Origin of the sequence: Curvibacter gracilis ATCC BAA-807 (assembly GCF_000518645.1) — a bacterium.
In the GTDB taxonomy this organism is placed as follows: domain Bacteria; phylum Pseudomonadota; class Gammaproteobacteria; order Burkholderiales; family Burkholderiaceae_C; genus Curvibacter; species Curvibacter gracilis.
Map to the genome: position 1 here is coordinate 592,563 of NZ_KI912466.1, position 56,882 is coordinate 649,444.

At 67.3% G+C, this 56,882-nt stretch carries 50 protein-coding genes and 1 riboswitch (2 of these 51 cut by a window edge); of the genes, 24 read left to right on the forward strand and 26 right to left on the reverse strand.

Annotated features, from left to right (window positions below):
- Positions 1-20: the beginning of a type II secretion system protein N gene (locus L880_RS0128330; protein WP_043330843.1), read on the reverse strand. It extends 445 nt beyond the left edge of the window; 20 of the gene's 465 nt are visible here — the first part of the coding sequence; the start codon lies at positions 18-20; its stop codon lies beyond the left edge, outside the window.
- An 81-nt stretch (positions 21-101) separates the two neighbouring features.
- Between L880_RS0128330 and gspG the strand changes: the two genes are divergently transcribed.
- From gspG to L880_RS33845, 16 genes are all read left to right on the forward strand, one after another.
- Complete coding sequence (gene gspG, locus L880_RS0128335) at positions 102-542, forward strand: type II secretion system major pseudopilin GspG (protein ID WP_019576461.1); 441 nt, start codon at positions 102-104, stop codon at positions 540-542.
- A gap of 44 nt (positions 543-586) precedes the next feature.
- On the forward strand, positions 587-1,033 hold the full coding sequence (locus tag L880_RS0128340; RefSeq protein WP_027478464.1) for a prepilin-type N-terminal cleavage/methylation domain-containing protein: 447 nt from the start codon (positions 587-589) through the stop codon (positions 1,031-1,033).
- Positions 1,030-1,407 (forward strand): type II secretion system minor pseudopilin GspI, encoded by a 378-nt coding sequence (gspI, locus tag L880_RS0128345; protein ID WP_027478465.1) that lies wholly within the window; start codon positions 1,030-1,032, stop codon positions 1,405-1,407. Before L880_RS0128340 ends, gspI begins: the two co-directional genes overlap by 4 nt.
- 1 nt (position 1,408) lies before the next feature.
- A complete protein-coding gene (locus L880_RS0128350) occupies positions 1,409-2,152 on the forward strand; it encodes a PulJ/GspJ family protein (RefSeq protein ID WP_027478466.1) in 744 nt (247 codons plus the stop codon).
- Entirely contained in the window at positions 2,149-3,141 is a 993-nt protein-coding gene (gspK, locus tag L880_RS0128355; RefSeq protein ID WP_051443647.1) for a type II secretion system minor pseudopilin GspK, read from the forward strand. The genes L880_RS0128350 and gspK overlap by 4 nt, the downstream gene beginning before the upstream one ends.
- Positions 3,142-3,216: 75 nt before the next feature.
- Positions 3,217-4,464, forward strand: a complete 1,248-nt coding sequence (gspL, locus tag L880_RS0128360) for a type II secretion system protein GspL (RefSeq protein ID WP_027478468.1) — start codon at positions 3,217-3,219, stop codon at positions 4,462-4,464.
- Entirely contained in the window at positions 4,461-5,069 is a 609-nt protein-coding gene (gene gspM / locus L880_RS0128365; RefSeq protein ID WP_027478469.1) for a type II secretion system protein GspM, read from the forward strand. Before gspL ends, gspM begins: the two co-directional genes overlap by 4 nt.
- A gap of 21 nt (positions 5,070-5,090) precedes the next feature.
- Entirely contained in the window at positions 5,091-5,930 is an 840-nt protein-coding gene (gene gspN, locus L880_RS0128370; protein ID WP_027478470.1) for a type II secretion system protein N, read from the forward strand.
- 1 nt (position 5,931) lies between these two features.
- Positions 5,932-8,166 (forward strand): type II secretion system secretin GspD, encoded by a 2,235-nt coding sequence (gene gspD / locus L880_RS33840; RefSeq protein WP_051443648.1) that lies wholly within the window; start codon positions 5,932-5,934, stop codon positions 8,164-8,166.
- A gap of 8 nt (positions 8,167-8,174) precedes the next feature.
- Positions 8,175-9,563, forward strand: coding sequence for a GspE/PulE family protein (locus L880_RS0128380; protein WP_027478471.1), 1,389 nt, complete (start codon positions 8,175-8,177; stop codon positions 9,561-9,563).
- A 55-nt stretch (positions 9,564-9,618) separates the two neighbouring features.
- The gene (locus L880_RS0128385) at positions 9,619-9,843 is read left to right on the forward strand and encodes an AbrB/MazE/SpoVT family DNA-binding domain-containing protein (protein ID WP_027478472.1); all 225 of its coding nucleotides are present in this window, start codon (positions 9,619-9,621) and stop codon (positions 9,841-9,843) included.
- Between the two features lie 9 nt (positions 9,844-9,852).
- On the forward strand, positions 9,853-10,245 hold the full coding sequence (locus tag L880_RS0128390; protein WP_027478473.1) for a type II toxin-antitoxin system death-on-curing family toxin: 393 nt from the start codon (positions 9,853-9,855) through the stop codon (positions 10,243-10,245).
- A gap of 51 nt (positions 10,246-10,296) precedes the next feature.
- Positions 10,297-11,523, forward strand: coding sequence for a type II secretion system inner membrane protein GspF (gspF, locus tag L880_RS0128395; protein ID WP_027478474.1), 1,227 nt, complete (start codon positions 10,297-10,299; stop codon positions 11,521-11,523).
- A 245-nt stretch (positions 11,524-11,768) separates the two neighbouring features.
- Positions 11,769-12,677 (forward strand): 5'-nucleotidase, encoded by a 909-nt coding sequence (locus tag L880_RS0128400; RefSeq protein WP_027478475.1) that lies wholly within the window; start codon positions 11,769-11,771, stop codon positions 12,675-12,677.
- Between the two features lie 132 nt (positions 12,678-12,809).
- Positions 12,810-13,205, forward strand: a complete 396-nt coding sequence (locus L880_RS0128405; protein WP_084461709.1) for an EF-hand domain-containing protein — start codon at positions 12,810-12,812, stop codon at positions 13,203-13,205.
- 48 nt (positions 13,206-13,253) lie between these two features.
- Complete coding sequence (locus L880_RS33845) at positions 13,254-15,038, forward strand: ABC transporter ATP-binding protein/permease (RefSeq protein ID WP_043330845.1); 1,785 nt, start codon at positions 13,254-13,256, stop codon at positions 15,036-15,038.
- A 56-nt stretch (positions 15,039-15,094) separates the two neighbouring features.
- Here L880_RS33845 and L880_RS0128415 read toward each other — a convergent pair whose 3' ends face one another.
- Positions 15,095-16,123 carry a porin gene (locus tag L880_RS0128415; RefSeq protein ID WP_027478477.1) on the reverse strand — a complete coding sequence of 343 codons (1,029 nt, stop codon included), beginning with the start codon at positions 16,121-16,123 and terminating at the stop codon, positions 15,095-15,097.
- A 346-nt stretch (positions 16,124-16,469) separates the two neighbouring features.
- Positions 16,470-18,281 carry a serine/threonine protein kinase gene (locus L880_RS0128425; RefSeq protein WP_027478478.1) on the reverse strand — a complete coding sequence of 604 codons (1,812 nt, stop codon included), beginning with the start codon at positions 18,279-18,281 and terminating at the stop codon, positions 16,470-16,472.
- Positions 18,282-18,522: 241 nt separating this feature from the next.
- On the opposite strand from L880_RS0128425, the gene L880_RS0128430 reads away from it, so the two are divergent.
- Positions 18,523-19,449 carry a 23S rRNA (adenine(2030)-N(6))-methyltransferase RlmJ gene (locus L880_RS0128430; protein WP_027478479.1) on the forward strand — a complete coding sequence of 309 codons (927 nt, stop codon included), beginning with the start codon at positions 18,523-18,525 and terminating at the stop codon, positions 19,447-19,449.
- Between the two features lie 30 nt (positions 19,450-19,479).
- Here the strand turns inward: L880_RS0128430 and L880_RS33850 are convergent, their stop codons facing one another.
- From L880_RS33850 to L880_RS0128475, 9 genes are all read right to left on the reverse strand, one after another.
- Positions 19,480-20,028: a septal ring lytic transglycosylase RlpA family protein gene (locus L880_RS33850; RefSeq protein WP_169737813.1), complete on the reverse strand. Its 549-nt coding sequence runs from the start codon at positions 20,026-20,028 to the stop codon at positions 19,480-19,482.
- Complete coding sequence (metF, locus tag L880_RS0128440) at positions 20,006-20,893, reverse strand: methylenetetrahydrofolate reductase [NAD(P)H] (RefSeq protein WP_027478480.1); 888 nt, start codon at positions 20,891-20,893, stop codon at positions 20,006-20,008. The genes L880_RS33850 and metF overlap by 23 nt, the downstream gene beginning before the upstream one ends.
- Entirely contained in the window at positions 20,890-21,678 is a 789-nt protein-coding gene (locus tag L880_RS0128445; RefSeq protein ID WP_027478481.1) for a TlyA family RNA methyltransferase, read from the reverse strand. The genes metF and L880_RS0128445 overlap by 4 nt, the downstream gene beginning before the upstream one ends.
- A 152-nt stretch (positions 21,679-21,830) precedes the next feature.
- The gene (gene ahcY / locus L880_RS0128450; RefSeq protein WP_027478482.1) at positions 21,831-23,264 is read right to left on the reverse strand and encodes an adenosylhomocysteinase; all 1,434 of its coding nucleotides are present in this window, start codon (positions 23,262-23,264) and stop codon (positions 21,831-21,833) included.
- A 64-nt stretch (positions 23,265-23,328) separates the two neighbouring features.
- Positions 23,329-23,407: riboswitch (S-adenosyl-L-homocysteine riboswitch) on the reverse strand.
- A gap of 88 nt (positions 23,408-23,495) precedes the next feature.
- Entirely contained in the window at positions 23,496-24,452 is a 957-nt protein-coding gene (locus tag L880_RS0128455) for a sugar kinase (RefSeq protein ID WP_043330847.1), read from the reverse strand.
- Positions 24,453-24,468: 16 nt separating this feature from the next.
- On the reverse strand, positions 24,469-24,852 hold the full coding sequence (locus L880_RS0128460) for a RidA family protein (RefSeq protein WP_027478484.1): 384 nt from the start codon (positions 24,850-24,852) through the stop codon (positions 24,469-24,471).
- A gap of 90 nt (positions 24,853-24,942) precedes the next feature.
- The gene (locus L880_RS0128465) at positions 24,943-26,448 is read right to left on the reverse strand and encodes an N-acyl-D-amino-acid deacylase family protein (protein WP_043330937.1); all 1,506 of its coding nucleotides are present in this window, start codon (positions 26,446-26,448) and stop codon (positions 24,943-24,945) included.
- Positions 26,448-27,800, reverse strand: coding sequence for a GntT/GntP/DsdX family permease (locus tag L880_RS0128470; RefSeq protein ID WP_027478486.1), 1,353 nt, complete (start codon positions 27,798-27,800; stop codon positions 26,448-26,450). The genes L880_RS0128465 and L880_RS0128470 overlap by 1 nt, the downstream gene beginning before the upstream one ends.
- A 164-nt stretch (positions 27,801-27,964) precedes the next feature.
- Positions 27,965-29,242 carry an amino acid deaminase gene (locus L880_RS0128475; protein ID WP_027478487.1) on the reverse strand — a complete coding sequence of 426 codons (1,278 nt, stop codon included), beginning with the start codon at positions 29,240-29,242 and terminating at the stop codon, positions 27,965-27,967.
- A gap of 272 nt (positions 29,243-29,514) precedes the next feature.
- Between L880_RS0128475 and L880_RS0128480 the strand changes: the two genes are divergently transcribed.
- The 5 genes from L880_RS0128480 (at position 29,515) to L880_RS0128500 (ending at position 35,456) form a co-directional block, all read left to right on the forward strand.
- On the forward strand, positions 29,515-31,143 hold the full coding sequence (locus tag L880_RS0128480) for a peptide chain release factor 3 (RefSeq protein ID WP_027478488.1): 1,629 nt from the start codon (positions 29,515-29,517) through the stop codon (positions 31,141-31,143).
- 5 nt (positions 31,144-31,148) lie between these two features.
- On the forward strand, positions 31,149-31,598 hold the full coding sequence (locus tag L880_RS0128485; RefSeq protein WP_084461711.1) for a GtrA family protein: 450 nt from the start codon (positions 31,149-31,151) through the stop codon (positions 31,596-31,598).
- 221 nt (positions 31,599-31,819) lie between these two features.
- Positions 31,820-32,761 carry a glycosyltransferase family 2 protein gene (locus tag L880_RS0128490; protein WP_027478490.1) on the forward strand — a complete coding sequence of 314 codons (942 nt, stop codon included), beginning with the start codon at positions 31,820-31,822 and terminating at the stop codon, positions 32,759-32,761.
- Between the two features lie 104 nt (positions 32,762-32,865).
- Entirely contained in the window at positions 32,866-34,635 is a 1,770-nt protein-coding gene (locus L880_RS0128495) for a hypothetical protein (RefSeq protein ID WP_027478491.1), read from the forward strand.
- The gene (locus L880_RS0128500) at positions 34,632-35,456 is read left to right on the forward strand and encodes an HAD-IIB family hydrolase (protein WP_245615404.1); all 825 of its coding nucleotides are present in this window, start codon (positions 34,632-34,634) and stop codon (positions 35,454-35,456) included. Before L880_RS0128495 ends, L880_RS0128500 begins: the two co-directional genes overlap by 4 nt.
- Here the strand turns inward: L880_RS0128500 and L880_RS0128505 are convergent.
- The 4 genes from L880_RS0128505 to L880_RS0128520 all read right to left on the reverse strand — a co-directional run bounded on the left by L880_RS0128505 (position 35,439) and on the right by L880_RS0128520 (position 44,405).
- Positions 35,439-35,774, reverse strand: a complete 336-nt coding sequence (locus tag L880_RS0128505) for a hypothetical protein (RefSeq protein WP_027478493.1) — start codon at positions 35,772-35,774, stop codon at positions 35,439-35,441. The two genes, L880_RS0128500 and L880_RS0128505, sit on opposite strands and share 18 nt — an antisense overlap.
- A gap of 47 nt (positions 35,775-35,821) precedes the next feature.
- The gene (locus L880_RS0128510) at positions 35,822-36,784 is read right to left on the reverse strand and encodes a Bug family tripartite tricarboxylate transporter substrate binding protein (protein WP_027478494.1); all 963 of its coding nucleotides are present in this window, start codon (positions 36,782-36,784) and stop codon (positions 35,822-35,824) included.
- Between the two features lie 83 nt (positions 36,785-36,867).
- The gene (gene uvrA / locus L880_RS0128515; RefSeq protein WP_027478495.1) at positions 36,868-42,624 is read right to left on the reverse strand and encodes an excinuclease ABC subunit UvrA; all 5,757 of its coding nucleotides are present in this window, start codon (positions 42,622-42,624) and stop codon (positions 36,868-36,870) included.
- Positions 42,625-42,740: 116 nt separating this feature from the next.
- A complete protein-coding gene (locus L880_RS0128520; protein ID WP_027478496.1) occupies positions 42,741-44,405 on the reverse strand; it encodes an MFS transporter in 1,665 nt (554 codons plus the stop codon).
- 374 nt (positions 44,406-44,779) lie between these two features.
- Between L880_RS0128520 and L880_RS0128525 the strand changes: the two genes are divergently transcribed.
- Together L880_RS0128525 and L880_RS0128530 are read left to right on the forward strand one after the other, a co-directional pair.
- Positions 44,780-45,088 (forward strand): DUF485 domain-containing protein, encoded by a 309-nt coding sequence (locus L880_RS0128525; RefSeq protein WP_027478497.1) that lies wholly within the window; start codon positions 44,780-44,782, stop codon positions 45,086-45,088.
- Positions 45,085-46,815 (forward strand): cation acetate symporter, encoded by a 1,731-nt coding sequence (locus L880_RS0128530; protein WP_027478498.1) that lies wholly within the window; start codon positions 45,085-45,087, stop codon positions 46,813-46,815. The genes L880_RS0128525 and L880_RS0128530 overlap by 4 nt, the downstream gene beginning before the upstream one ends.
- A gap of 90 nt (positions 46,816-46,905) precedes the next feature.
- Here L880_RS0128530 and L880_RS0128535 read toward each other — a convergent pair whose 3' ends face one another.
- From L880_RS0128535 to L880_RS0128580, 10 genes are all read right to left on the reverse strand, one after another.
- Positions 46,906-47,571 (reverse strand): 3'-5' exonuclease, encoded by a 666-nt coding sequence (locus L880_RS0128535; protein ID WP_027478499.1) that lies wholly within the window; start codon positions 47,569-47,571, stop codon positions 46,906-46,908.
- Positions 47,568-49,397: a DUF294 nucleotidyltransferase-like domain-containing protein gene (locus tag L880_RS0128540; RefSeq protein WP_027478500.1), complete on the reverse strand. Its 1,830-nt coding sequence runs from the start codon at positions 49,395-49,397 to the stop codon at positions 47,568-47,570. The genes L880_RS0128535 and L880_RS0128540 overlap by 4 nt, the downstream gene beginning before the upstream one ends.
- Before the next feature lie 95 nt (positions 49,398-49,492).
- A complete protein-coding gene (locus tag L880_RS0128545) occupies positions 49,493-50,137 on the reverse strand; it encodes a 2-hydroxychromene-2-carboxylate isomerase (protein ID WP_027478501.1) in 645 nt (214 codons plus the stop codon).
- A gap of 27 nt (positions 50,138-50,164) precedes the next feature.
- Entirely contained in the window at positions 50,165-50,404 is a 240-nt protein-coding gene (locus tag L880_RS0128550) for a DUF1289 domain-containing protein (protein ID WP_019576419.1), read from the reverse strand.
- The gene (locus L880_RS0128555) at positions 50,401-50,907 is read right to left on the reverse strand and encodes a YbaK/EbsC family protein (protein ID WP_027478502.1); all 507 of its coding nucleotides are present in this window, start codon (positions 50,905-50,907) and stop codon (positions 50,401-50,403) included. Before L880_RS0128555 ends, L880_RS0128550 begins: the two co-directional genes overlap by 4 nt.
- Before the next feature lie 72 nt (positions 50,908-50,979).
- Complete coding sequence (locus L880_RS0128560) at positions 50,980-51,888, reverse strand: hydroxymethylglutaryl-CoA lyase (RefSeq protein ID WP_019576417.1); 909 nt, start codon at positions 51,886-51,888, stop codon at positions 50,980-50,982.
- A gap of 33 nt (positions 51,889-51,921) precedes the next feature.
- Positions 51,922-52,860, reverse strand: a complete 939-nt coding sequence (locus L880_RS0128565; RefSeq protein WP_027478503.1) for a 2-hydroxyacid dehydrogenase — start codon at positions 52,858-52,860, stop codon at positions 51,922-51,924.
- A 48-nt stretch (positions 52,861-52,908) separates the two neighbouring features.
- On the reverse strand, positions 52,909-54,906 hold the full coding sequence (locus L880_RS0128570; protein ID WP_027478504.1) for an acetyl/propionyl/methylcrotonyl-CoA carboxylase subunit alpha: 1,998 nt from the start codon (positions 54,904-54,906) through the stop codon (positions 52,909-52,911).
- Positions 54,907-55,038: 132 nt separating this feature from the next.
- The gene (locus L880_RS0128575; protein WP_027478505.1) at positions 55,039-56,235 is read right to left on the reverse strand and encodes an alpha/beta hydrolase family protein; all 1,197 of its coding nucleotides are present in this window, start codon (positions 56,233-56,235) and stop codon (positions 55,039-55,041) included.
- 3 nt (positions 56,236-56,238) lie between these two features.
- Positions 56,239-56,882 carry the 3' portion of an enoyl-CoA hydratase/isomerase family protein gene (locus L880_RS0128580; protein WP_027478506.1) on the reverse strand. Its footprint extends 145 nt past the window's final position, so 644 of the gene's 789 nt are visible here — the last part of the coding sequence; its start codon lies off the right edge, out of view; the stop codon is at positions 56,239-56,241.

The window sequence follows — 56,882 nt, forward strand, 5'->3', positions numbered from 1 at the left end:
AAGGTCGAAGATGTCATCATGCGCGGATTATGATTCAAGCGATTCCGAGTTCTTCAAGTTCTGCTCTTCCAGCCCAACCGGTGTTTTTGCCCACTTCGCCCATGAACCGATCCCTCAACCACCTTCGCCGTCGCGTCCAGGCCGGCTTCACCCTCATTGAACTGATGGTGGTGCTGGTCATCATCGGCGTGCTGGCCGCGCTGATCGTGCCCAACGTGCTGGACCGGGCCGACGACGCCCGCGCCACGGCCGCCCGCACCGACGTGAACAACCTGGTCCAGGCCCTCAAGCTGTACCGCCTCGACAACCAGCGCTACCCCACGGCCGAACAAGGCCTGCGTGCCTTGATCGCCCGCCCCACCACGGCCCCGGTGCCGCCCAACTGGAAGCCCTACCTCGAAAAGCTGCCCAACGACCCCTGGGGCCGTCCTTACCAGTACCTGAACCCGGGCATCAAGGGTGAGATCGACGTGATGTCCTTCGGTGCCGACGGCCAATCCGGTGGCGAGGGCAAAGACGCCGACATCGGCAGCTGGCAGTGAACACCGCCGGGGTGCCTGCCGCAGCACCCTTGCCGACCGCCCCCATGAACACCCTGGCGACCGCAGGGCGCCTGCCACGAGGCTTCACGCTGATCGAGTTGCTGATCGTCATCAGCATCATGGCCCTGGCCAGTGCCGGCGTCTCGATGGCCCTGCGCGACAACAGCCAGACCCAGCTCGAGCGTGAGGCCCAGCGCCTGGCCGCCCTGCTGGACACGGCCCGGGCGCGCTCGCGCGCCAGCGGCGTGGCCGTGCAATGGGTGCCCACCCCGCAAGGCTTCACCTTCACCGGCCTGCCCGAGGGCTCGATGCCGCAGCAATGGCTGTCGCCCGGCACCCAGGCACTGCCCACGCAAGGGCGCCTGAACCTGGGCCCCGAACCCGTGATCGGCCCCCAGCAAGTCACCCTGGTCAACAGCGAAGCCCCCGGACGCAGCCTGCGCCTGGCCACCGATGGCCTGCGCCCCTTCACCGTCAGCAGCGAGCCATGACACCCATCCAGCGCCCCGGCCGGACCCAGGGCTTCACCCTGATCGAAGTGATGGTGGCCCTGAGCATCGTGGCCATCGCCCTGCTGGCGGGCGCCCAGGCCAGCTCCGCCCTGACACGCAACGCCAGCCGCCAGGTCGACACCCTGCTGGGCCACCTGTGCGCCGAAAACGAACTGGTGAAGACACGCCTGTCGCGCCAGATGCCCAGCGTGGGCGACAGCGACCTGAGCTGCGAACAGGGCGGCCGTGTCCTGCCGGTGCATGTGACCGTGCGCGCCACCCCCAACCCCAGCTTTCGCCGGGTCGACGTGCAGACCTTCAACGAGGACGGCCAACCCGTGGTCCGGCTCTCCACCGTGGTGGGGCGCTATTGACATGAAAAGCGCACGGCACCGCCTTTCGCCTCCCGGGAGCCGACACCGCCCCCGGGGCTTCACCCTGGTCGAGCTGCTCATCGCCCTGTCGGTGATGGCCATCATGGCCTTGCTGAGCTGGCAGGGCCTGGACGGCATGATGCGCACCCTGCGCCAGACCGACCAGCACAGCGAGCAGACCCTGGCCCTGCAGTCGGGCCTGGGCCAGTGGCAGGCCGACCTGGAATCCCTGGTCGACCTGCCCGACATCACCGCCATCGACTGGGACGGCCGGGTGCTGCGCCTCACCCGCCAGGGCCCGCCCAGCCAGCCCGATGCCACCCTGGTGGTGGGCTGGACCCTGCGCAACCCGGGCGCTGGTGGCCAATGGCTGCGCTGGCAGTCGCCCCCGCTCAGCACCCGGGGCGACTGGCAGAACGCCTGGCAGATGGCCGCCCTGTGGGGGCAGAACCCCGACCAGACCCAACGCCAGCGCGAGGTGCTCATCACCGCTGCCAACGACTGGCAGATCTTCTATTACCGACAGGACGCCTGGACCAACCCCATGTCCAGCGATGCCAGCACCAGCCCAGGCGGCAACACAGGCACCCCACCCACCCCGGATGGCAAGGCAGCGGATGGCCGAGGCGACAGCAAACTGCCCCAGGGCGTGCGCCTGGTCATCACGCTGGCCCCAGGCCAGGCCGTGTCGGGGCGCATCACGCGCGACTGGGTGCGCCCCATCCTGGGCGGAGACAAGTCATGAGCCCGCGCCACCAGCCCCCCGGCCCCCTCCACACCTTGGCGGCACGGCAGCGCGGCGCCGCCCTGCTGGCCGCCATGCTCACCGTCACCCTGGTCGCCACCCTGGCCGCGGGCGCCTTGTGGCAGCAATGGCGCGCCGTCGAGGTGGAAAGTGCCGAGCGCGCCCGCGTGCAATCCAGCTGGATCCTGACCGGGGCGCTCGACTGGTCGCGCCTGATCCTGCGCGAAGATGCCCGCAGCGGCGGCCCCGACACCTTGTCCGAGCCCTGGGCCATTCCGCTGCAGGAAGCGCGGCTGTCCAGCTTCCTGGCCGCCGACCAGAGCAACACAGCCAGCGACGACAAGGACCTCACCGAGGCTTTTCTGTCGGGCGCCATCACCGACCAGCAAGGCCGCCTCAACCTGCAGAACCTGATCAACAACAAGCAGCTCAGCGAATCCGCGCACCGCGCCACCAGCAAGCTGTTTGACCTGCTGGGCCTGCCCGAAGCCCAGCTCACCACCCTGGAGCAGAACCTGCTGCTGGCCCAGAAAGCCCAGGAAACCAGCGCCCCCCTGCCCGCCCAGCGGCTCGACCAGTTGCTCACCTACGGCCTCAGCGCCAGCACCCTGGCCCGCCTGCGCCCCTATGTCACCCTGCTGCCCGAGCGCACCCCGGTCAACCTCAACACCGCGCCCGCCGAGGTGATCTACGCCAGCGTGCGCACCCTGGACATGGCCACCGCGCAGCGCGTGGTCACGCAACGCACCCGCACCCCCTTCAAGGCCATCAGCGATGCCGGCGCCCTGATGGGCGACGCCGCCAGCCAGCTCAGCGAGGCCGAGCACAGCATCAGCAGCCGCTATTTCGAGGTGCTGGGCCGGTTGCGCCTGGGCGACACCCGGGTGCAGGAGCGCTCTCTGGTGCGCCGCACCAACATGGAGGTTCAAACCCTGTGGCGCGAACGCGGTCAATTCGATACCGTGGCGTCCAACCCGACGCCACCCTGAACCCACCCGCACGGCCCGTGCGGCTGCCGCCGAACCTTCACATCTCCTCTCTACAATGGGCCGCCACAATCTCCCATGAGCACCCTGATCGTCTACCTGCCCGATGGCGCCCCTGGCGCCAGCACCGAATGGGCCTACCTCCTCACGCCCGATGGCCGCACCGTGCTGCAGCAGGGCACGGCCACGGCCGCGCTGCTGCCTCAACCCACGCGGCCCGTCGAGGTGGTGGCCGTGGTGCCACTGCATCAGCTCTCGTGGCAGCCCGTCGAGCTGCCGCGCGGCACCGGCCCGGGCAGTGCGCGCCTGCAGGCGGTATTGGAGGGCTTGCTGGAAGAGCGCGTGCTGGACGAGCCCAACCAGTTGCACCTGGCCCTGGGCCCGGCGCCCGAGGCCGGCCGCCCGCAATGGGTGGCCGTGTGCAACCGGGCCTGGCTGGGTGCGGCCCTGCAGGCCCTCGAAGCCGCGGGCCGCAGTGTGACCCGCATCGTCCCCGAACTCTGGCCCGCCCCCCACGCCGAGGCCACCCCGGTGCTGCGCGCCGTGCAGGCGGCCAACCCCGACGAACAAGGCCCGCGCTGGGTGCTGACCGGGCTTGACGCCCACAGCCCCGTCATCAGCTGGCCCCTGAATGGGCTCGTCGACAGCCCGCAGCCCGTCTTGCCCGCCCTGCCCGAAGGCACCCGGCTGTGCGCCGAACCAGCCCTGGCCCAGCAAGCCGAAGCCCTGCTGGGCCAGGCCGTCACCCTCGAGCCCCCGGCCACCCGCTGGCTCGAGGCCGCGGCCGGCCCCTGGGAACTGGCCCAGCAAAGCTTTGCCAGCAGCCAGCGCAACCGCCTCACCCGCCAGGGCGTGCGCGCCCTGCAAGCCGTCTGGCAAGCCCCCGCCTGGCGCCCGCTGCGCTGGGGGGTTGCGGCCCTGCTGCTGGCCCAGTTGGCAGGCCTGAACGCCTGGGCCTGGAAGGAAAGCCAGAACCTGCGCCAGCGCGAAGCCGACATCCGCCAGACCCTGACCCGCACCTTCCCCTCGGTCACCGTGGTGGTCGATGCCCCGGTGCAGATGGCCCGCGAGGTCAGCGCCCTGCGCCAGGCCGCTGGCCAGGCCGCCGGCAACGACTTTGAAACCCTGATCGCCGCCCTGGCCCTGGCCCTGCCCCCCGGGCGCCAGGCCAGCCACATCGACTATGCCAACGGCGAACTGCGCCTGCGCGGCCTCAACCTGAGCGCCGAAGAAACCGAGCAGACCCGCGAACGCCTGCGCCAGCGTGGCTATGCCGGTCAGCCTGAAGGCGAGCAATGGATCGTCCGCCAGGAGGCCCGCCCATGACCCCCCAAGCCCTGAAAAAAGCCCTGCAGCAACGCTGGCAGACCCTGGCCCCGCGCGAACGCCAGGCCCTGATCGCTGCCGCCCTGGTGGTCGCAGCGGCCCTGTTCTGGTGGGTGGGTCTGGCCCCGGCCCTGCGCACCCTGCGCAACACCGAAGCCCGCCAGCAGGGGCTGGACGCCCAATGGCAGCAGATGCAGAGCCTGCAAAGCCAGGCCCGCGAACTGCAGCAACAAACCCGGCTGTCGCGCCAGGAGGCCCTGCAGGCGCTGGAGTCCAGCGTGCGCCAGCGCCTGGGCACGGGCGGCCAGCTCACGGTGCAGGGCGAACGCGCCACCCTGGTGCTCAAGGCTGTGCCCGCCACCGCCTTGGCGCAGTGGTTGAGTCAGGCCCGGGCCAATGCCCGCGTGCTGCCCGCCGAGGTGCGCCTGAGCCGCAGCAACGGGGCGCCCCCCGCCAACGCCAACGCCAACGCCAACGCCAACGCCAACAACAACAACAACAACAACAACAACAACAACAACAGCTTACCCGCCGGCAAACCAGCCCCCACCGTGGCCGAACCCGCCTGGGACGGCAGCCTGGTGCTCGCCCTGCCCCCGGCCTGAGCGCCTGCTGCTTCAGTTCCCATGCGCCTTCGCTCCCCACTGACGCCCACCACTGCCCGCCCCCGCCGGGCCGGGGCCCTGGCGCGCACCCCCTCCCCCGGCCGGCGCTGGGCCTGGGCCGGTGCGCTGTGCGGCGCCCTGCTCAGTGCCGTGCTGGGCGCGCCGGCGCGCTGGCTGGCCGACGCCGTGCAACAGCTCAGCCATGATCAGGTGCAACTGCTGCTGCCCCGTGGCACGGTGTGGAACGGCTCGGCGCAGCTGGTGCTGACCGGCGGCAGCGGCAGCCAGGACCGCAGCACCCTGCCCGGGCGCCTGCAATGGCAGCTTCAGCCCTCGCTGCAGGGGCTGGGCCTGTCGCTCAGCCTGCCCTGCTGCACCGAGCCCACCCTGCAGATCCGGCTCAGCCCGAACTGGGGCGGCGCCACGGTGCAGGTGCAAGATCACCACTCCCACTGGCCGGCCGCATTGCTCAACGGCCTGGGCACGCCCTTCAACACCTTGCAGGTGCAGGGCCGGCTTGAGCTGGCCAGCCAGGGCCTGCAGCTGCAGTGGATCGCAGGCCGCGCCCACCTGGACGGCCAGCTGCAGATCGAGGCCCGCGACGTCTCCTCACGCCTGTCCACCCTCAAGCCGATGGGCAGCTACCACGTCACCCTGCAAGGCGGCGACAGCCCCACCCTGCAGTTGAAAACCGGGGAGGGCAGCCTGCTGCTCGAAGGCCAGGGCCAGTGGGTGGGTTCGCGCCTGCGCTTCGAAGGCGCGGCCCAGGCGGCCCCCGAGCACGAAGCGGCACTGGACAATCTGCTGAACATCATCGGGCGCCGCCGTGGCGCGCGCTCCATCATCACCTTGGGCTCTTGACATGACACACCCGACCCGCACCGTCGTTCGACTGGCCTGCCTCTCGCTGGCCACCAGCATCCTGCTGGGCGCCGTGCCCGCCGTGGCGCAAAACACGGCCTCGCCCAAACCCGGCGAGCCGGTGACCCTGAACTTCACCAACGCCGAGATCGAAGGCGTGGCCCGCACCCTGGGCGTGATCACCGGTCGCAATCTGGTGATCGACCCCCGGGTCAAGGGCACCCTCACCCTGACCAGCGAAAAGCCGGTCTCGCCCGCCGTGGCCTGGGAGCAGTTCCTGGCCACGCTGCGCCTGCAGGGCTTCACCGTGGTCGAGGCCAGCGGCCTGTACAAGGTGGTGCCCGAGGCCGAGGCCAAGCTGCAGGGCGGCCCCGTGACCATCTCCAGCAGCGAGACCGACAAGCGCAGCCCCGCAGGCAGCCAGATCGTGACCCAGATCTTCCGGCTCAACTACGAGACCGCCAACAACCTGGTGCCCGTGCTGCGCCCCCTGATCAGCCCGAACAACACGATCAACGTCAACCCTGGCAACAACTCGATCATCATCACCGACTACGCCGACAACCTGCAGCGCCTGGCCCGCATCATCGCCTCGATGGATGTGCCCAACGCCAGCGATGTCGACGTGATCCCGCTGCGCCATGCGCTGGCCAGCGACCTGGTGGTGCTGGTCAACCGCCTGATCGACCCGGGCAGCGGCGCAGCCGGTGCGGCGGCCCAAGGCCAGGCCGACACCTCGTTCAAGACCACGCTGCTGGCCGAACCGCGCAGCAACAGCCTGATCCTGCGCGCCGCCAACCCGGCCCGGGCCGCGCTGGTGCGCTCGCTGGTGGCCAAGCTGGACCAGCCCAACGCCAGCGGTGGCGCCTCGGGCAACATCCATGTGGTCTACCTGAAGAACGCCGACGCCACCAAGCTGGCCACCACCTTGCGCGCCGCTCTGGTGGCCGCCAGCGGCGGTGCCGGCAGCACCGGCGCGCTGACCGGCAGCACGGGCACCTCCCTGTCCAGCGGCAACCTGGGCACACCGGGCAGCACCACAGGCAGCACGACCACGGGCAGCACCAGCGGCCTGGGCAGCGGTGTTTCCAGCAGCTTCGGCAACAGCGCCCAACCCTCCACCGGCGGTCAGATCCAGGCCGACCCGGCCACCAACTCGCTGATCATCTCGGCCCCCGAGCCGCAGTACCGGCAGCTGCGCGAGGTCATCGACCGGCTCGACGGCCGCCGCGCCCAGGTGCTGGTGGAAAGCCTGATCGTCGAGGTCAACGCCAACAAGGTGGCCCAGTTCGGCGTGCAGTGGCAAGGCCTGCTGGGCAGTGCCGGCGGCACCGTGGGCCTGCTGGGCACCAACTCCGGTGCGGCCGGCGCCAACATCCTGAGCCTCTCCACCCAGGCCCTGGGCTCGGTGCTGCCAGGCAACGGCTTCAACTTCGGCATCGGCAGCAAGATCAACGGGCAGTATGTGCTGGGCTTTCTGGCCCAGTTCCTCGAGAACAACGGCGACGGCAACGTGCTGTCCACCCCCAACCTGCTGACCCTGGACAACGAAGAGGCCAAGATCGTGATCGGCCAGAACGTGCCCTTCGTGACCGGCACCTACACCAGCACCAACAACAGCACCAGCACGGTCAACCCGTTCCAGACCGTGGAGCGCAAGGACGTGGGCCTGACGCTGAGGGTGAAGCCCCAGATCAGCGAAAACGGCACCGTCAAGATGGCCATCTACCAGGAGGTGTCGAGCATCGACGCCTCGACCAAGAAGGACACCAACGGGCCCACCACCAACAAGCGCTCCATCGAGTCGAATGTGCTGGTCGACGACGGCTCCATCGTGGTGCTGGGCGGCCTGATGCAGGACGAATACTCCGGCTCGGCCGACAAGGTGCCCTTGATGGGCGACCTGCCCGTGGTGGGCAACCTGTTCAAGAGCGAGAACCGCACGCGCAAAAAGACCAACCTGATGGTCTTCCTGCGTCCGGTGGTGGTGCGTGACGCGGCCGATGCCGACGCCATCACGGCCGGTCGCTACGACAGCCTGCGCGGCGTGCAGCAGACCGTGCAGCCCACGCCCAACGCCATGCTGCCCAGCGTGACCGGTGCGCCGGTGCTGCCGGCCCTGAACGGCAAGGAAACGGCCAAGGGAACCGCCAGGGACAGCGCCAAAGAGGGCGCCCAGGCCCCGGCCAGCAACCTCAGCACCGACACCCAGCCCGCCACCGACAAGAAGCCCTGACCCCCGCCATGCGCTACCCCTTGCCCTACGCTTTTGCGCGCACCTTCCAGCTGCTGCTGGAGGACGACGGCCAACGCTGCACCCTGGTGCGCGCCGGCAACTCCGACGAGGCGGCCTGCACCGAGGTGATGCGACGCCATGCCGTGCACGCCTTGCAAAGCCTGGAGCCGCAGGCGCTGGCCCAGCGCATCTCGGCGGCCTATGCCCAGGGTGAGTCGAGCGCCGCCAGCGTGGTCAGCGAGGTCGAATCCGACGCCGACCTGTCGCGCATCATGCAAGAGCTGCCCGCGGTGGAAGACCTGCTGGAAACCTCGGACGATGCGCCCATCATCCGCATGCTCAACGCCTTGCTGACCCAGGCCGCGCGCGACGGCGCCAGCGACATCCACATCGAGCCCTACGAACGCCACTCCAGCGTGCGCTTCCGGGTGGACGGCACGCTGCGTGAGGTGGTCACGCCCAACCGGGCGCTGCACGCGGCCCTGATCTCACGCCTGAAGATCATGGCCGACCTCGACATCTCCGAAAAACGCCTGCCGCAAGATGGCCGCATCAGCCTGCGCCTGGGCACCCGCGCCATCGATGTGCGTGTGTCCACCCTGCCCAGCGCGCATGGCGAACGCGCCGTGCTGCGCCTGCTCGACAAGAGCGAAAGCAAGCTCAGCCTCGAATCGGTGGGCATGCAGGGCGAGGTGCTGGCCCGCTTCGAGAAGCTGATCGGCCAGCCGCACGGCATCATCCTGGTCACCGGGCCCACCGGCTCGGGCAAGACCACCACGCTGTACGCGTGCCTGCAAAGGCTGGACGCCACGCAGAGCAACATCATGACGGTGGAAGACCCCATCGAATACGAGCTGGCCGGCGTGGGCCAGACCCAGGTCAACGCCAAGATCGACCTGACCTTTGCCAAGGCCTTGCGCGCCATCCTGCGGCAAGACCCGGACGTGATCATGATCGGCGAAATCCGCGACTTCGAGACCGCCCAGATCGCCATCCAGGCCTCGCTCACCGGCCACCTGGTGCTGGCCACCCTGCACACCAACGATGCCGCCAGCGCCATCACCCGCCTGACCGACATGGGGGTCGAGCCCTTCCTGCTGTCGTCCTCGCTGCTGGGGGTGCTGGCCCAGCGCCTGGTGCGCAAATACTGCAGCCATTGCCACGGCGCCGGTTGCGAACACTGCGGCCACACCGGCTACGCCGGCCGCACCGGTGTGTTCGAACTGCTGGTGACCGACGAAGCCATCCGCGCCCAGATCCACGGCCAGGCCGCCGAAGCCGACATCCGCCACGCCGCCCTGGCCTCGGGCATGACGCTGATGCGTGACGACGGTGAACGCCTGATCGCCGCCGGCATCACCTCGCGTGAAGAGGTGTTGCGGGTGACACGGGATTGAGTTGACAAGCACAGGTCGCCAACTAATATAACCAACGTTATAACAAAGGACTGCCATGCACACGCTCAAACTCACCCAGGTCGGCAACTCAGTCGGCGTCATCCTGCCCAAAGAGATCCTGGCCAAGCTCGACCTGCAAAAAGGCGATGAGATCTACCTGACCGACTCGCCCGACGGCCTGCGCATCACCACACACAACCCCGAGTTCGAGGCTCAGATGAAACTGGCACGCGAAATCATGCGTGACCGCCGCGCCGTGCTTCATGAACTGGCCAAATAAAGGCCGGCCATGAAAAGCCCGATCTGGCTGGATCCAGAAGTCATCGTGGCCATCCACGAAGCGCAACTGAGAGAACATGGGGGCATGGCGGGAACCCGGGATGCTGGCCTGTTGACATCCGCCTTGGCGCGCCCAGCCAACCTGATGGCCTATGGCACGCCCGACGCCTGTGCGCTGGCAGCGGCCTATGGGTACGGCCTTTCGCGCAACCACCCCTTTCTGGACGGCAACAAGCGCACTGGGTTTGTGGCCACCGAACTGTTTCTGCGACTCAACGGATATGACCTGATCGCCACCGACGCCGACTGCGTTCTGACCATGCTGGCCGTGGCGGCAGGCGACATCACCGAAGACGATTTCGCCGCCTGGCTGCGCCAGCACGTGCAACCGTCATCGCGCTGAGACAGCGCCCACAGCCCTTTTTCTCGCTCCAGCCTCGCGCCCTCGCCCCCGATGCCCGCCTACTCCTTCGAAGCCGTCGACCCCCAAGGCCAGCCCCGCAAAGGCGTGATCGAGGCCGACACGGCCCGTGCCGCCCGCAGCCAGCTGCGGGCCCAATCCCTGGTGCCGCTGTCGGTCGAGCCCGTCAAGGGCAGCCAGGCCGATGCCGATGGGGTGCACCGGCGCGGCCTTTTCGGCAAGCGCGTGTTCAGTTCCACCACGCTGGCGATCTGGACGCGCCAGCTGGCCGGACTGGTCAGCTCGGGCCTGCCGCTGGAGCGGGCCCTGACCGCCATGGCCGACGAGGCCGACAGCGAATCGCAACACCACCTGGTGGCCAGCCTGCGTGCCGAGGTCAATGCCGGCGCCTCGTTCGCCCGGGCCCTGGCGCAGCACCCGGGCGAGTTCTCGGACATCTTCACCGCCGTGATCGCCGCCGGCGAGCAAAGCGGCCACCTGGGCATGGTGCTGGAGCGCCTGGCCGATGACCTGGAAGAGCGCCAGGCCCTGCGCAGCAAGCTGATCGGCGCGGCCTTGTACCCGGCCATCGTGACCTGTGTGGCGGTGGTCATCGTGCTGTTTTTGGTGGGCTACGTGGTGCCCCAGGTGGCCAATGTGTTTGCCGGCACCAAGCGCGCCCTGCCCTTGCTGACCCAGATCATGCTGGGCGTGAGCGAGCTGGTGCGCCACTGGGGCTGGCTGATCGGCCTGATGCTGGTGCTGCTGGGCGGGCTGAGCCGCTACCTGCTGACGATCGAGGCCTGGCGCCTGCGCTTTGACGCGGCCTGGCTCACCTTGCCCCTGGTGGGCAAACTCAGCCGCGGCTACAACGCGGCGCGCTTTGCCAGCACCCTGGCCATGTTGGCCGCGGCCGGCGTGCCCATCCTGCGTGCGCTGCAGGCCGCCGCCGAGACCGTGTCCAACCGCGCCATGCGGGCCGATGCCCTGGATGCCCTGGTGCTGGTGCGCGAGGGAGCGCCCCTGGGCTCGGCCCTGGCGCAGAAAAAACGCTTCCCGGGCCTGGTGGCCATGTTTGCCCGTCTGGGCGAGCAGACCGGGCAGTTGCCGGTGATGCTGCAACGCGCCGCGGTGCAGCTCTCCACCGAAGTGCAGCGCCGCGCCATGCAACTGGCCACCATCCTTGAGCCCTTGCTGATCGTGGGCATGGGCCTGATGGTGATGTTGATCGTGCTGGCGGTCTTGATGCCCATCATCCAGCTCAACCAGTTCGTGAAGTAGTTGGCCCCCACGGTCGTGCACTTCGTGTCACTCCCACGTGCGGCCGCGAGACGCGGACGCTCTTCGCCCTGTCCAGCCCTGCGCAGGCAGGCCTGGAGCCGCAGGACTCAGCCCCCCAAGGGGGCCGCAGGCCGCCTTGGGGCGGCCCGGCGCCGGGCTGACCTCTTCGTTGCAGGCCCAAGCTGATCCAGCATCGAGGCAGGTGCTTTGGTTCAGAATGAGTGGGTCAACTTGGGAGGTGGTGCATGCCGGTTTCATTGGAAGGGCAATTGGTGGTGGCGATTTCCTCGCGGGCGCTGTTCGACTTCGAGGAAGAGAACCGGATTTTCGAGCAGGGCGATGACCAGGCCTACATGCGGCTGCAGCTGGAGCGGCTGGAGCAGCCCGCGCGGCCGGGGGTGGCGTTTTCGCTGGTGCAGAAGCTGTTGGCCTTCAACCAGCCGGGGCGCCAGTTGGTCGAGGTGGTGATGCTGTCGCGCAATGACCCAGTCAGCGGGATGCGGATCTTCCGCTCGGCGCAGGCCGGGGGCATTCCGATGCAGCGCGGTGTGTTCACGCAGGGGCGTGATCCGTTCCGCTACCTGCGACCGCTGGGGGCGCACCTGTTCCTGTCGGCCAACGAGAGTGACGTGCGCCAGGCCCTGGCCATGGGGTTTCCGGCGGCCCGGGTGCTGACCGAGTCGGTGCAGGCCAGCAACAGCCACCCGACCGAGGTGCGCATCGCCTTCGACGGGGACGCGGTGCTGTTCTCTGACGAGGCAGAGCGTGTCTTCCAGAGCCACGGCCTGGACGCCTTTCAGCAACACGAACGCAGCAAGGCCAGCCACCCGCTGCCCGACGGCCCGTTCAAACCCCTGCTGGCCGCGCTGCACCACCTGCAGCAAGCGGGCACGGCGCACATGCGCATCCGCACCGCCCTGGTCACGGCCCGCAGCGCCCCGGCGCACGAGCGCGCCATCCGCACGCTGATGGACTGGAACATCGCGGTGGACGAGGCCATGTTTCTCGGCGGGCTCGAAAAAGGCGGCTTTCTGCGTGAGTTCGAGCCCGACTTCTTCTTTGACGACCAGACCGGCCACGTCAATTCGGCGGCGCGCCATGTCCCCGCCGGGCATGTCAACAGCGGTGTGTCCAACCCACCGCCCGCCGCCTGAACGCAGGCGCCCCGCGGGGTGAAGCCTCTGTAAAGGCCGCGTAACACTGCGAAAAACCAGCCGCCATGGTGAGACCTCAGGCGTTGAAGTCTGTGTCCTGTGCCACCATCTGTCCCCGACGAAAGGATCAGCATGAGTTCTACTGACCGTTTGCGCGCTCTGGCCGCAGCTTTGAAATCCCCCTGGGCCCCCGCTTGCCTGGGCTTGTTGTTGTGCCTGGGCCCGCTGGGCGCCAGCGCCGAAACCACGCCAGCCACCACAGCCCAACCCTCGGACGAGCAACCCAGCGAGGGCGAAGCCCTGGCGGCACGCCAGTTCCGCATGCTCGATTTCAATGGCGACGGCTACCTGTCGCGCGGCGAGGTGGCCTTGTTCCCCAAGCTGTCCAAGGCCTTTGACGCCGCCGATGCCAACCACGACGGCAAGGTGAGTTTCGAGGAAATCCGCGCCTACGCGCGTGAAGTGCGTGCCCAGAAAGAGAAGGCCGAAGCCAGCAGCAAGGCCGACACGGGCGCTGCCAAGCCCTGATCCCTGCTCCGCTCAGATCACAGCCCCATCCCGCCAAGCCCTGCGCCCATGCTCCAGCAACTGAAATCCTTCAGCGCCGTCACCGCCCGCGTCTGGGCCCTGTCCCTGCCGTATTTCAAGTCCGAGGAGCGCTGGAAGGCGCGGGGCCTGCTGGCCGCCATCGTGGGCCTGAACCTGGCTGCGGTGTTCATGCTGGTGCAGATCAATGAGTGGAACCGGGTCTTCTACGATGCACTGCAGAACAAGCAGGCCGACGTGTTCTGGCAGCAGTTGGGCCGCTTCGCCGTGCTGGCGGCGGTCTACATCGTGATCGCGGTCTACAAGTTCTACCTCACCCAATGGCTGGAGTTGCAGTGGCGGCGTTGGATGACCCGGCACTACCTGCAGCGCTGGCTGGGCCAGCACCTGTTCTACCGGCTGGAGCTGAGCCGCTTTGCCCGCGCACATGCCCAAGGCGCAACCTCGCCCGACAACCCCGATCAGCGCATCCAGGAAGACGTGAACCTGTTCACCTCGGCCTCGATCTCGCTCAGCATGGGCCTGCTCAATGCCGCGGTCACGCTGGCCAGTTTCGTGGGCATTCTGTGGGGGCTGTCGGGCAGCTTTGGCTTCTCGTGGCAGGGCAGCGACTACAGCATCCCGGGCTTCATGGTCTGGATGGCGGTGCTGTACTGCGTGGCCGGCAGTGTGACCACGCACTACATCGGCCGGCCCCTGATCGCCTTGAACTTCGGGCAGCAGAAGCTGGAGGCCGATTTCCGCAGCCACATGGGACGGGTGCGTGAATACAGCGAATCCATCGCGCTGGACCGCGGCGCTGCGGTGGAGAACCAGCAACTGGACCTGCGTTTCTCACACGTCATGCGCAACACCCTGGACCTGATGCGGGCCCAGAAGCGGCTGATCTGGTTCACCACCTTCTTCGGCCAGGCGGCCGTGGTGTTCCCCTTCATCGTCGCGGCGCCCCGCTTCTTCAGCGGCGCCATCCAGTTGGGTGAGCTGATGCAGATCGCCTCGGCCTTCGACCGGGTGCAGGGCTCGCTGAGCTGGCTGGTGGACAACTACGACTCCCTGGCCGGCTGGCGGGCCACCACCGAGCGGCTGGCCAGCTTTGAAGAAAACCTGAATGCCCAGGAGGCACCAACCCAGGGCCTCACAACGCAGACCGGGGAAGGCCTGCGCGTCGACAGGCTGAGCCTGACACTGCCCGACGGTGCCCCTCTGCTGGCCCCCAGTTCCGCCCAGGTGGCTGCGGGTGCGCAGGTGCTGCTGCAAGGCCCCTCGGGCAGCGGCAAATCGTCGCTGTTCCGTGCGCTGGCGGGCTTGTGGCCCTATGCCCAGGGCTCGATCACCCAGCCGGCCGATGTGATGTTCATCCCCCAGAAACCCTACCTGCCCAACGGCCGCCTGCGCGATGCCCTGGCCTACCCCGAGGTGGCCAGCCGCTATGACGACGCTCAGTTGCGCGAAGCCCTGGCGCAGGCCTTGCTGCCCCACCTGGGCGAGGCGCTGGACCAGGAGGACGCCTGGAGCCAGAAACTCTCGGGCGGCGAGCAGCAAAGACTGGCCCTGGCCCGGGTGTTCCTGAAGCAGCCCGCCTGGGTGATGGCCGACGAGGCCACCAGCGCCCTGGACGAAGCCAGCGAACAACTGATCTACCAGCGCCTGCTGGCACTCACCCAACGACGCGGCGGAGGCCTGGTGTCCATTGCCCACCGGCCGGCGCTGGCCGCCTTCCATGATCACCGCTGGCAACTGGAGTCGCTTCCCGGGCCCGGCCGGGAGTTCCGGCTGGTCAGCGCAGCCGCCGAGGCCACTCAGAGCGCCCCATAAAAAAACGCAGCCCGAAGGCTGCGTTGAAATTGGAAGAAACTCGCTCGCTCAAACCATCAGAAAGAATGGCGGATACCGACGCCGAAGCTGTTGCCAGTCGACTTGGCGGTGATCTTGTCGTTCATGTACACCGCGTAGATGTCGGTGCGCTTGGACAGGAAGTAGTCGTAACCGAAGCTGGCGGTCTTGCGCGAGGCGCCACCGTCGATCTTGGTCTGGGCATAGGCCGCCAGGAACTTGCCGGCCCCCACCGGAGCGGAAGCGCCGATGGAAGTGGTCTTGGCCTTGGGGGTCAGGTCGTTGTTGGCCTGGCCGTAGGTCAGGAAAGCCTTGGCCACCGAGAAGTCATACGAGCCACCCAGCATCCAGTCGGTCTTGGTGTTGAGCGGGCTGAAGGTGGTGACGGTGGGGTTGGTCAGCTGGTCACGTTCGTAGAACGCGGTCAGTGCCAGAGGGCCGTTGAAGTACAGGGCGTTGGCGCCGACGTTCTTCTTGCCCGAGTTGCCACCCGTGTCGGCCAGGTTGCTGAACTGGTAGTGCACATTGCCCGACAGGCCGCCGAACTTGGGCGTGCTGTAGATGATTTCGTTGGACCAGCCGGTGTCCGACGGCGTGGTGGCCGTCCAGCCCGTGCCGTTGAACAGGCCCACGTTGGCGTGCAGCACCAGGGGCGAGAAGGTGAAGGAGTCACCGAAGGGGTTGAAGATGACGGTGGGCAGGAAGTTGGGGGCCAGACCGCGGCCGATGGTGACGGCACCGAAATCGCCCGACAGGCCCAGGTTGGCGTCACGCGAGAAGAAGTTGTCGCCCGTGAAACGGCCCGGGGTGCCCGAGTTGATGCGCATGAACGAGGTCAGCGCAAAGTTGGCCTTGAGGCCGCCGCCCAGATCTTCGGTGCCCTTGAAGCCGACCCACGAGGTGGTCATGCCACCGCTGCCCACTTGCTTGGTGGCGCCAGAGTCACCAGCCATGCGAATGGAACCCGCAAAGCCGTCCATCAGGCCCATGACCTGAACCGAGCTTTGCGCCTGCGCGCCACCGGCCACAGCCGCCAGCGCCAACATCGACAGAAGAGATTTTTTCAAGTTTTTCTCCAGAGGTTTAAAAAACAGCACGCCATGAAAATCAATCAGACCCGGTGACTACCCGGGCATCCCTGTGCCATCGCAGCGGCTCCATGCTCCCCCGCTCGGTGGCCTGCCTGGGCCACCTGACGATCGCAAACTCAGGGACGGGGTCTGTTGACATTCTGTTGTCAGCACACGAATGAAACAGACCGTTTCAATTTAGTGACAAGCAATTGGTGGGCCATCCTGAAGGTCAGATAGTGACCATATGAAAACCGTTACACCCACTTGAACGGCTTTCAGCTAGGAAATGTATCCAAGATCAGGCCGCCGCCCTGCCCCGGGCGACCACCGGCAAGCCGCGTCACAGCGTGTCCGGGCGCCGCGCGCGTTCCTGCATGCCGCGCCGGTAGTCCACGCAGGCCTGGGTATCGGTGTTGTTGGGCTTGGCACATTCGCGGTGCATGCACAGCGTGCGCAGCAGGATGCCAACATCAGCACATAAAAGCGCACCATTTTGGTGATTTCTATCTGCCAAGGGGGCGGCAGAACGGGGGGCAGCCTCTGTCACAGCGCCCGCTTCAGCGGTTTTGGGGCTGGGCTCGTTGCGCTTCAGACGCGCTGTTGCAGAAGGTGTTGGTGCTGCGGCGGCGTTCCCCGGATGGCTGGCCGGAGCATGCGCGGCAGGCGGTGAGGTCGAACTGGCGGAAGTGGCTGCACCGGCTGCACCGGCTGAATGGGCTGAACCGGCCGGGCGCCCCGGAGCAACCGGCACGGCCGGGGCCATGGGGGCCGCTGGCGGCGAGGGCAAGACCTCTTCCAACCCCTGGCCTCGGGTCGTCTCCACCACAGGGGCCACCGGACCCGCCTCATGCGATCGCCAACCCAACCAGCCGACGCTGCCGGTCAACACCAGGGCCAGGGCGGCCCCGCCCCATCCCAGCCGCCGTGACCCGGCCACGGGTCGGCGAACGGGGGCCTGGCGCGCCGGGTCGATCGACAGATCCAGCGTCGGCTCAGGTGCGCCCACATCAGGGGCGGCGGGCACGGAGACGGCCCCATGGGCAGGCACCTCGTTGGCCATGTCCACGGTCACCTCGCCCGGCAGCCCCCGTTCCGGCAAGCGCTGAGTGACGGCCTCGGGCGCGGTCCGCGCCAACACACCGTCGGCACGGGCTGCTGGAAGCCAGAGGTCCCCGAGCTCCTGGCGCCAGTCGAAGCGGCTCAGGTTCTCGTCATCGGGGTTCAGTTGCATGCACGCGGCCAGGGCTCGGGTGCTGGCGGGCCGCATTTCGGGCCGGATCTCCAGCGCCTGACTCAAACCGTCCAGAAAAGGAGCCGAATAGCGCAGGCCGAACTCGGTCGTCAACACGCGAGCCACCTCGTGGAAGGGCTGCATGCGGTCCTTGATGATGCGGAAGGTGGCCGGGGTGGGCGCCTGGCCACACAGGCAGTCGTACACCACGGCGGCCAGCGAGTACAGGTCGGACCAGGGCCCGGGTTGCATGTCTTCGGTGTCGGCATACTGCTCGATCGGCGCGTAATGCACCTTGAGGATGGCCGTGTGCTGATGCCCCTGGCCGGCCAGGGCCCGGCGTGCCGCGCCCAGGTCGAGCAGCACCGGTGGGCCGATGTCCTGCAAGAAGATGTTGTCGGGCGACACATCCCGGTGCAAGGTCTGGTGGTCGTGCAGGCACTGCAAAGCCCCCAGCAGCCCCCCGATCACCTTGCGCAGCCAGGCCTCGGGTGGTGGCCCACGCATCTGGGAACGCGCCTGTTGCAAGGTCATGCCCTGGTAGAGCGGCATCACCATGTAGGCGGTGCCATGGGTCTCCCAGAAACGGAACACCTTGACCAGGGAGGGGTGGTCGAACGAGGCCAGCAGCCGCGCCTCGTTCAAGAAACCCTGCAGCCCGCGCTGGAAAGCCGGCGCCTCGTGGGGCGAGCGCAGCGCCACCGACAGCCCCTGCCCCCGACCGACCAGGGCACCCGGCAGGTACTCCTTGATCGCCACCGAGCGCTGGAGAGAACGATCAAATGCCTTGTAGACCAGCCCGAATCCGCCAACGCCGAGCAGGCCCTCGATGTCGAACTCGGCCAGCCGCGTGCCCGCCGGCAGGGCGTCGGCGTGGCTGGGCCCCTGAGCGGAGCGTTCGGGCGGAACGGGTGAGGACATGGCGGAAATGGGTCTGGGCGGGCGGCACGGCCACGACCATGGGGAAGGCATCCCCTGCGCGGTCTGCGGCAGGCATGGACATGCTCGCACCGCCAATTGTCCTTAATTTGACCGACGAACGGCCAAAACGGGCAAATTTCGCGCCGATCGTCGAAATTTTGGCGCGGGATTTCTTCAGATACCCCGCGCGAGGACACCGTCCAAGCCCCGGTCATGAGCCCGGGCCGTTACCATTGGCGCCATGTTCAGTTACCGTCACGCCTTCCATGCGGGCAACCACGCCGATGTGCTCAAGCACACCGTGCTGGTGTCCGCGCTCCAATACATGACCGAGAAAGACGCGGCCCTGACCGTGATCGACACCCATGGGGGCGCGGGTCTTTACAGACTGGACGGTGATTACGCCAGCACCAGCGGTGAAGCCGACACCGGCATCCGCTGCCTCGTCGACGGCCCCTTCTCGGCCCAGAACACGGCCCTGGCCGTCAAGCAAGCCCCGGCCAAGCCCGCTGCCGATGCCGCCGCCAAGCCCCTCACCCCGGCGCTGCAAAGCTACCTGGACCAGATCCGCTCCTTCAACAGCGGCAACTCGCTCAAGGTGTACCCGGGCTCGCCCTTCATCATCCAGCGCCTGCTGCGCAGCCACGACCGCCTGAAGGTGTTCGAACTGCACCCCACCGATGCCCGTTCGCTGGACGGCAACATCGCCCAGTTGGAAGTCGGCCGCCAGGTGGCGGTGCTGCGTGAAGACGGGTTTGAGGGCGTGAAGAAGTTTCTGCCGCCGCCGGCACGGCGCGCCCTGCTGCTGTGCGACCCCAGCTACGAGATCAAGACCGACTACCTGCGGGTGCAGGACCTGATCGCCGACTGCCTGAAGCGCTTTGCCACCGGCACCTATGCGGTCTGGTACCCGATCATCCCGCGCCCCGAGGCGCACGACCTGCCCAAGCGCCTGAAGACCATGGCCAACAAGGCCGGCAAGGCCTGGCTGCACGCCACGCTGACGGTGAAGTCGGGCAAGGCCGGCAGCGGCTTGCCGGCCAGCGGCATGTTCCTGATCAACCCGCCCTTCACGCTCAAGGCCATTCTCAAGGAAGCCCTGCCTCAGATGGTGGAGCTGATGGGCCAGGACCGGGGCGCGGGCTTCACGCTGGACAGCGGGGGCTGAAGCCCCACATCACACGTGCCCTGAGCGGCCTCAGTTGCCGCAGGGCAGGCCGGTCACCACCGGCAGCGACAGCGCCACCTCCTTGATGCCCACGCCCATCAGATCAAGGGCGATGGCCGCCGCACGGCTCACGTCGATGATGCGCCCCATGGTGTGGGGCCCGCGGTCGTTGATGCGCACCAGCACTTCCTTGCCGTTGTTGAGGTTGCGCACGCAAACCCGGGTGCCGAAGGGCAGGGTGCGGTGCGCGGCGGTCATGGCGTTCATGTTGAAACGCTCACCGCTGGCGGTGCGACGGCGGTGCAACTCGATGCCGTACCACGATGCGCCACCGCGCTCGAAATACACCTCATCGGGTGCCATCAAGGTGCTCAAAGGGTCGCCGGGCGGCTCGTCCGGCTCCTCCTCCGATGGGCTGCCTGCAGCCTCCAGCCGAGTGGCCAGCGGCAGCTCCACCCCGGCAAAACCAGGCTGGGCCGCCCAGGCCGACAACGGGTGAGCGACCAGCACCACCACCAACATCAGCCCGCGCAGCCAGCCCGGCGCCCCCATGGGTTCAGCGCGCTGCAGGCGCCGCATCGGCCACCAGGCCCAACCGATCCAGCAAGGCCAGGGTGCTGACACTCTGGTTCATGGTGTAGAAGTGCAGCGCCGGTGCACCGCCCTGGCGCAGTTGCTCGCACAGCCGGGTCACGACATCCAGGCCAAAAGCCTTGATCGACTCCACATCGTCGCCAAACCCCTGCAGACGCAGGCGGATCCAGCGCGGAATCTCGGCGCCGCAGGCGTCCGAGAAGCGCATCAGCTGGGTTGAACTGGTGATGGGCATGATGCCCGGCACCACCGGCACCTGCAGACCCAGCTTGCGGCTTTCGTCGACAAAGCGGAAGTAGGCATCGGCGTTGTAGAAGTACTGGGTGATGGCCGCATCCGCGCCGGCACGCACCTTGGCCGCATAGGCCTGCAGGTCGGCCTCGGGCGAACGGGCCTGGGGGTGCACCTCCGGGTAGGCCGCCACTTCGATGTGGAAGTCGTGCCCCGTCTCGGCCCGGATGAAGGCCACCAGATCGCTGGCATATTGGAATTCGCCGCCCGCGCCATAGCCGCTGGGCAGGTCACCGCGCAGCGCCACCAGGCGCTTCACGCCCATGGCCTTCAGGGTGGCCAGTTGCTCGCGCACCGAGGCCCGTGTGGCGCCGATGCACGAGAAATGCGAGGCTGCGCTGCAGCCCTCCGACAGAATCTCACGCACGGTGGCAAAAGTGCCCTCTTGCGTGGAACCACCAGCCCCGTAGGTGACCGAGCAGAACTCGGGCCGGCGGCTGTAGAGCGCCTGACGCACGGTGCGCAGCTTGGCCGCCCCCTCGGGCGTCTTGGGGGGGAAGAACTCGAAACTGACCGGCAGCTGGGCCAAGCCTGCTGCACTGGATGTGGACGCGCTCATGCCGCCCTCCTTGAGTGAATGAAGAATTCGCGGTTGCCATCGCCGCCGCTGATCGGGCTGTCCAACCAGGCCAGCACCTGCAGCCCCAGTTCCTGACAAGCATCGCGCAGTCGCTTTTCGACCACGGCGAACAGTTCCGGGTCACGCACGATGCCGCCTTTGCCCACCTGACCGGGTTGCAGTTCAAACTGCGGCTTGACCAGCATGAGCAGTTCGCCGCCCACGCCCAGCATGGGCATCAGCGCCGGCAGCACCAGGGTCAGCGAGATGAAGGACAGGTCGCCCGTGATGAAGTCGAACTGGCCATCAAACGGGCCGCGCGGGCTTTCCAGCCCTTCGCAGTGCTCCATCAGCTCCAGCGTGGTCAGGTGGCGGGCATTGACCTGCTCGATGCAGGTGACGCGCTCATCAAAGCGCAGGCGCTCGTACAACTGCCCCTGCCCCACGTCGACGCCCACCACATGGGCGGCGCCGGCCTGCAGCAGGCAGTCGGTGAAGCCGCCGGTGGATTGGCCCACGTCCAGGCAGAGCTTGCCGGCCACCGACAGGCCGGTGGCTTGCAGGGCGCCTTCCAGCTTGAGACCGCCGCGCGACACATAACGCGCCTCGGCGGTGTCGACCAGCTCGATCAGGGCGCTGTCGGGCAGCTCCTGGCCGTTCTTCAGCACCGCCACCCAGGGCGAGGCCTCGCTGGGGCGCCATTGGACGCCCGCCGCGATGAGGCGCGAGGCCTGCGACCGGGAAACGGCCAGGCCGCGCTCCACCAACAACTGATCAGCTCGCATGAAATCCTTAAAAATGAAACACCGTGGGCCAGGGCGCCCGCCCTGCCCGCCCGAAAAACCGGGCAGGCCCCATCGCAAGAATGCCACGGCCCCGCGCTGGGGCTGGCAGCATCCTCCGATCACAGATCGATCACGGACCGATCAGAGACCGATCAATAGCGGTAGGTATCGGGCTTGTAAGGGCCTTGCTTGGGCACGCCGATGTAGGCGGCCTGCTCGTCGGTCAGCTCGGACAGCATGGCGCCGACCTTCTTCAGGTGCAGGCGGGCCACCTTTTCGTCGAGGTGCTTGGGCAGCACATAGACCTTGCCGCTTTCGTAGAAATCGCTGTGCGTGAACAGTTCGATCTGGGCGATGGTCTGGTTGGCAAAGCTGGAGCTCATCACGAAGCTGGGGTGGCCGGTGGCACAGCCCAGGTTCACCAGACGGCCCTTGGCCAACATGATGATCTTCTTGCCGTCCGGGAAGATGATGTGATCGACCTGGGGCTTGATCTCTTCCCACTCGTACTTCTCGACCGAGGCGATGTCGATCTCGTTGTCGAAGTGGCCGATGTTGCAGACGATGGCCTGGTCCTTCATCTTGGCCATGTGGTCGTGCGTGATGACGTGCTTGTTGCCGGTGCAGGTGACGAAGATGTCGCACTTGTCGGCGGCGTAGTCCATGGTCACGACCTTGTAGCCTTCCATCGCGGCTTGCAGCGCGTTGATGGGGTCGATTTCAGTGACCCACACCTGGGCCGACAGGGCGCGCAGGGCCTGGGCGCTGCCCTTGCCCACATCGCCGTAGCCGGCCACACAGGCCACCTTGCCGGCGATCATCACGTCGGTGGCGCGCTTGATGCCGTCCACCAGCGACTCGCGGCAGCCGTACAGGTTGTCGAACTTGCTCTTGGTCACCGAGTCGTTCACGTTGATGGCGCGGAACATCAGGCTGCCCTTGGCCGACATTTCCTTCAGGCGGTGCACACCGGTGGTGGTTTCTTCGGTCACGCCGATGATGTGGGCGCTCTTGCGGCTGTACCAGGTCGGGTCTTGGGCCAGCTTGGCCTTGATGGCAGCGAACAGGCAGGTTTCTTCTTCGCTGGTCGGGTTGGCCAGCAGGGACGGATCGGTCTCGGCGCGCTTGCCCAGGTGCATCAGCAGCGTGGCGTCACCCCCGTCGTCCAGGATCATGTTGGGGCCTTCGCCTTCGGTGCCGGCAGCGCCGAAATCGAAGATGCGGTGGGTGTAATCCCAGTAGTCGGTCAGGCTTTCACCCTTGATGGCGAACACCGGGGTGCCCGAGGCGGCGATCGCGGCCGCGGCGTGATCCTGGGTCGAGAAGATGTTGCACGACGCCCAGCGCACGGTGGCGCCCAGGGCCTGCAGGGTTTCGATCAGCACCGCGGTCTGGATCGTCATGTGCAGCGAGCCGGTGATGCGGGCGCCCTTGAGCGGCTGCTGGGCCTTGAACTCCTCACGGATGGCCATCAGACCGGGCATTTCGGTCTCGGCGATCTTGATTTCCTTGCGGCCCCAATCGGCCAGGCCGATGTCGGTGATCGCGCAATCGGCGTTGAGTGCGGGGGTGCTGCGTGCGTTCATGGTTTGCTCCAAAACATGTTTGAAAAAACCACTTGCCGGGGCGAAAAAAACTCATCGCACGGGAAGTGGATGAGCGTCGTTGCGTAGATGGTCCGAGCCTCACGCCCCGCTGTGCTGGGGGCGCTGCAACGCTCCTCGGATGGCGGCATTTTAGTTGCAAAACGCCGTTTGTCACCCCAATGTCCCCAGATCGGCCTCAGGCAGAGGCCCATCCGCAGCCCCCACTGCGCCTTAGCCGGGCTGCAAAGCCGGCATGGCCTCCCGCGGGATGATGGCCCCGGGCCAAGCAATCACGGCCCCCGAAACCCGGTGCGCCAGGGCGGCGGCCTCCGGGATCGAGCCCCCCCTCAGGCGACCGGCCAGGTAGCCGGCCGCGAAGGAGTCGCCCGCAGCACTGGTGTCGACCACCCGCGCCACCGGCTGGGTCGGCACATGCCATTGGCCGGCTTCGGTGGCCACCACACAGGGGCGGGCCCCTTGCTTGACCACCACTTCGCGGCATCCCAGGCCCAGACTGCGCTGCACTGCCTGCTGGGCAGGGTGCGGCCCGTACAGCAGGGTTTCATCGTCCAGCGTCAGCAGGGCGACATCGGCCAGGGCCAGCACGCGCTCGTGAGCCTCACGGGCCTGATCCGCACGCCACAGTGCGGGCCTGAAGTTGTTGTCAAACCAGATCAACCCGCCGGCGCGCCGGAAGGCGGCCAGGGCCTCGAACAAGGCCTCGCGCCGCGCTGGTGGAAACAGGGCCAGCGTGATGCCCGACAGGTAGAGCACATCGATCTGGGACGGGTTCAGCAAGGTGGCGAAATCAAGCTCGCCGCCAAAGTAGTGGCGGGCGGCGCTGTCGTTGCGCCAATAGAAGAACCGCCGCTCACCCCGGTCATCGGTCTCGATCAGGTACAGACCGGGCGCACGCCCGGGCAGGCGGGCCACCCGCTCGGTGAACAAGCCCTCGTCCTGCCACTGGCTCAGCAAGCCGTCGCTCAGCGGATCATCGCCCAGCGCGGTGGCGTAGTGCACCTCGGCGGGCCAACCCTGCAACAGCCGCGCCAGGTAGATCGCCGTGTTCAGGGTATCGCCCCCGTAACGGCGCTTCAGGGGCTGCCCGCCGATTTCGATCATGCACTCGCCCAGCGACACGATGTGCACGGGCCCGGCGCTGGCAGCGGCCGGAAAATGGGAACTCATCGCGCCAGACCCCTGCTCAGGCGGCCTCGGGCCGCCGGTAGGCCACGCAATCCACCTCGACGCGGCAGTCGATGACCATGGGGGACACCACACAGGCGCGGGCCGGCGGGTGCTCGCCGAAATAGCTCATGAACACCCGGTTGAACGAAGCGAAGTCACGCGGGTCGTCCAGCCAGACGCCGCAACGCACCACATGCTCGGGGCCATAGCCGGCCTCGGCCAGCACGGCCAGCACGTTGCGGATGGCCTGGTGAGACTGGGCCACGATGCCGCCGTCGATCACCTCGCCATCGCGCATCGGGGTCTGGCCCGACACGAACAACCACCCGTCAGCTTGGGCGGCACGGGCAAACGGCATCTTCTGGCCGCCTGTGCCATCGGCGACGCCATAACGCTGGATATCGGACATGAGAAAACTCCTTCTTTCTTGAAATCAATGACACGCAGTGAAGCGCTGTGAAACCTGGGTGGGCGGGCCCCGGGCGGCTGGTCAGGCCTGGGCCTCAAGCCGCTGCGGGGCCGCAGCAAAGCGGGCGGGCAGATCGGACGAACGAGACAGAAAGCGCCCGGCCCGGGCGCCGGTGGCCTGCCCCTGGCGGTACGACAGCACGCCGTTGACCCACACCGCCTCGATGCCGGTGGCGCGCTGCTGGGGCTTGTCGAAGGTGGCGGTGTCTTGCACCGTGCGGGGGTTGAACAAGACCAGATCCGCCCAGTACCCCTGTGCAATGCGGCCCCGCTGCTCCAAGCCATAGCGGGCTGCCGACAGGCCGGTCATCTTGCGCAGCGCTTCGGGCAAGGCCAACAGGCCCTGCTCGCGGGCGTAATGGCCCAGCACCCGGGGAAAGGCCCCCCACAGCCGCGGATGCGGATGGGGGTCTTCGGGCAGCCCATCCGAGCCCACCATGGACATCGGGTGGGACAGGATGCGACGCACATCGCCCTCGTTCATGCCGTGGTACACCGCGCCCGCAGGCTGCAGCCGGCGCGCCGCCTCCAGCAGGCCGACCTGCCAGGTGCGCGCGATGGCGGCCAGGGTCTGCCCGGCCATGTCGGGGTGGGGTGTGGACCAGGTGATGAAGATGTCGAACTCGTCGGTCACCTGCTTGAGGTCGAGCGTGGACGAACTGGCGGCATAGGGATAGCAGTCGCAACCCACGGGCTGCAGGCGGGCTGCGCCCTCCATGGCCGCCAGCACCTCGGTGCTGCGCCCCCAGTTGCGGGCACCCGCGCACTTGAGGTGCGACACGATCAGGGGGCTGGGCCCGTGGCGGGCCACGTCAAAGGCTTCGGCCAGGGCGTCCAGGATGGGCTCGAACTCGCTGCGCAAATGGGTGGTGTAGAGGGCCCCATGGGCCGCCACCTCGGCCACCAGGCGCTTGAGTTCGTCGGTGCTGGCGGCAAAGGCCGAGGCATAGGCCAGCCCGGTGCTCAAGCCCAGGGCCCCGGCCGCCAGGCTGTCGGCCAGCTCCAGCCGCATGGCCTCGATTTCGGCCGGGTGGGCGGCCCGGTCCAGGTCGTCCAGGTGATTGCTGCGCAAGGCCGTGTGCCCGACCAGAGCGGCCACATTGACCGCCGGCTGCGCCGCCTCGATGGCCTTTCGATAATCGTCGAAGCGCGGGTAACGGAACGCCGAATCCGGCCCCAGCAGGTTCATGGGGTCGGGCGCGCTGCCGCGCAGGCGCACCGGCGACGCGCTGATGCCGCAATTGCCCACCACCACCGTGGTCACGCCCTGGCTGATCTTGGGCAGCATCTCGGGCTGGCGGATCACCACGGTGTCATCGTGGGTGTGCACGTCGATGAAGCCGGGCGCCAGCGCCAGGCCCTGGGCATCGACCTCGACCCGGGCGGCGGGACGGGGCTCGTCACCTCGGAACAGGCACAGCCGGCCGGCGGAGTCCACCCCCACGTCAGCCCACTCGCCTGGGCGGCCCGTGCCGTCGTACACCGTGGCGTGGCGGATCAGTGTGTCGAGCCTGTCGAGGGTACTCATCACAGCACCCCGGCCAGGGCCCACACCAGGCCAAACGCCACCACCGAGATCAAGGTCTCGAGCACCGTCCAGGTCTTCAGGGTCTGCCCGACACTCATGTTGAAGTACTCCTTGATCAGCCAGAAGCCGCCGTCGTTGACGTGCGACAGGATCAGCGAGCCGGCACCGGTGGCCAGCACCAGCAACTCAGGATGGGGGTAGTGCATGGCCAGCGCGATCGGCGCCACGATGCCGGCCGAGGTGGTCATGGCCACGGTGGCCGAACCGGTGGCCACCCGCATCAAGGCGGCCAGCAGCCAGCCCAGCAGCAGGGGCGACAGCTGGAAGGCCGCCGACAGGGCCACGATCTGCGTGGTCACGCCCGAATCCACCAGGATGCGGTTGAGGCCCCCACCCGCCCCCACCAGCAAGGTGATGCCCGCCGTCGGCGCCAGGCATTCCTGCGAGAACTTGAGCACGTCTTCGCGTGAAAAGCCGCGCGCCAGACCCAGGGTCCAGAAACTGACCACGGTGGCAATCAGCAAGGCGATCACCGAATTGCCGATGAACAGCAGAAAGCCGTTCAGTGTGCTGCCGGCCGGCGCCAGCACCGGGGCCCAACCGCCCAGCAGCATCAGCGCCACCGGCAGCAGCACGGTGAACATGGTGATGCCGAAACCCGGCAGCGAGCGAGCCCCGGCGTCGCGGTCGGTGAACTGGTCGGCCATCGGGTTGTGGCTGGGCAGTACGATGCGCGGAGCGATGAACTTGGCGAACAGCGGGCCGGCGATGATGGCGGTGGGCACACCGACCAGGATCGCGTAGGCCACCGTCTTGCCCACTTCGGCACCATAGGCGCCCACCGCCATCATGGCGGCGGGGTGCGGCGGCACCAGACCGTGCACCACCGACAGGCCGGCCACCATGGGCAGCCCCACCATCAGCATCGACACCCCTGTGCGCCGGGCCACCGTGAAGGCGATCGGGATCAGCAGCACAAAGCCCACCTCGAAGAACAGGGGCAGGCCGCAGACAAAGGCGATGCAGACCATGGCCCAGTGGGCGTTGCGCTCGCCGAACCGGTCGATCAGCGTGAGCGCAATGCGGTCTGCGCCCCCGGACTCGGCCATCATCTTGCCCAGCATGGTGCCCAAGGCCACCACCAGGGCAATGTGCCCCAGGGTTTTGCCGACGCCGGTCTCATAGGCCGCCATGATGTCCTTGGCCGGCATGCCGGCCACCAGGGCCAGCCCCAGGGAGACCAGGGTCAGCACGATGAAGGGATTGATGCGGTAGCGTGCAATCAGCAGCACCAGCGCCACGATGGCGATGAGCGCATAGAGCAGCAAAGACGGGTTGGCGACAGCAGGCACAGGGTCTCCTTGGTTGTTGTTTCTTGGGGCAAGCGGTTCAAGCGTTTCAAACGGTTCAATGGGCGCCCTCCGCAAGGCGGCGTCGACGTGCCGACCCAGCGCGGCCTGGCATGCAGGTCCCGCGTTGCGCTCAGGCACGTTGGCAGCGGGTCAGGGCCTGGGCGTCAGAACAGGGTCTCGACGGCGCTCAGCACCTGGTAGTGCTCGTCCACCAGCAGCAGCTGACGCCATTTGTCGAAGGTCAGGCAGGGGTGGGAGATGTCGAAGATCAGGATGTCGCCCACCCGCAGGTCGGCGCCCTCGGGCACGCTCATGAAGGCGTGCTGATCCATCATCGCGGTCAGCACCCAATCCTCGGGGGCGGGCCGCACCCCGGCAAAGCCGCCCGGGCGGGCCTGCAGGCTCACGCTGGGCAGGCCCGCATCGAAGGCCGCGTCGCGCTTGCCCAGCGCGATGATGGCGCGCCCGGGCTCCGGCAAGGACTGCACATGGGCACACAGCTGCAGGGCCGGCAACAGGCTTTGCCCCATCTCGCGCGCCACGGGGTTGTCGGCCCGGATGCGGCGCTCGGCGGCGCGGTAGATGCCCACGTCGTGGGTCAGGTAGCAACCCGGACGCAGCACCACGTCCATTGTGCAGCCCAGGTCCTGCCCCGAAAACACCTCGGCCACCACGTCAAACCAGGCCGAGCCGGCCCCCGACAGCAGCACCGTGTCCTCGGCAAAGCGCTGCTCGGCCGCCAGTGCCCGGGTGCGCTCCAGCACCTGCTGCAAAAAGCCCCGGATCGCCTCCGTCTGCTGCAACACCCCTTCGTAGACCTCCACCCCGACCAGGGCCAGGGCGCGCGGCCAGCGGGCCAGGGCAGCCAGGCATTCGGCCTCCTGGGCGGCATCACGCACCCCGGTGCGACCACCCGGAACGCCGTACTCGATCAGCACCCGCAGGCGTTGCCCCACCTCGGTGAAGAAATGCCCCAGCGCATCGATGTTGGCCGCCGAATCGACAATGCAGCAAAAGCTGAAATCCGGGTCTTGCGCCTGGATGCGTGCGATCAGCGCCATGTTGCCGCGCCCCACCAGTTGGTTGGCCATCAGGATGCGGCGCACACCGTGGCGGTAGGCGGCATTCACTTGCGAGGCTGTTGCCAGCGTGATGCCCCAGGCGCCGTGCTCCAGCTGCCGATGGAACAGTGCCGGGCTCATGGTGGTTTTGCCGTGTGGTGCCAGCTTCACGCCATAGCGGGCCATGAAGGACTGCATCCAACGCAGGTTGTGCTCGATGCAGCTTTCGCGCAGCACGGCCACCGGCAGGCTCACCTCGTCGTCAAGAATGCGCCATTGCAGGTCCTTGAGCTGGGCCAGCGTGCATCCGTCCGGTGCGGCACCCAGGCCCTTGGTGTCGAAGTTCAGGTGATTGTGGGAAAAGAGGGCTGCAGTGGTCATCGTCGATCCTGGTCTAGCCCGGATTCTTGGCGATGGCAGCCGTTTCGCGTGCGGGATTTTCAAACACTTGTGGCTCGCAACACATGGACACATGAGTGCCTCTTTCGACGACGGTCCGGGCCAAGCCGGTAAAATCGGCCCCCACGGGCCAGGCTCAGGCCACCGCCCTTGGCTCCATCCAAGCTTGGATCCGCCCCCTGGCGGCTGCCGGCCAGCCCTGAGCGCTTGCCGGCCAGGCCACGACAACCCTCTGCCTCACTCGGACAAAGACCTTGAGCTTTCTCGAAGAAACCCGCCGCCGTCGCACTTTCGCGATCATCTCCCACCCGGACGCGGGCAAGACCACGCTGACTGAAAAGCTGCTGCTGTTCTCGGGCGCGATCCAGATCGCCGGCTCGGTGAAGGCGCGCAAGGCCAGCCGCCATGCCACCTCGGACTGGATGGAGATCGAAAAGCAGCGCGGCATCTCGGTGGCCTCGTCGGTGATGCAGATGCTGTACCGCGACCATGTGATCAACCTGCTCGACACCCCCGGCCACAAGGACTTCTCGGAAGACACCTACCGGGTGCTGACGGCCGTCGATTCGGCCTTGATGGTGATCGACGCCGCCAACGGCGTGGAATCGCAGACCCGCCGACTGATCGAGGTGTGCCGTCAGCGCGACACCCCCATCCTCACCTTCGTCAACAAGATGGACCGTGAGGTGCGCGAGCCGCTGGACATCCTCGACGAGGTGGAGCGCGAGCTGGGCATGCCCTGCGTGCCCATGACCTGGCCCGTGGGCCAGGGCAAGAGCTTTGCCGGCATCATCAACCTGCGCACCCAGGCCATGACGGTGTTCGAGGCCGGCAGCGAACGCCTGCCGCATGACTTCGAATCCATCCCGCTGTCCGAGCGCGACACCCTGGTCAAGCGCTTCGGCAGCGAATTCGAGGCCGCGGTGGAAGCCATGGAGCTGGCCACCGGCGCCTCGCCCAGCTACGACCACGACGCCTTCCTGGCCGGCAAGCAGACCCCGGTGTTCTTCGGCTCGGGGGTGAACAACTTCGGGGTGATGGAGGTGCTCGACGCCCTGGTCGATCTGGCCCCGCCCCCCCAATCGCGCAAGAGCACGGTGATCGTGAACCGCCAGCCGGTCGAAAAGGTGATCCAGCCCGAGGACGATGCGTTTTCGGGCGTGGTGTTCAAGGTGCAGGCCAACATGGACGCCAACCACCGCGACCGCATCGCCTTTGTGCGCATGGCCTCGGGCAAGTACACCCCGGGCATGAAGCTGCGCGTGCAGCGCACGGCCAAGGAACTGAGGCCCACCAGCGTGGTGACCTTTCTGTCGCAGCGCCGGGAGGCGGTGGACGAGGCCTATGCCGGCGACATCATCGGCTTCACCACCCATGGCGGCGTGCAACTGGGCGACACCATCACCGACGGCGCCAGCCTGCAGTTCACCGGCCTGCCCTTCTTTGCGCCCGAGCTGTTCATGAACGTGATCCTCAAGAACCCACTGCGCACCAAGCAGTTGCAACAAGGCCTGGCCCAGCTGGGCGAAGAAGGTGCCATCCAGGTCTTCAAGCCCGACATGGGCGGTGCCATGCTGCTCGGTGCCGTGGGTCAGCTGCAGTTTGAAGTGGTACAACACCGCCTCAAGACCGAGTACGACGCCGACGTGCGCCTGGAAAGCAGCCAGTACACCGGCGCCCGCTGGATCACCGCCGACACGCCCGCAGAACTGAAGGCCTTCACCGACGCCTACCCGATGCGCCTGGCCCACGACGCGGCCAATACCCTGGCCTACCTGTGCACCTCGCCCTACGACGTGCGCCTGGCCCAGGAACGTTTCCCGAAGATCCATTTCCACCCCCTGCGAGAACACGCTGGCCTGGCGCTGCAGACGGCGGGTTGAGGGCCATGACAACCGAAACCAGCGCATCGACAGCCCCGCCACGTTCCGTGATCCATCAACTGTTCTGGTTCGGTGTCTCGGGCGTGTTGGGCCTGCTGGTCGACATGGGGGTGCTGTGGTTGGCCGTGCCCCGGCTGGGCCTGTATGGCGGGCGGGTGCTGTCCTTTTTGTGCGCCGCCACCTCCACCTGGGCCTTCAACCGGCGCCAGACCTTTGCGCCGACTGGGCGCCGAGGCAAGACCCTGGTGGCTGAATACCTGGCTTACCTGGGCAGCATGAGTGTGGGCGGCGCGATCAACTACAGCGCCTATGTGGCCTTTGTTCGGCACTTTCCCGATCTGCCTGGCTTCTCCATGTGGGGTGTTGCCGTAGGAAGCCTGGCCGGGCTCGGATTCAACTTTGCCAGTGCCCGATTTCTGATTTTTCGGACGCGCCCCAGGCCGCTGAAATCCTGAAACTGCGGCATTGCAAGGCGCATGGAGCATCTCTCAAGGATTCAGCTTATTTTTCTCAACGGTGGTAACCCCAAGCCTGCCGTTGAACGCGTCAGACAGGCTTCTCGAGTTTGCCCCTAGGGCCTGTGGCAAGATCGCCTCTTTGTTAACAATTTGATACCCAGGGAGGAAAAGGGACGAGCAATCCCTGAACTGGGTGCAAGCCGCCACAACTGCCACCAATGGTCATGACTCAGCCACGCATTGCCGTCGTCGTCCCCTGCTACAACGAAGCCCTGTCGATCCAATTGGTGATCGACGAATTCAAAACCTGCCTGCCCGAAGCGGAACTGTTTGTCTTTGACAACAACTCCAGCGACGACACGGCTGGCATCGCTCGCCGGGCTGGCGCCACCGTGATCCCCGTCAAACTGCGTGGCAAGGGCAATGTGGTGCGACGCATGTTCGCCGACGTCGAGGCCGATGTCTATGTGATGGTCGATGGCGATGCCACCTATGACCTGCGCGATATCCGGGCCCACATCGACCAATTACTGGCGCAACGCCTGGACATGCTGGTGGGTTGCCGGCGTGATGATGGTTCCAACCCGCAGACCTACCGGCCCGGCCATCGTCTGGGCAACCTCATGCTGACGGGTTCGGTGGCCTGGATCTTTGGCGGAGGCTTCACCGACATGCTGTCAGGCTACCGTGTGTTCTCGCGCCGCTACGTGAAATCTTTCCCGGCCATGTCGCAAGGTTTCGAGACTGAAACCGAACTGACCGTGCACGCGCTCGAATTGCGCATGCCCTATGCCGAAGCCGACATCATCTATCGTGCCCGTCCAGAGGGTTCGACCAGCAAGCTGTCGACGCTGCGTGACGGTTGGCGCATTCTGGGCACCATCCTGAAACTGTTCATCAGCGAGCGTCCGTTGGCCTTCTTCGGGCTGCTGGCGTTGGTGCTGTCCTTGCTAGGTCTGGCGCTGGCCATTCCACTCTTGCTGACCTATGCCGAAACCGGATTGGTTCCACGGCTGCCGACCGGGGTGCTGACTACCGGCATCATGATGTGCGCAGGGCTGTCTCTGGTGTGCGGAGCCATTCTGCACAACGTCACTACAGGGCGACGCGAAGCCAAAAATTTGGCCTACCTGGCCATCCCAGCCCCTGCAGACCGCTGATGTGTGCATTTGACCGCGCAACAGCCGTGCGTGTTTGCACGGCAAGACCAGGCTCATGCCCTTCCATGAAACACAAACAATGTGCACGGAAATGAGCCGGTGGCATGACTGAACTCGCATTCCTCCAAAAATTCTATGGCTCGCTGCTCCTGTTGATCCTGGCTTTCTGGGGCCTTGGGCTGACGGCATTGAACCAGCTCAAAGCCTCGCGACAGGATGATCGCTGGCTGCACGGCGCTTTGGCCATCACCTTAGGCATGGGGCTGTTCATTTTGGCGCTGCAGGCCTTGGCGGTCGCCGGGCAACTGACACGTCCAGCCCTGTTTGTGTTGCTGATCGTGAGTTGGAGCTTGGCACTCTGGCAGTTCGTGCGCGCCTGGCGGCAGCAGCAGGCAGCCGGCAGGCCGGCTGCCGCAGTGACCTGGCATGCACACGAACTGTTCTGGCTATGGCTGGTTATCGTCGCCCTCGCCCCCACGCTCGTGGCGCCGCTGGCGCCACCACAGCAATGGGACGAGTTGATGTACCACCTCCCTCATGCCAGTCAATGGGCGGCCAGCGGCACGTTGACGGTCAATGAGTGGCTCCGCTTTCCCTGGTTCCCCTACAACTACGACTTGCTGTATGCCGCAGCCTTGTTGCTTAAGGGCGACGTGCTGGCGCACCTTTTGCACGCCTTGGCAGGTTGGCTGGTCGCCTTGATCACCTACCGCATGGGCGTAAGATATACCGGCCATGCCACAGCCAGCCTCGCGACTTCGGCCTGGCTGGTGCTCGGAGGACCTCTCTATGGGTCCGCCTACATTGACCTCGGGGTGGCCCTGTTTCTGGTGACCAGCGCAGTCGCGATGTGGCTTTGGCTGCAGAGCCGCAAGCACCTGGGCTGGCTGGTGGCAGCCGCTTTCGCTCTGGGCCTGGCCGCCGGCAGCAAATACCAAGCGCTGATCTACCTGCCGTTTTTCGGGGCCGTTCTGATATGCGTCGAACGTCGGCCGAAAGTCTGGGCTGCCGTGGTCACGGCCTTTTTGTTGCCCTGCGCGTATTGGTATGTTCGCAACGCGATTCTCACCGGCGACCCCTTCGACCCTCTGGGTGCCCGCATCTTTGGTTACCACGATTGGAACGAGTGGGATCTGACGGCCCAATTCAATGATCTCAAGGGCGTTGCCAACTGGCCGCCTAAATGCCTGTGGCCCGCACTGCTGGCACCACTGCTGCCCCGCTTCTACCGCGCACCTGTCTGGCGCAGCACCATGTTGTTGGTCGCTTACGCCAGCATCGTCTGGTTGCTCACCTCCCACTACGACCGTTACCTGCTACCCATGTTTCCCCTGCTCGCCCTGCTCAGCGCCCAGGTGGTGTTGGACGGGTGCGCCTGGATTCTGCGCCGACGCCCACAATGGGTTCTCGAACCACGTTGGGTGGCCCAACAGTTGGGGCTTATGCTGGTTCTTTGCGCAGTAGGGATCTTGGGTGTCTACGGCTGGAACACCAGCGAAAAGGCACTCCAAAGCGTGGCGTTCACCACGGAACAGCGCGAAGCCGTGCTCACCCAGTCGCTGCCAGCCTACCCACTGGTGCTGAAGCTCCACCAGCCCCCTGGCCGGCGCATTTATCAGTTCGCCCTAGAGAACCTCACCTATTACGCACCCAACCCGATCTGGGGCGAGATATTCGGCCCTTGGCGCAACCACGACCGGATGCTGCTGGGAGCGAAAGGGCTGGCGCTGCGTCTGAGAGCCGAAGGCTTTGACACACTGCTAATCCGCAACGATGTACTGGGCCTGTTTGAGCACGATGCAGACTTCGATCAGTATTTCAGATCCATTGCCAAAGCGCCGGGTGCCGAGGCCTTCGACATCCTGCCGCCATGAGCGCCTCGACGCCTTTCCTGCATCTGTTATCAACACTGACTGCACCTCAGGCCGGGACCGTGAACGGTGTTCTCACCGACATCGACGACACCCTCACCACCGAGGGCGCCATCACGCCTGAAGCCCTGCAGGCCCTGCATGATCTGAAGGCGGCCGGCTTGCGGGTGATCGCCATCACCGGGCGGCCGGTGGGCTGGAGCGAGCCCTTTGCGCCGGTCTGGCCGCTCGACGCCATCGTGGCTGAAAACGGGGCCGTGGCCTTGATCCCCGAAGCCGACGGCCGCCTGCGGCGCTGCTACCAGCAGGATGAGGCCCTGCGGCAACAGCAGTACCTGCGCATGCAGGCCGTGCTGCAGGACATTGAAGCCACCGTGCCCGGCGCCCGGCGGGCCACAGATTCGGCCGGGCGCGAAACCGACATCGCGATCGACCACAGCGAGTTCACCACCCTGCCGCCCCAGGCCATCGAGCAGGTGGTGGCCCGGATGCGCGCGGCGGGCATGAACGCCACCGTGAGCAGCATCCACATCAACGGCTGGTATGGCCCGCACAACAAGCTCGAAGGGGCGCGCTGGATTCTGCGCGAGCTGTGGGGTCGCAAGCTGGACGAGGAACTGGACCGCTGGGTGTATGTGGGTGATTCGACCAACGACCAGCTGATGTTCGAGCACTTCCCGTTCAGTGTGGGGGTGGCCAATGTGCGCCGCTTCGTGCCGCAATTGCAGCACCTGCCGCGCTACATCACCCCCAGCGAGCGCGGCGCCGGATTTGCCGAACTGGCCCAGGTGTTGTTGGCGGCGCGCTCAGTCTCGCCGGGCTGAGTCAGGCACCTCGATGGCGGCATCGCAGCCCACGCCCGCCGCAATCCAGCGCCGGGCCAGGCGGGCCAGCAGCGGTGCAGCCCAATGCAGAGGCGATGGCAGGTGGGCGGCCGGGGCACTGACCATGCCACAGCGGTAGACCGACCGCTCAGGCGCCCACTGCAGGGCCTGGCAGGCGCCCCGGCGGCGCCGCGACACCAGCACGCCCAGGGGGCAGGGCTCGGCCAGGCAGCACACGCCGCAGCCATTGCAGGGCTGGCCCCAGGCGGGCTTGGCCGGGGCCTCGGGGTGGATCTCGATGACGCGGTGTTCGGACATGGGAAGTGGGCCCCGCCATCATGCCAGCCCGGCCCGGCCCCGAGCGATCAGGCGGGCTTGTTCAGGCCCAACTTCTCGATCAGGACCTTCTCGCGGTTGAAGGTGTCCTGAGCAAACTTCTGGTACTGGGCGCTGTCCATGTAGTTGGGCAGCATGTCGTACCGGCCCAGGGCCTGCACATAGCTGGGCTCTTCCATGGCCTTCTTGAAGGCGTCGTGCAGGCGCTTGACCACCTCGGGCGGCGTGCCGCGCGGGGCCCCGAGGCCGAAGGGCGAGTTCTGCACCAGGTCCAGCCCCAGCTCTTTGAGCGTGGGGGCATCGGGGAACTTGGCCAGGCGTTGCTCGCCCCAGGTGTTGAGCACGCGCAGCTTGCCGCCTTCGACCTGAGGGGCAAAGCCGGTCGAATCGGCGGCGGCCATCACGTGCCCGCCCAGCACGGCCTGCATCAGGTCAGCGCTGCCCTTGTAGGGCACGTGGGTCAGCTGCAGGCCCAGCTTCTGCGCCACCTGCTCCATGGTCAGGTGCGGGCTGGTCAGGGTGCCGGTGGAGCCGAAGGTGAGCTTGCCCGGGTTGGTCTTGGCATAGGCCACGAAGTCGGCCCAGGTCTTGAATGGGCTGCTGCTGGGCACCACCAGGCCAAAGGCATAGCCGGTGACGTTGATCACGTAGCTGATGTCCTTCACCGGGTCCCAGTTGATCTTGGTGGTGTAGGGCATGCGGAACACGCCCAGGGGGATCTGCGCCACGGTGTAGCCGTCGGCCGCCGAGCTCTGCAGGGCCTGCGCCGGCAGGGTGCCGCCGGCGCCGGGCTTGTTCTCGACGATGACGGGCTGGCCCAGGATCTTGCTGGCGTTGTCGGCCAGTTGGCGCATGGTGATGTCGGTGGGGCCACCGGCCGGAAAGGCGACGATCAGCTTGACCGGTCGGGCCGGAAAGGCTTGGGCGCGGGCCGCCAGCGGGCCCAGGGCCAGGGTGCTGCCAGCCAGCTTCAGCAGGGATCTTCTTTGCATGGGGGGTGTCTCCAGTGAAATGGCGCCGTGCGCCGAATCGCAGGCTGCGCTTTTGCGCAGCCTTGTCCCATGACCGTAAACGATCAGACCTCTGCCGCCTGTCCCCCGCGCGCCAGCACCGGCGCCAAGGCCACCCCGGTGTGGGTGGCACGCTGCACCAGGCCTTCAGGGGTGGTGGCGGCGACGATGCGCCCCCCGCCCTGCCCGCCTTCGGGGCCCAGGTCGATGATCCAGTCGGCCTCGGCCATCACGTCCAGATCGTGCTCGATCACCACCACGCTGTGACCCCCGTTGACCAGGCGGTGCAGCACGTGGATCAGCTTTTCCACGTCGGCCATGTGCAGGCCCACGGTGGGCTCGTCCAGCACGTACAGGGTGTGCGGTGCCTTGTTGCCGCGCCGGGTCACGTCGTCGCGCACCTTGCTCAGCTCGGTCACCAGCTTGATGCGCTGCGCCTCCCCCCCAGACAGCGTGGGCGAAGGCTGGCCCAGCGTGAGGTAGCCCAGCCCCACGTCCTTGAGCAGCTGCAGCGGGTGGCTGATGTTGGGCATGGAGGCGAAGAAATCCACCGCCTCGTCCACCTCCATCTGCAGCACGTCGCCGATGCTCTTGCCGCGCCAGGTCACGGCCAGGGTTTCGGGGTTGAAGCGTGCGCCGTGGCAGGTCTCACAGGGCACCTTCACGTCGGGCAGAAAGCTCATCTCGATGGTGCGCACACCGGCCCCCTCGCAGGCCGGGCAGCGCCCTTCACCGGTGTTGAACGAGAAGCGCCCGGCGGCATAACCCCGGGCCTTGGCCTCCAGCGTCTCGGCGAACAGCTTGCGGATGGTGTCCCAGAAGCCGATGTAGGTGGCCGGGCAGCTGCGCGGGGTCTTGCCGATGGGGGTCTGGTCCACCTCCAGCACCCGGTCGATCACCTCGTAGCCTTGCACATCGGCACAGCCGACCAGTCCCACCCGGCGCCCCTCGGCCTGGGCCTGACGCCCGGCCTGGGTACTGCGCTGCTGCACCAGGGCCTGCACATTGGTGAGCAGCACATCGCGCGCCAGGGTCGACTTGCCCGAACCCGACACGCCAGTCACCGCCACCAGGCGCTTGAGCGGCACCTGCAGGGTGATGTTGGCCAGGTTGTGCAGGCGCGCCCCTTCCACGCTCAGCCATTGACCGCCTTCAGGCGCACTCAGCACCTCACGGCGCGGCGCCAGCGGGTGCCGGATGGCATGCAGCAGGTAGCGTCCGGTGACCGATTCGGCACAGGCGCCGATCTCGGCCGCCGTGCCCTGGGCCACCAGACGGCCGCCGCGTTTGCCCGCGCTGGGGCCGATGTCGATGATGTGGTCGGCGTGGCGGATGGTGTCCTCGTCGTGCTCGACCACCACCAGGGTGTTGCCCTTGTCGCTGAGGTTCTGCAGCGCCTTCAGCAGGATCTGGTTGTCACGCGGGTGCAGCCCGATGGTGGGCTCGTCCAGCACATAGCACACGCCCTGCAGGTTGCTGCCCAGCTGGGCGGCCAGGCGGATGCGCTGGGCCTCGCCACCGCTCAGGGTGGGGGCGCCACGGTCCAGGGTGAGGTAGCCCAGGCCCACCTCGTCGAGAAAGTCGAGGCGGCTGCCGATCTCGGGGATCAGATCGCGGGCGATGTCGCGCTCACGCGCGCTCATTTCGTCGGGCAGGGCCAGCGAGGCCACCCAGTCGCGCACCTGCAGCACCGAGCGCCGTGCGATGTCGGTGATGCCCACCTGGGCAAAGCGCACGGCACGTGCCACCTTGTTGAGCCGGGTGCCTTCGCAGCTCGGACAGGCCTCGTCGCTGAGGTCTTCTACCTCGGGCTCGGCAAAGGTCTGCTCGCGGCCCTTGTTGTCGTCGTCGCGCACCGAATCGTCGAGCGCCTTGCGCTGCTCCTTGCTCAGGCGCACGCCGGTGCCCACGCAATCGGGGCACCAGCCGTGCTTGCTGTTGTACGAGAACAGGCGCGGGTCGAGTTCAGCGTAGCTGGTGCTGCACACGGGGCAGGCGCGCTTGGTGCTGTACTGGGTCAGGCGGCCGATGGCCGAAGTGTCACGCCCCTCGGCCATGGCCTCTTTCAGGCCGGCCAGGTCGCTCAGCACATGGACCACGCCCTTGCCATGCTCCAGCGCGGTGGCCAGGGCCTGGCGCAGCTCGGCCTCGTTGTCGGGCCGCACCATCAGGCTCCACACCGGCAGTTCGATGGTGTGTTCCTTGAAGCGGTCGATGCGCGGGAAGCCCGTGGTGGGCAGGAACTGTCCATCCACCCGCAGGTGGGTGTAGCCGCGCGGGCGGGCCCAGTCGGCCAGCTCGGTGTAGACCCCCTTGCGGTTGACCACCAGCGGCGCCAGCAGGCCGATGTGCTGGCCGCGGAACTGGCGCAGCAGCTGCGAGGCGATGCTGTCAGGCGTCTGCGGCTGCACGGCGGCGCCGTCGTGCACGCAGTGCTGCACGCCCAGCTTCACATAGAGCAGGCGCAAAAAGTGCCACAGCTCGGTGGTGGTGCCCACGGTGGACTTGCGCCCGCCGCGCGACAGGCGCTGCTCGATCGCCACCGTGGGCGGGATGCCATACACCGCGTCGACCTCGGGCCGGCCGGCCGGCTGCACGATGCTGCGCGCATAGGCGTTGAGGCTTTCAAGGTAGCGGCGCTGCCCTTCGTTGAACAGGATGTCGAAGGCCAGGGTCGATTTGCCCGAGCCGCTGACCCCCGTGACCACGCTGAACTTGCCGCGCGGGATGTCGACCGACAGGCCCTTCAGGTTGTGCTCGCGGGCGTTCACGATCTGGATCGCGTCGGCCCCGTGGGCCGGCACCTGCCGGCGCGGGCGCACCAGGGCCTGCAGCGGCGTGCCCTCTTCCACCGCATGGGCGCCCAGGCCCATGGCACGGTCGTACTCGCGCAGTGCCTGGCCGGTGTGCGAAGAGGCGTGGGCCCGCACGTCTTCAGGCGTGCCCACGGCCACCACCAGGCCGCCGCCATCGCCCCCTTCAGGGCCCAGGTCGATCAGCCAGTCGCTGGCCCGGATCACGTCCAGGTTGTGCTCGATCACCAGCAGCGAATGCCCGGCCTCCAGCAGTTTGCGCAGGGCGCGCATGAGCTTGGCGATGTCGTCGAAATGCAGGCCGGTGGTGGGCTCGTCGAAGAGGAACAGCGTGCCCTTGCGCGCCACCGGCTGGCGGCTGGAACTGCCGGCCTTGGCGGCCTCGGCCAGAAAACCGGCCAGCTTCAGGCGCTGCGCCTCGCCGCCCGACAGGGTGGGCACGGGCTGGCCCAGCTTCACGTACTCCAGGCCCACATCCACAATGGGTTGCAGGGCGCGCAGCACCTCGCGGTCACCGGCAAACAGGCTCGCCGCCTCGCTGACGGTCAGGTCCAGCACATCGGCCACGCTCAGGTGGCGGCCCCCGCGCTCGATCTTGACCTCCAGGATCTCGGGGCGGTAGCGCTGGCCATCGCAATCCTGGCAACGCAGGTACACGTCCGACAGGAACTGCATCTCGACGTGTTCGAAGCCCGAACCACCGCAGGTGGGGCAACGGCCATCGCCGCTGTTGAAGCTGAACTTGCTGGCGGTGTAGCTGCGCTGGCGCGCCAGGGGGGCGGTGGCAAAGATCTCGCGCAGCGTGTCCCAGGCGCCCACATAGCTGACGGGGTTGGAGCGCGCCGTCTTGCCGATGGGCGACTGGTCGACAAACACCACATCGCCCAGGTGGTCGGCACCCAGCAGGCGGTCGTGCAGGCCCGGGGTTTCGGTGGCGCGGCCGAAATGGCGCAGCAGCGCGGGCGCCAGCACGTCCTGGATCAGCGAGGACTTGCCCGAACCCGACACGCCGGTCACACAGACCAGGCGCTGCAGCGGGATCTCGACCGACACGTTCTGCAGGTTGTGCTCGCGCGCGCCTTCCAGGATGAGGCGCGGCGTGTTGTCGCTGACCAGGCGCTTGAAGCCCATGCCCACCTGCTTGCGCGCGCCCAGGTACTGGCCGGTCAGGGTATCGGCACGGCGCAGCTCGTCGGTGGTTCCGTCAAACACGATCTGGCCGCCGCGCTCGCCCGGGCCCGGGCCCATGTCGATCATGCGATCGGCCGCCAGCATCACGGCCGGGTCGTGCTCGACCACCACCAGGGTGTTGCCGGCATCGCGCAGCCGGTGCATGGCCTCGGTGATGCGGTTCATGTCGCGCGGGTGCAGGCCGATGCTGGGCTCATCAAGCACGAACAGCGTGTTCACCAGGGAGGTGCCCAGCGCCGTGGTCAGGTTGATGCGCTGCACCTCGCCGCCCGACAGGGTGCGGCTTTGCCGGTCCAGCGTGAGGTAGCCGATGCCCACGTCGCACAGGTATTTGAGGCGGGTGGTGATCTCTTCGTACAGCAGCTTGAGGGCCTGGGCCTCACCGTCCGAGCCATGGCCCGGCAGGTGCAGGGCATCGAAGAAGCGGCGCAGCCGCTCCAGCGGCAGCAGCATCAGGTCGTGCAGGCACAGGCCGGGCAGGGCCTCGAGCTGCTCACGCGACCAGGCCACGCCGGCCGGCATGAAGCGTTTGGCAGGCGCCAGCACGGCATCGGCGGCTTCGCGGCTGCCAATGCGCCACAGCAGGCTTTCGGTCTTCAGGCGGGCGCCAGCGCAGGTCTCACAGGGCGTGTAGCTGCGGTACTTGGACAGCAGCACCCGGATGTGCATCTTGTAGCTCTTGGTCTCCAGGTACTCGAAGAAGCGTTTGACGCCATACCAGTGCTGGTTCCACTTGCCGTTCCAGTTGGGCGAGCCCTGGATCACCCACTTCTGCTGCTCGGGGGTGAGCTTGTACCAGGGCGTGTCGCGCGGGATGCCGGCCGCCTCGGCGTGGCGCATCAGGTCGTCCTGGCACTCGGCCCAGGCCGGGGTCTGCATCGTCTTGATGGCGCCGGCCCGCAGCGTGAGCTTGTCGTTCGGGATCACCAGGCCGTAATCCACCCCGATCACACGCCCGAAACCCCGGCACACCTCGCAGGCGCCCACGGCCGAGTTGAAGGAGAAAGCAGACGGGATCGGCTCGCTGTAGCGCTGATCGCTGTCGGGGCAGTGCAGGCCGGTGGAGAAACGCCACAACTCGGGCTCGGCATCATCGCCCGCCAGGGCATAGACGTTCAGGCGCCCACTGCCGCGCTTGAGCGCGGTCTCGATGGCCTCGACCACCCGCACCTTCTCGGCGTTGCCCACACGCAGGCGGTCGGCCACCACGTCCAGCACCTTGCGCGGGCCGGTGGGTGTGGCCACCTCACGCTCGGCCTGCACGCGGGTGAAGCCGCTGGCCGCCAGCCACTGGCCCACCTCGTCGGCCGTGGCGCTGGCGGGCAGCTCGACCGGGAAGGTCAGGATCAGGCGCGGCTCCACGCCGTCCACGCTGGCGGCCTGGGCCCGCGCCAGCAGCTGGGCGTAGATGGTCTCGGGCGAATCGTGGCGCACGGGTTGCGCGGTCTGGCGATCGAACAGTGCGCCGGCACGGGCGAACAAGAGCTTGAGGTGGTCGTTCAGCTCGGTCATCGTGCCCACGGTGGAGCGCGAACTGCGCACCGGGTTGGTCTGGTCGATGGCAATCGCCGGCGGCACCCCCTCTACCCGGTCCACGGCGGGCTTGTCCATGCGGTCCAGGAACTGGCGCGCATAGGCCGAGAAGGTCTCGACATAACGGCGCTGTCCCTCGGCGTACAGGGTGTCGAACACCAGGCTCGACTTGCCCGAACCACTGGGCCCCGTGACCACGGTCAGCTCACCCGTGCGGATGTCCAGATCAAGGTTCTTGAGGTTGTGCTGGCGGGCACCGCGGATTTTGATGATTCCCTGGGTCATGGTCGGCTGGTTCCTGTGGAGGCCAAACATTCTAGGCAGCCCACCGCGAAGCCAGCATGACGCCAGCCAAAGCCCTTCAAAGTCGGTGCGCCCTGGCCGGGCGCACCGACAACAGCTCAATCAGCGCTGTAGATATCCACCTGCCGGGTCTCGGGCACAAACACCAGGCCGATGGCCAGGGTGGCCGCGGCGATCACCACCGGGTACCACAGCCCGTGGAACATGTTGCCGTTCTGCGCCACCATGGCAAAGCTGATGGTGGGCAGCAGACCGCCGAACCAGCCGTTGCCCACGTGGTAGGGCAGGCTCATCGAGGTGTAGCGGATGCGGGTCGGAAACAGCTCGACCAGCATGGCCGCAATGGGTGCGTAGACCATGGTCACGTAGATCACCAGCAGGGTCAGGATGAGCACGATGGTCACGTGGTCCACCTTGGCGGGGTCGGCCTGGGTCGGGTAGCCCGCCGCCTTCAGGGCCTCGCCCACCTGCTTCTTGAAGGCGGCGATGGCGCGAAAGCTCTCGTCGTCGAACTTGTGGTTGACCACCCGCCCCACCGGGGCTGGGATGTCCTGCTCGCCGATGCGCACCCGGGCCGGGCCGCCGGCCGCCGACACCTGGTTGGAGTAGCTCACCGCGTTCTGGGCCAGAAAGCGCTTGGCGATGTCGCAGGAGCGGTAGAAGTCGATCTCGCGCGCCACCGGGTTGCCCTGGAAGGAGCAATCCCCCGCGGCGGCGATCACCACGATCTGGTTGCGCGCCTGGGCCGCCGCCAAATCGGGGTTGGCGGCCTGGGTCAGCGCCTTGAAGAGGGGAAAGTAACTCACGGTGGCCAACAGCAGGCCGGCCAGGATGATGGGCTTGCGCCCGATGCGGTCGGACAGCGTGCCGAACACGATGAAGAAGGGCGTGCCCAGCAGCAGGGCCACGGCGGTCAGGATGTTGGCGGTCGAGCCGTCCACCCGCAGCACATTGGTCAGGAAGAAAGGCGCATAGAACTGCCCCGTGTACCAGACCACGGCCTGCCCGGCCACCAGGCCGAACAGGGCCAGCAGCACCACGCGCAGGTTCTTCCAGCGGCCGAAGGATTCGGTCAGCGGCGCCTTGGAAGTCTTTCCCTCGGCCTTCATCTGCTTGAAGGCGGGCGACTCGTTCATCGACAGGCGGATGAACACCGACACCCCCAGCAGCAGGATGGAGACCAGAAAGGGAATGCGCCAGCCCCACTCGGCAAAGGCGGCCTCCCCCACCAGGCTGCGCACGCCCAGGATGACCACCAGCGACAGGAACAGACCCAGCGTGGCGGTGGTCTGGATCCAGGCCGTGTAGGCGCCGCGCCGCCCGGGCGGCGAATGCTCGGCCACATAGGTGGCCGCCCCGCCATACTCACCGCCCAGAGCCAGGCCCTGCAACATGCGCAAGGCCACCAGGATCACCGGCGCCGCCAGCCCGACGGTGGCATACGAGGGCAGGATGCCCACGATGAAGGTGGACATGCCCATGATCAGGATGGTGACCAGGAAGGTGTACTTGCGCCCGATCATGTCGCCCAGCCGCCCGAACACCAGGGCCCCGAACGGCCGCACGATGAAGCCGGCCGCAAAGGCCAGCAGGGCGAAGATGAAGGCCGAACTCGGGTCCAGCCCCGAGAAGAACTGCTGCGCGATGATGCCGGCCAGCGATCCGTACAGGTAGAAGTCGTACCACTCGAAGACCGTTCCGAGTGAGGACGCGACGATGACACGGCGCTCCTCGGGCGTCATGGGGCGTGCAGAGGCTGCCATGGTTTGTCTCCAATCGTGGGGTGCAGCGTGCCCTGCTTGGGCACTTGCAGCCACTATCAGAAGCTTCTCTGACCGAACCCTGACAAACAGGCTCAGGACATGCCCTGATGCAAGGGTAAACACGGGTCAGGGGTTTACCCGATCCCCATGCCGCCTGTCGCCGGCTGAACGGTCGATCTCATACCGTTCAGCGCGCCAGAACACCGCTGGAACCCGCATGGCGCTTGGGTTTGCGGATTTTCAGGCTTCGCCCGACGGGCCTGCCTTATCGCTGGCTTACGTAAGCAGTTGGTCAGGGAGGCTACCCAGAATTGTTTCGTGGCCGGTGGCTTTCGGGCCACGTCCTGCATCCATTCCACCAACTGGAGAGAGACATGAGCGACCCCGTTGTCGACAAGATAAAAACCCACCCGAAGTACCTGGAACTGCGCCGCAAGCGCAATGGCCTGGGCGTCCTGCTGACCATCCTGATGCTGGTCGTCTACTACGGCTACATCGGCCTGATCGCCTTTGACAAGGCCTTCCTGGCCCAGCCCATCGGCGCCGGCGTGACCACGCTGGGTATTCCGATCGGCATGGGCGTGATCATTTTCACCATCGTCATCACGGGCATCTACGTGAAGCGCGCCAACGGTGAGTTCGATCAACTGACCAAGGACATCCTGAAGGACGCCACAAAATGAAAAAGCAACTCCAATTCGCGCTGGCGGCCGCGCTGGCACTGGCGGCCACGGGCTCGGCCCTGGCCGCAGGCGGTGACGTGGGTGAGGCGGCCAAACAGGCCACCAACTGGACCGCCATCATCATGTTCGGCGCCTTTGTGGCGGGCACGCTCTGGATCACCAAGTGGGCGGCAGCCAAGACCAAGTCGGCCTCTGACTTCTACACCGCGGGTGGCGGCATCACCGGCTTCCAGAACGGCCTGGCGATTGCGGGCGACTACATGTCGGCCGCTTCGTTCCTGGGCATTTCGGCAGCCGTGATGGCCACCGGCTATGACGGTCTGATCTACTCCATCGGCTTTCTGGTGGGCTGGCCCATCATCACCTTCCTGATGGCCGAGCGCCTGCGCAACCTGGGCAAGTTCACCTTTGCCGACGTGGCCGGGTACCGCTTCCAGCAGACCCCGATCCGCGCCTTCGCGGCCTCGGGCACCCTGGTGGTGGTGGCCTTCTACCTGATCGCCCAGATGGTGGGTGCCGGCCAACTGATCAAGCTGCTGTTCGGCCTGGACTACTGGCTGGCCGTGGTGATCGTGGGCGCGCTGATGATGGTCTACGTGCTGTTCGGCGGCATGACCGCCACCACCTGGGTGCAGATCATCAAGGCCTGCATGCTGCTGGCCGGTGTGAGCTTCATGGCCTTCATGGTGCTGGCCAAGTTCGGCTTCAGCCCGGAAGCCCTGTTTGCCGAAGGCGTGAAGGTGAAGACCGCGATCGCAGCCAACGCAGGCAAGTCGCCTGACGAGGCGGCCAAGATCGGTCTGTCGTTGATGGGCCCCGGCGGCTTCATCAAGGACCCGATCTCGGCCATCTCCTTCGGCATGGCGCTGATGTTCGGTACCGCCGGCCTGCCCCACATCCTGATGCGCTTCTTCACCGTGCCCGATGCCAAGGAAGCCCGCAAGTCGGTGCTGTGGGCCACCACCTGGATCGGCTACTTCTACGTGCTGATCTTCATCATCGGCTTCGGCGCCACCACCCTGGTGCTGACCAACCCTGAAATGGCCGACGTGGCCAAGGGCGTGATCAAGGGCGGCGCCGGTACCGCCAACATGGCCGCTGTGCTGGTGGCCAAGTCGGTCGGCGGCGACGTGTTCTACGGCTTCATCTCGGCCGTGGCCTTCGCCACCATCCTGGCCGTGGTGGCCGGTCTGACGCTGTCGGGTGCCTCGGCCGTGTCGCACGACCTGTACGCCACCGTGTTCAAGAACGGCAAGGCCGACAGCGCCTCCGAGCTGAAGGTGTCGCGCGCCACCACCGTGGCCCTGGGCATCGTCGCCGTGGTGCTGGGCATCGCCTTCGAGAAGCAGAACATCGCCTTCATGGTGTCGCTGGCCTTCGCGATTGCCGCCTCGGCCAACTTCCCGGTGCTGTTCCTGTCGGTGCTCTGGAAGGACTGCACCACCAAGGGTGCCGTGATCGGCGGCTTCCTGGGCCTGATCTCCTCGGTGGGCCTGACCATCGTGTCGCCCTCGGTGTGGGAAGCCACGCTGGGCTACCCCAAGGGCTCGGCCTGGTTCCCGTACTCGTCGCCGGCCCTGTTCTCGATGGCCATCGGCTTCTTCGGTGTGTGGCTGTTCTCGGTGCTGGACCGCAGCGCCCAGGCCACCAAGGAACGTGCTGCCTTCGCTTCGCAGCAGGTGCGCTCGGAAACCGGCCTGGGTGCCTCCGGCGCCTCGGGTCACTGAGCCGGAATCGGGTCGCCCTGACGCGACCCGTCTCCCACCCCTGAAAAAACCGGGCCTAGGCCCGGTTTTTCTTTTTGTGCGCTGCGGGCGTTAGCCGCTCTTCAGCGCCCGCAGCTTGATGAAGGCCAGGCCCGCCATCACCGCGTCATTGATGGCGTCGTGGGCATCGCGCAGCGGCAGCTGCAGATCGGCCATCAGGGTGGCAAAGCGCAGGTCGATGTCGGCGTTGTCGTGCTGCTGGTAGGGCGGCAGCTGGCGGAACTTGTGGTCGTAGTAGAGCGCCGACACCTCGATCTTGGGCTGCGGCAAAGGCTGGCCCAGCAGGGGCCGTACCACGCGGTTGAGCATGGCCACATCGAACTCCAGAAAGTAGCCCACCAGCGGGCGCGGCCCGATGAAGTGCAGCAGCCGGCGCACGGCCTCGTCGGCGGGCAGGCCTTCGGCCACGTCGCGCTCGCGCAGGCGGTGGATGCGCACGCTCTCGGCCGAGACGCCGCGCTCGGGGCGCACCAGCAGTTCCAGCCGCTCGCTGGTCATGAGGCGGTCGCCCACGATGCGCACGGCGCCGATGGACACGATCTCGTCGCTGCGCACATTGAGGCCGGTGGTCTCGCAGTCGAGAGACACCCATTCATCGGGCGGCGGCTCGTCGAACAGAAAGGCAAACGAGGGGTCGGCCAGGCGGCGCAAGGCCCAGTCACGGCGCAGGCGTTGCAACCAGCGGTTGGCCACAGAGGGCAATGGCAGGGTGCTCATGACAGGGCGTCCAGGCGGAAACGGTGGCGCAGCTGCACCTTGAAGCGCTTGACCACACTGAGCGAATCCTTGAGCAGGTCGCGGTCCAGAGCGCTGAGCTGCGCAAAGTCGACCGCGCCGGTGACCGGCCGTTTCAGGTCGATCTCGGCCAGGCCGGCCTTGAGCTTGAGGCCCATGAACACCTGCAGGCTGTCGGTCAGTTCGGCGGCCGTGTCGGCACTCAGGGCGCCGACAGCCACCAGGGCGGCGATGCGGCCGCTGGTGCTGGTCTCGGCGATGCGGTGGGCCAGCGCCAGACTGCGCACCCCGTGCACCAGCGGAAAAATGCCTTCTTTCTTGAGGTTGAGCTGGCGCCCATCCTCACCCAGCGAGAACAGGCGGTGCAGCCAGCCGCTGGCGGATTCGCCGAAGGCGTCCAGCGCCGAGGCAAAGCGGCTCAGCATGGCCTCGTTGTCCAGCGACAGGGCCTGCACCTGCTCCTGCACCCGGGTCAAAAGCTGGGCATCGCCACACACCGCGTGGGCGTCCATGAAGATGGCCAGCTTCATGAGCTTGTCGGCATCGGGCACCAGCAGCCAGTCGCGGGCGCGCTGGCTGAATTCGCTGACGCTGCCACGCCAATCGGGGTTGCTCAGCATGATGTGGCCCGGGCATTCGGGGTAACCGAATCGGCTCAGGGCCGCCGAGAAACGCTCGCACAGGGCCTGCAGGTCGGCCGGCGGCACATAGCCGTCGCGCAGCACCAGGGCGTTGTCCTGATCGGTCTTGAGCAACTGCTCGCCGCGGCCCTCGCTGCCCATCACGAACAGGCAGCTGTTGGCCACCAGGTCGGGCGGCGCCAGCATGTCCCAGGCACGTTCGAACAGGCGCAGGTTGAGCTGCTGCACCAGGCGCGCAATCAGCCCCACCCGGGTGCCGCCGCGCGACAACAGGCCGATCATGCGGTTGATCTGGGCGGCCGCCTGCTCCAGGCCGGCCAGATCGCGGGCCTGCTCGATCTGCACCGTGATGAGGTGCGAGTGGTTGCCCAGGAAGCTGAACAGGTCCAGGGCCTCCAGGATGCCGCGCACCTCGCCGCCTTCGGCCACCACCACACGGTGCACCCGGCTGCGCAGCATCAAGGCCATGGCGTCGCCCAGCAGATCGCCCGGGCGCACGGTGACCAGCTGGTAGCTGGCCAGCTCCCCCACGGCCAACTGGTCGAGCGGGCGGCCGTCGAGCACGGCGCGCTGCAAGGCGGTGGCGGTGAAGATGCCCAGCCGGGGCGGGTCGCTGCGGCTGTCGCGCACCAGCACGTTGGAGGTCTTTTCGGTCTGGAAGCGGCGCACCACCGTGACGATGTCGGTGTCGGCCTCCACCGTGGGAGCCGGGCGCACAAAGGCCTCGTCGACCCGCGCCATGGTGAGCGAGTGCAGTTCGTGGCTGCCCTGGCGCTGGGCCAGGGTGCTGAGCTTGTTGCTGAGGTCAGAGAACAGCAGGGCCCCAAAGGTGGCGTTCGAGGCGATCAGCTCGTTGACGGCCTGGTGCGCCAGCTGGTAGGCCACCACCTCTTCAGAGGCCACGAAACGGTGGCTGACGCGGCCAGCCACCAGGCCCCGGCCATCAAAGCAGTCGTCGGGGCCATAACTGCCGATGACCTCCTCGCCATCGAGCTGGGTCACATAGCCCTTGATGATGACGAACAGGTGGGTGGGCGCCGAGCCCACCTCGAGGATGGGGGTGCCGGCGCGAAAGTAGGCCACATCGACACTGTTGCGGACCAGACGCTGCTCGTCGGGGTTCAGGCAGTCGAATGGCGAGGCCGAGAAATTGAAGGCGTTGGGCATCGCTTGTCTCCGATCAGGGGCCGCGGCGCCGAGGCGGGCTGCGGTGTTGTCGAGAGATTGTCGCGCCGCCCAGGGCGCCGCGACTTGACCCAGGTTCAGCTTTGGAGGTCCTGCTTGAGTCCGTTCGTCACCTGGGGCACCGTGTCCCAGTGCTCATCCAGCCAGGGATCACCGGCCAGGCAGGCCCTGAGCAAAGGCAAGGCGTCCAGCCCCCAGAACACGCGGCCGTCGACCACCCAGGTCGGAACGCCAAAGGCCCCGGCGGCCAGCGCCTCTTGCGTGTTCTGGCGCAACCGGGCCCGCACTGCTTCGGAACCTGGTTCGTGGCGCAAAGTCAGGCGCTGCTGCAAGGCCTGCAGGCGTTCGGGGTCCAGCGCATCCTGGCCGCCGTGCCAGACATGGCGCATCACCTCGCGCGCCACATGGCGGCTGATGCAGCCGTCCACGCTGGTGGCCAGGGCCAGGCCCAGCAAGGGCACGGGCGAGAAGGGGTGCTGCGCCGGCATCTGCAGGCCCACGCCCAGGCTGTGCCCCAACCAGGCCACGTGGCGGTAGGTCCAGTCTCGCTTGGGCGCGATGCCTGCCGGCCCACCGTGGCCGTATTGCTTGACCAGGGCCCCCAGCAGCACGGGCTTGTAGCTCACGTGGTAGCTCAGGCCCTGCAGGGCCTGGGGCAGTTGCTCCAGCGCCAGCCAGGCATAGGGCGACACGAAGTCGAGGTAGAAGTCGATGTGTTTCATGCTGTGCTGAGGCCAAGAGGTAGGGGCTCAGGCCTGGGGCTCGCGCACCAGGCCGCTGCGCAGCAGGACCTGGCGCCAGACGCTGCGCTTGTAGCCGTCGGAGGCGCCGCTCCAGGCGCGCAGCTCGTCCAGCGTGCGGTAGCAGCCCTGGCACAGGCTGCGGTCGGCCGTCATGCGGCACACCGAGACACAGGGCGAGGGCACGTTGTCCTCGGCCGCCATGGCGGCCTCGGCCTTGGCGGCCAGCAGCTCGAGCGTGGAACTCATGGCGCCGGGGCCTGGGCCACATCGGCCACCGGGGCGCCACCCGTCAGCGATTCGAGATCCTGTGGGCGCAGACGGAACACGCCATTGGGGTGCCCGGCCGCGGCCCAGACCTCTTCGAAGCGGAACAGATCGCGGTCGATCAGGGTCACGGGGGGGTTGAGGTGGCCCACGGGCGACACGCCGCCGATGGCAAAGCCGGTGCTGGCGCGCACGAAATCGGCGTCGGCCCGGCCGGTCTTGCCCACCAGGGCGTCGACCTTTTTCTCGTCCACCCGGCGGTCGCCCGAGGCGATCACCAGCACGGCGAGGTTGTCGCTCTTGCGCTTGAAGATGATGCTCTTGGCGATCTGGCCCACGGCCACGCCCAGGGTGTCGGCGGCCTCTTGCGCCGTGCGGCAGGATTCGCCCAGCATTTGCGGGGCATGGGGATGGCCCTTGGCCTGCAGCGCAGCGGCCACGCGCTGCACGCCATCAGGCAGGGGTTTCAATTCGGCACCACACATGGTTCTGGCTTCCTCAGGGTTCATCACGGCCAGCATTGTGCCGCTGTCGCGATGTCCAGGCACCCGCAGGGTTCAAGCCGAGCGTTTATTGAGGATGGCCTTGCCGGCGCGCGAACCGGTGGGTCGGCCCAGGTGGCGGCTGATGAAGTCGCCCGCGTCGATGAGGGCATCGAGGTCGATGCCGGTGTCGATGCCCATGCCGTGCAGCATGTAGACCACGTCTTCGGTGGCCACATTGCCGGTGGCGCCCTTGGCATAGGGGCAGCCGCCCAGGCCGGCCACCGAGGTGTCGTACTGCCACACCCCCATCTGCAGTGTGGCCAGGGTGTTGGCCAGGGCCTGGCCGTAGGTGTCATGGAAGTGGCCCGACACGTCATCGAGCGCGTACACCTGCAGGGCGGCCTCCATGGCGCGCTGCACCTTGAGCGGCGTGCCCACGCCGATGGTGTCGGCCACGCCCACGTGCTGCACGCCGATGTCTTTCATGAGCCGGGCCACCTGGGTCACGCGCTCAGGGGCGATGTCGCCCTCATAGGGGCAGCCCACGGTGCACGAGATGGCGCCCCGCACGCGGATGCCGGCGGCCAGCGCCGCGGCCACCACGGGCGCGAAGCGCTCGATGCTCTCGGCGATCGAGCAGTTGATGTTGCGCTGACTGAAGGCCTCGCTGGCGGCGCCGAACACCACGATCTCGTCGGGCCGCGACAGCACCGCCGCCTCATAGCCCTTGAGGTTGGGCGTGAGCACCGAGTACTGCACCCCGGCGCGGCGCTGCAGGCCCGCCATGACCTCGGCGTTGTCGCCCATCTGCGGCACCCACTTGGGGCTGACGAAGCTGGTGACCTCGATGTGCGTGAGGCCGGCGTCCTGCAGGCGGTGCACCAGGCCGATCTTGACCTCGGCAGGCACGGGCTGTTTTTCGTTCTGCAGGCCGTCACGGGGGCCGACCTCGACCAGTTTGACGCGGGTGGGCAGTGTCATGGGGGTGTCTCCGGAGATGAGTACGCGCCGGCTTCAGTAGCCGCGCTCGGGGTTGACCACGCCGGCGATGGCGTCCAGCGGGGCGCCGGCCTGCAGTGCCCGGATCTTGCCGGCGATCTGGGCAATGCTTTCTTCACGCAGGGTGCGGGCCGAGGTGTGCGGTGTGACCGTGATCTGCGGGTGCTGCCAGAACGCATGGCCGGCGGGCAGCGGCTCGGTGCGGAACACGTCCAGGGTGGCGCCGGCCACCTGGCCACGGGCCAGGGCGTCCAGCAGATCGGCCTCGACCAGGTGGGCGCCCCGCGCCACGTTGATCACATAAGCGCCGGGAGCCAGGGCCGCCAGGGTGTTGCGGTCGATGATGTTTTCGGTCTCGGGGGTGAGGGGCAGCAGGCAGACCAGCACCCGGGTGCCACGCAGAAAGGCCTGGAAGCCCTCGCCGCCCACCGGCCCCGAGAAGCACTCGATGCCCTCGACCTGTTTGGCGCTGCGGCTGTAGCCACGCACCGGGAACTCGAACAGGCGCAAGGCCTGGGCCACCCGCTGGCCCAGCACACCCAGGCCCATCACGCCCACGCTGAAGTCGCTGCGCAGGCGGGGCTTGCGGTACGACCACTTGCCCAGGGCCACGTCGGCCTCATAGCCATCGAGCTCGCGGAAATGCCGGATCACGGCATGGGCCACGAACTCGGCCATCTGCACCGACATGCCGGCGTCATCCAGGCGCACCACGGGCACCCCGGCGGGCAGGCGGCTTTTCATCAGGGCATCGACGCCCGCGCCGATGTTGAAGATCGCGCGCAGGCCGGCCTGCTGATCCAGAAAGGCCTGGGGGGGTGCCCAGACCACGGCGTAGTCGGCCTGGGGGTCGCCGGGCTGCCAGTTCGTGATGCGGGCGTCGGGGAAAGCGGCCTGAAGGCCGGCTTTCCAGGGCTCAGGCTTGGTGTCGGTAAGGCAGAGTGTGATGTTCATGGCGCCGCAGTCTGCCATCAAGTGCCCGTTTCTGCAGTCGCAGGCCGGTCAGGCCGCGACCTCCAGGCGCAGCAACTCGGCACCATCGCTGACCTGGTCGCCCGGGGCATAGAGCAGCTCCAGCACCGTGCCGTCGGCGGGCGCGGCAATGGTGTGCTCCATCTTCATGGCTTCCATCACGGCCAGAGGCTGGCCCTTGCGCACCGCATCGCCCGCCTTGACCGCAAACGACACCACCTTGCCCGGCATGGGCGCCGTGAGGCGCCCGCCCTCGCCCTGGCTGTCGCCCGCATGGGCCAGCAGGTCGATGACGGTGATCTGCGAGGCTCCGGCGGGCGCGAACACATGGGCCACCTCGCCCTGCACATCGACCTGCACGCCCAGGCGCTGGCCTTGAAACTCAAGCAACAGGCCCGAATCGGCGTGGCGCCAGTTCAAGGGGCCGGCGACCTCGCCGATGGCCAGTTGCAGCTGACCGTCGTGGCCGTAGGTGAGGCGCGCCTCACAGCGCTCGCCATGGAACTCGAAGGCAAAGCGGCGCACGTTCTCGCCGTGCGAGCGCCAGCCGTCGCGGCGGCTGAAGGGGTCGGCACCGGCCAGGGCTTGCTCGGACGCCAGGGTCTGGGCCACCACGGCGGCCGCCACCAGGGGCAGGCCCAGCACCTCTTGCTGGAACAACACGGCCTGCTCGCGCTGGATCAAGGCCGTGTCGAGCTGGGCCCCGGCAAACGAGGGGCTGCGCACCACATGGCGCAAGAACTGCACATTCGTGGCCAGGCCCACGATGTGGGTCTGGGCCAGGGCGGTATCGAGCCGCGCCAGCGCCTCTTCGCGGGTGGCCCCGTGCACGATGAGCTTGGCCACCATGGAGTCGTAGAACGGGCTGATGGCATCGCCTTGCCGCACACCATCGTCGATGCGCACCGTGCCGCGCTCGAAGCTGGTGCTGGCGGGTTTGCGGTAGATGTCCAGGCGGCCGGTGGCAGGCAGGAACTGCTTGTCGGGGGTCTCGGCACAGATGCGGGCCTCGATCGCATGCCCCTGGATGCGCAGGTCGGCCTGCTGCAGGGGCAGCGGCTCGCCGCTGGCCACGCGCAGTTGCCACTCGACCAGATCGAGGCCGGTGATGGCCTCGGTGACCGGGTGCTCCACCTGCAGGCGGGTGTTCATCTCCATGAAGAAGAAGTTCATGCTGCCGTCGGCGCGCTGCTCGACGATGAATTCGACCGTGCCGGCGCCCACGTACTGCACAGCCTTGGCGGCCGCCACCGCAGCGGCCCCCATCTGCTGACGCATGATCTCGCTCAGGCCCGGGGCCGGGGCTTCTTCGAGCACCTTCTGGTGGCGGCGCTGCACCGAGCAATCACGCTCGAACAGGTAGACGCACTGGCCGTGGGTGTCACCAAAGACCTGGATCTCGATGTGGCGCGGGCGCTGCACGTATTTCTCGATCAGCACGGCGTCGTCACCAAAGCTGTTGATGGCCTCGCGCTGGCACGAGGCCAGGGCCGCCGCAAAGTCTTCGGCCCGGTCGACCGCCCGCATGCCCTTGCCGCCGCCGCCGGCACTGGCCTTGATCAGCACCGGGTAGCCGATGCGGTCGGCCTCGCGCTGCAGCAGCTCGGGGTTCTGGTCGGCACCGTGGTAGCCGGGCACCAGGGGCACGCCCGCCTTCTCCATCAGTTGCTTGGATTCGGCCTTGAGGCCCATGGCCTTGATGGCCGAGGCCGGCGGGCCGATGAAGACCAGGCCGGCGGCCGCGCAGGCCTGGGCAAAGTCTTCGTTCTCGCTGAGAAAGCCATAGCCCGGGTGGATGGCCTCGGCCCCGGTGGACTTGGCGGCTTCCAGGATGCGCTCCCAGCGCAGGTAGCTGTCCTTGGGGGCGCTGCCGCCCACATGCACCGCCTCGTCACAGGCGGCCACATGCTTGGCCTGGGCATCGGCATCCGAGTAGACCGCCACGGTCTTGATGCCCATGCGGCGGGCTGTCGAGGCGACCCGGCAGGCTATTTCGCCGCGATTGGCAATCAGGATTTTTTTAAACATGGTGTCCTCGCGTCTCAATACCCTGCACACGCTGCGCGTGTCAGGCAATTTGGCTTCGCCGCTGCGCCGCGTTGCGGCTTGTCCCCACGGTTGGCAATCAGAATTTTCTTGAACATACGGTGGTCTCCAAAATCACGGTGCCCAGACGACCTGGTCGTCCACGGCGTACAGCTTGCAGGCTTGGCCTTTTCGGGCCTGGCAGAAGCCCAGGGCGCGGCCCACGGCCCAGTCGCCGGTGGCCCAGCCCACGTTGCCCGAGGGGCCGATGGCGAAAGCGCGGGGTGCCGGGGCGGCGAGGAATTTGCGGTAGAAGCCTTCGCGGGCGCTCTCGCTGATGGGCACCTCGTTGACGGCATCGATGCGACGCTGGCCCTGGGCGGGTGGCACGGTGGGCACACCGGGCCGGGTGAATCCCAGCCGGGCCAGGTAGGCCTCCACCAGGGGCACCCAATGGTCCATGTCGGCATTCATGCCGTTGTGGCCGTCCTTGCCCGACGCGGGCAAGGTGTGGAATTCAGCCAGGCCGCCACCCGCCGTCCAGGCCTGTTGCCAGCGGCGGGGGTTGTCCTCGCCCCAGTACAGGTCGTTGGCCCAATACAGCCACAGCATGGGCACCCGGGCCTCTTTGGCCTGGGCCTCCCAGGCCTTGGCGAGCACCGCCGGGCCGCAAGGGTTGCCTGCACGGCGCTCGGGATCGCCACCGGTCCCCCCGGAGAAGTTGATGCCCCCCACCAGCCCGGCGGGGTGGCGCGCGACCGTGGCGACGGCGGTCAACCCGCCGACGGACTGCCCCATGACCAGCCAGCGCGAGGTGTCGATGTCGGGTTGACTTTGGGCGTAGGCCAGGGTGGCCAGCACCTGGTCCGAGGCGGCCTTGGCCATGGGCTCGATGCGCATGGCATTGCAGGCGCCGCTGTCTTCGGGGTCGAAGTCACCGTAGGTTTCCCAGTAACCCAGGCGGGTGGGCAGCATCACGGCAAAGCCTTTGGCGACCAGGTAGCGCGCCATGTGCTCATAGCGCTGGCGCCCCTGTTGGGCACGCTTGTCCCGGGTGGGCCGGCCGTGGTTGAGGATCACCAGCGGGTGCGGCCCGGCCCCGGCGGGACGGAACACCGTGATGGGGATCTGGCGCGTTTCCTGGCGCCCATACAGATCGCTCACCGTGACGGGGATGTGCTGGATCTCTTCGCGCAGATCGGCCGCGAGCACAGGCTCGGCGGGCGGTGTTGCGGCTGGGTTCTGCGCCCCCGCCTGGCCCAGCGGGCCCAGGGCGAGCACGAGCAAGCCGGCCAGGCCCAGGAGACGTGAACGTGTCGACAGGCTGCGCATGGCTCAACCCTGCAGCCAGTTCGGCTTGCGCTTTTGCAGAAAGGACTGGATGCCCTCACGCCCTTCGGGGCTGACGCGCACATCGGCGATGCGCTCGACGGTGGAGGCGATCAGGGCCGCATCGATGTCTTGCCCGGCCACGTCCTGCACCAGGCGCTTGCTCAGGCGCACGGCCTCGGGGCCGGCGGCCAGCAGGGCTGCCGTGACGGCGTCCACCCGGGCGTCCAGGGCCTCGGCGGCCACCACCTCGTGGACGAAGCCGATGCGCAGCGCTTCAGCGGCGTTGAAGCGCTCGGCCGTCAGAAAGTAACGGTGGGCCGCGCGCGCGCCCATGGCCCGGATCACATAGGGGCTGATGGTGGCGGGGATCAGGCCCAGCTTGACCTCGCTGAGGCAGTAGTGCGCCGTGTCGACGCTGATGGCCACATCACAGGCCGCCACCAGGCCGGTGCCGCCGGCATAGACATCGCCCTGCACGCGGGCCACGGTGGGCTTGGGGCAGGCGTAGACCACGCGCAGCATCTCGGCCAGTTGCCCGGCATCGGCCAGGTTCTGCTCGCGGCTGTAGTCGGCCATGCTGCGCATCCAGTGGAGATCGGCGCCAGCACAGAAGGCCGGGCCCAGGCCGGCCAGCACGATGGCCCGCA

What these genes read in the sequence shown, in the direction of transcription:
- gspG (WP_019576461.1), top strand. Translation starts at nt 102, where the DNA reads ATGAACCGATCCCTCAACCACCTTCGCCGTCGCGTCCAGGCCGGCTTC.
- L880_RS0128340 (WP_027478464.1), top strand. Translation starts at nt 587, where the DNA reads ATGAACACCCTGGCGACCGCAGGGCGCCTGCCACGAGGCTTCACGCTG.
- gspI (WP_027478465.1), top strand. Translation starts at nt 1,030, where the DNA reads ATGACACCCATCCAGCGCCCCGGCCGGACCCAGGGCTTCACCCTGATC.
- L880_RS0128350 (WP_027478466.1), top strand. Translation starts at nt 1,409, where the DNA reads ATGAAAAGCGCACGGCACCGCCTTTCGCCTCCCGGGAGCCGACACCGC.
- gspK (WP_051443647.1), top strand. Translation starts at nt 2,149, where the DNA reads ATGAGCCCGCGCCACCAGCCCCCCGGCCCCCTCCACACCTTGGCGGCA.
- gspL (WP_027478468.1), top strand. Translation starts at nt 3,217, where the DNA reads ATGAGCACCCTGATCGTCTACCTGCCCGATGGCGCCCCTGGCGCCAGC.
- gspM (WP_027478469.1), top strand. Translation starts at nt 4,461, where the DNA reads ATGACCCCCCAAGCCCTGAAAAAAGCCCTGCAGCAACGCTGGCAGACC.
- gspN (WP_027478470.1), top strand. Translation starts at nt 5,091, where the DNA reads ATGCGCCTTCGCTCCCCACTGACGCCCACCACTGCCCGCCCCCGCCGG.
- gspD (WP_051443648.1), top strand. Translation starts at nt 5,932, where the DNA reads ATGACACACCCGACCCGCACCGTCGTTCGACTGGCCTGCCTCTCGCTG.
- L880_RS0128380 (WP_027478471.1), top strand. Translation starts at nt 8,175, where the DNA reads ATGCGCTACCCCTTGCCCTACGCTTTTGCGCGCACCTTCCAGCTGCTG.
- L880_RS0128385 (WP_027478472.1), top strand. Translation starts at nt 9,619, where the DNA reads ATGCACACGCTCAAACTCACCCAGGTCGGCAACTCAGTCGGCGTCATC.
- L880_RS0128390 (WP_027478473.1), top strand. Translation starts at nt 9,853, where the DNA reads ATGAAAAGCCCGATCTGGCTGGATCCAGAAGTCATCGTGGCCATCCAC.
- gspF (WP_027478474.1), top strand. Translation starts at nt 10,297, where the DNA reads ATGCCCGCCTACTCCTTCGAAGCCGTCGACCCCCAAGGCCAGCCCCGC.
- L880_RS0128400 (WP_027478475.1), top strand. Translation starts at nt 11,769, where the DNA reads ATGCCGGTTTCATTGGAAGGGCAATTGGTGGTGGCGATTTCCTCGCGG.
- L880_RS0128405 (WP_084461709.1), top strand. Translation starts at nt 12,810, where the DNA reads ATGAGTTCTACTGACCGTTTGCGCGCTCTGGCCGCAGCTTTGAAATCC.
- L880_RS33845 (WP_043330845.1), top strand. Translation starts at nt 13,254, where the DNA reads ATGCTCCAGCAACTGAAATCCTTCAGCGCCGTCACCGCCCGCGTCTGG.
- L880_RS0128425 (WP_027478478.1), bottom strand. Translation starts at nt 18,281, where the DNA reads ATGTCCTCACCCGTTCCGCCCGAACGCTCCGCTCAGGGGCCCAGCCAC.
- L880_RS0128430 (WP_027478479.1), top strand. Translation starts at nt 18,523, where the DNA reads ATGTTCAGTTACCGTCACGCCTTCCATGCGGGCAACCACGCCGATGTG.
- L880_RS33850 (WP_169737813.1), bottom strand. Translation starts at nt 20,028, where the DNA reads ATGCGGCGCCTGCAGCGCGCTGAACCCATGGGGGCGCCGGGCTGGCTG.
- metF (WP_027478480.1), bottom strand. Translation starts at nt 20,893, where the DNA reads ATGAGCGCGTCCACATCCAGTGCAGCAGGCTTGGCCCAGCTGCCGGTC.
- L880_RS0128445 (WP_027478481.1), bottom strand. Translation starts at nt 21,678, where the DNA reads ATGCGAGCTGATCAGTTGTTGGTGGAGCGCGGCCTGGCCGTTTCCCGG.
- ahcY (WP_027478482.1), bottom strand. Translation starts at nt 23,264, where the DNA reads ATGAACGCACGCAGCACCCCCGCACTCAACGCCGATTGCGCGATCACC.
- L880_RS0128455 (WP_043330847.1), bottom strand. Translation starts at nt 24,452, where the DNA reads ATGAGTTCCCATTTTCCGGCCGCTGCCAGCGCCGGGCCCGTGCACATC.
- L880_RS0128465 (WP_043330937.1), bottom strand. Translation starts at nt 26,448, where the DNA reads ATGAGTACCCTCGACAGGCTCGACACACTGATCCGCCACGCCACGGTG.
- L880_RS0128475 (WP_027478487.1), bottom strand. Translation starts at nt 29,242, where the DNA reads ATGACCACTGCAGCCCTCTTTTCCCACAATCACCTGAACTTCGACACC.
- L880_RS0128485 (WP_084461711.1), top strand. Translation starts at nt 31,149, where the DNA reads ATGACAACCGAAACCAGCGCATCGACAGCCCCGCCACGTTCCGTGATC.
- L880_RS0128490 (WP_027478490.1), top strand. Translation starts at nt 31,820, where the DNA reads ATGGTCATGACTCAGCCACGCATTGCCGTCGTCGTCCCCTGCTACAAC.
- L880_RS0128495 (WP_027478491.1), top strand. Translation starts at nt 32,866, where the DNA reads ATGACTGAACTCGCATTCCTCCAAAAATTCTATGGCTCGCTGCTCCTG.
- L880_RS0128500 (WP_245615404.1), top strand. Translation starts at nt 34,632, where the DNA reads ATGAGCGCCTCGACGCCTTTCCTGCATCTGTTATCAACACTGACTGCA.
- L880_RS0128505 (WP_027478493.1), bottom strand. Translation starts at nt 35,774, where the DNA reads ATGTCCGAACACCGCGTCATCGAGATCCACCCCGAGGCCCCGGCCAAG.
- L880_RS0128510 (WP_027478494.1), bottom strand. Translation starts at nt 36,784, where the DNA reads ATGCAAAGAAGATCCCTGCTGAAGCTGGCTGGCAGCACCCTGGCCCTG.
- uvrA (WP_027478495.1), bottom strand. Translation starts at nt 42,624, where the DNA reads ATGACCCAGGGAATCATCAAAATCCGCGGTGCCCGCCAGCACAACCTC.
- L880_RS0128520 (WP_027478496.1), bottom strand. Translation starts at nt 44,405, where the DNA reads ATGGCAGCCTCTGCACGCCCCATGACGCCCGAGGAGCGCCGTGTCATC.
- L880_RS0128525 (WP_027478497.1), top strand. Translation starts at nt 44,780, where the DNA reads ATGAGCGACCCCGTTGTCGACAAGATAAAAACCCACCCGAAGTACCTG.
- L880_RS0128530 (WP_027478498.1), top strand. Translation starts at nt 45,085, where the DNA reads ATGAAAAAGCAACTCCAATTCGCGCTGGCGGCCGCGCTGGCACTGGCG.
- L880_RS0128535 (WP_027478499.1), bottom strand. Translation starts at nt 47,571, where the DNA reads ATGAGCACCCTGCCATTGCCCTCTGTGGCCAACCGCTGGTTGCAACGC.
- L880_RS0128540 (WP_027478500.1), bottom strand. Translation starts at nt 49,397, where the DNA reads ATGCCCAACGCCTTCAATTTCTCGGCCTCGCCATTCGACTGCCTGAAC.
- L880_RS0128545 (WP_027478501.1), bottom strand. Translation starts at nt 50,137, where the DNA reads ATGAAACACATCGACTTCTACCTCGACTTCGTGTCGCCCTATGCCTGG.
- L880_RS0128550 (WP_019576419.1), bottom strand. Translation starts at nt 50,404, where the DNA reads ATGAGTTCCACGCTCGAGCTGCTGGCCGCCAAGGCCGAGGCCGCCATG.
- L880_RS0128555 (WP_027478502.1), bottom strand. Translation starts at nt 50,907, where the DNA reads ATGTGTGGTGCCGAATTGAAACCCCTGCCTGATGGCGTGCAGCGCGTG.
- L880_RS0128560 (WP_019576417.1), bottom strand. Translation starts at nt 51,888, where the DNA reads ATGACACTGCCCACCCGCGTCAAACTGGTCGAGGTCGGCCCCCGTGAC.
- L880_RS0128565 (WP_027478503.1), bottom strand. Translation starts at nt 52,860, where the DNA reads ATGAACATCACACTCTGCCTTACCGACACCAAGCCTGAGCCCTGGAAA.
- L880_RS0128570 (WP_027478504.1), bottom strand. Translation starts at nt 54,906, where the DNA reads ATGTTTAAAAAAATCCTGATTGCCAATCGCGGCGAAATAGCCTGCCGG.
- L880_RS0128575 (WP_027478505.1), bottom strand. Translation starts at nt 56,235, where the DNA reads ATGCGCAGCCTGTCGACACGTTCACGTCTCCTGGGCCTGGCCGGCTTG.